Below are 41,258 nucleotides of genomic sequence, written 5' to 3'. Positions count from 1 at the left end.
CCTCCCTCCGCAAGACCTCTGCTCGGCCTCCTGAAGTCGCGAAGATCAAGATCAAGATCAAGATCAAGATCAAGATCAAGATCAAGAGCAAGAGCAAGAGCAGAACAGTGCAGTTTCACCTCTTTATTTCGGTTGACTGTACTGGCCGGTGACTCCGCATAATGTCGCCTCGAACTGACCCGGAGGTGGCATGCACAAGACAGTCCTGGTGCTGGTGGAAACCGTCGATGATTACCTGCCCATGCTGGAGCAGGCCGGCTACCGTTTGATCCGTGCCCCTTCGCCGCAACTGCGGGCCGAGGCCATCCAGCGCCATGCCCATGAAATCGATGCCGTGCTCACCCGCGGCCCGCTGGGCCTGACTGCCAGCGAAATCGACACGCTGTCCAAACTGCAGATCATCTGCGTGATCGGTGCCGGCTACGAGCAGGTCGACCTGGCCGCGGCCGCTGCGCGCGGCATCACTGTCACCAACGGCGCCGGGGCCAATGCCGAAGCGGTCGCCGACCACACCCTTGCCCTGCTGCTGGCGCTGTTGCGCGACATTCCCCGCGCCGATGCCAGTATCCGCCAGGGCGAATGGAACCGGGTGATCAGCCCCTCGGTGAGTGGCAAGCGCCTGGGCATTCTCGGCCTTGGTGCGGTGGGCCTGGCCATTGCCAGGCGCGCCCATCTGGGCTTCGCCATGCCCGTCAGTTACCACAGCCGCACGCCGCGCCAGGATGTGCCCTACACCTGGTACGACAGCCCGCAGCACCTGGCCGACGCCGTCGACATCCTGGTGGTGGCAACCCCCGGGGGAGCCAACACTCGTCACCTGGTCGATGCACAGGTGCTCGAGGCGCTGGGGGCCGAGGGCTACCTGGTGAATATCGCCCGAGCCAGCGTGGTCGACACCCAGGCCCTGGTGGCCGCGCTGCAGCATGGCCAGCTGGCTGGTGCGGCACTGGATGTGTTCGACGACGAGCCGGCTGTACCCGATGCCCTCAAGGCCCTTGGCAACACCGTGCTCACCCCCCACGTGGCCGGCCAGTCGCCGGAGGCGGCGCGCGACACGGTGACCCTGGTGCTGCGCAACCTGCAGGCGTTCTTTGCCGGCGAAGCCGTGTTGACTCCGGTACGCCAGTAACCCTTTTCATACATCTGCCTGGCAGCGATCGGGCAACAAGGAGTGTGTGCATGCAACTTGAAATCTTCCAGGTCGATGCGTTTTCCGCCGAGCCGTTCGGGGGCAACCCGGCGGCAGTGATCCCACTGCAAAGCTGGCTGCCGGACGACGTGCTGCAGCGCATTGCCGAAGAGAACAACCTCTCGGAAACCGCCTACTTCGTGCGCAACGGCGAAACCTTCGACCTGCGCTGGTTCACCCCGACCGTGGAAGTCGACCTGTGCGGCCATGCCACCCTGGCCTCGGCCTATGTGCTGTTCGAACAGCTGGGCGAGCAGGTGCAGGTGCTGCGTTTCAACACCCGCAGTGGCGAGCTGCGGGTCAGCCGCAACGCTGACGGGCTGCTGGCCATGGACTTCCCGGCCAAGCATCCAGTCGCCGTGGACATGCTGCCGGGCCTGTTGCAGGCGCTGGGCCTGGGCCAGGCACAGGCGCTGTACCGCAGTGACGACTATGTGGTGGTGATCGATGACGCCCTGTTGCTCGACACCCTGAAGCCGGATTTCGTTGCGCTGTCGGCCTTCGATGTGCGCGGTATCGCCGTTACCGCGGCAGGCCGTGGCTTTGATTTCGTCACCCGCTGGTTCGGCCCGAGGGTTGGCGTGAACGAAGACCCGGTGACTGGCTCGGCGCACACCTCGCTGGCGCCGATATGGGCAGAGCGTCTGGGTAGGAACGTGCTGAGCTGCGAGCAGGGTGGGGTGCGCAAAGGGCAGCTGCAGTGCGAAGTGCCGGGTAACGGCCGGGTGATCATCAGCGGGCGGGCGGCGTTGTACCTGCGCGGTACGGTGTACATCTGACCTTGGGCAACTGTCTTGTGCTGCCTGTGCCGGCGATGAGGCCGGTACAGGCATCTATACTTGCTGGCCCATCTTCCGCTCAAGGAGCCAGCCATGGCCCTGGAAAAACACGGCACCTGCCTGTGCGGCGCCACCCGGCTCAAGGTCACCGTCGACAATACCCATATCAGCGCCTGCCACTGCAGCATGTGCCGCAAATGGACCGGCGGCCCATTGCTGGTGGTGCATTGCAGCCAGCCACCGGTGATCGAAGGGCGCGCACCCAGCGTCTATGAGTCTTCCGATTGGGCCCAGCGCGGCTTCTGCGGCCAGTGCGGCACGCACCTGTACTACCGGCTCAAGGCCAATGACTTTCACGCCGTGCCGGTCGGCCTGCTCGACGGCGACCAGGAATGGCATTTCGACTTGCAGATCTTCGTCGAACAGAAACCCGCCTGGTATTGCTTCGCCAACCAGACCAAGGAACTGACTGGCCAGGAAGCCTTCGAGCAGCTCGGCTGATTCAGGCGGCGTGCTGTGATCGATGCGCCAGCACGAAACGCCACGCGAACTTGCCAAACCGGTGCATTCCTGAGAAAAGGGCGGCTTTGTTTCCAGCGTTGGAGTGTGCCCCGTGAGCCAAGAACTGCAGATCATCGACCTCGTGGAGGGGGATGGCAAAGCCGCCGTCAAAGGCGCCCTGATCACCACCCAGTACACCGGCTGGCTGGCCGACGGCAGCGAGTTCGACTCGTCCTGGTCGCGCGGCAAGCCGTTCCAGTGCGTGATCGGCACGGGTCGGGTAATCAAGGGGTGGGATCAAGGCCTGATGGGTATGCGCGTTGGCGGCAAGCGCAAGTTGCTGGTACCGGCACACCTGGGCTATGGCGAACGCAGCGTGGGGGCGATTCCGCCGAATTCGGATTTGACCTTCGAGATCGAATTGCTGGAAGTGCTGACGCGGGATGATTGAGGAAAAGGACTACACGCGCTGTCGGCTAGTGTCTGATTGAGGTGCCGCCCGGGTATGGCTAACCTTGCAGACTCACTGAGTGAAGAGGGTAGCCTATCCATGAAATCGCATTTTTCCTCACGGGTGGTACGCAAAGCGAACGCGCTGTTGGTGGCATCAGGCGCGCGAATGGAAATCTCGTTACCACGCGAACTGGCGAGTGTGGTTACCAACTCCCGAAAGACCCGTTCGGAACTGAAAGCAGCATTCGCGGCTGCGTATTCCCGCCTGCGCAAAGGGTAAGAGCCATATGGCCGATGGCTGTTACAACCACATATACTCGGTGCTTGTGGAGAATGAGCAAGATACACTCGGTATCATTGCCTATTCGTTGTACAAGAGGCAGAAAATCGAGTTTATCCAGGCCTTCAAGATAAAGCATGATCGGGAGCCGAAGGATGAAGACTTGGCCCCTTTCCATGATGTCAGCAACAGCCCCTCGCAGATCGAGAGCTACCGCAATCAGGCCAGCCAGCTTGCTCAAGGCTTTCTTGATGCGTCGATCGCGGCGCAAGCAGTGGAGCTTGAACAGTACTATTCCGATAAAGCAAGCAGCGAAGTCAGGCAGGCCAAGCCAGGATTTTGGTTGGGTGTGGCACAAAGTCTCGTGGGCTCGATTCTCTTCGTGTTCTTGCTGGGCTTTCTGGTGTTCTTCACCTGGAGTCTGAATCAAGGCCCAAAGCAGGTTATCGAGCAGGTATTTGATGTAACCATTCTCGACTCTGTCTCTATGGAACAAGCAGCCGGGCCACCGTAACGGTAATCAGCGAGAGCAACGAGTAACGAACGGACACATTTCAGCAACACCCATCCTCTAATCTAAGCCTTGCCTAGGGAACGGCATCCACCTCCAGGGAGGAACCAAACGGGTTCAGGGCACTCTCACCCTGACTCGTTGCCAAGGACGGCATTCACTACAAGGATGCCCCGCGGTGCTGTTGGCGGGGTGATGTGGCGGGTCTACCCGATTCTTTCTGCCACATGGGCCTGTCTTGATGAAGTTGCCAACATTCTTTCGCCGTCGTCGTCACTGGTTGCTGAGCCTGACGCTTGCAGCCATAGCCGTACCGCTGGCGCTGGAAGTTGTCGAAAGCCGGGCGCAACCGGTGGATGGCACCCAGACCCTTGTGTTCCTGCGCCACGCCGAGAAGCCGGGCGAGGGGCTGGGCCAGTTGAACTGCCAGGGCCTCAACCGTGCGTTGGATCTGGCTACCGTGCTGCCCGAGCGCTTTGGCAAGGCCGACTACGTGTTCGCTGCCAACCCCTCGCGGCATGTCGAGGAAGGCAGCAAGGACCAAAGCTACAGCTACGTTCGCCCGCTGATGACCATCAGCCCCAGCGCCATTCGCCTGGGCCTGCCGGTAAACATCGACTATGGCGCCAACGACACCGACTCGCTGGCCGAAGAGCTGCTGCGCGACAAGTACCGTAACGCGACCGTGTACACCGCCTGGTCGCATGGCTACCTCCCTGACCTGATCAATGCCGTGGCTGGCAAGGCTCTTGGTGAAAAGCGGGTGATCACCGAGGACTGGAGCGGCGACGACTTCGACACCCTCTACGTCCTGACCCTGACCTGGCACGACGGCAAGGCCAGCCTGCTCAGCCGCAATGTGCGTCAGGGCCTGAATGATGGTGCGCATAGCTGCCCGACCTGATCCGCTGGTACTGTTCTGCCGGGAAGCCTGTACAGAGTGACGATGAAGTTGTGTACACAGCGGTTGACCAGAATGATGCTTCGACAGGACCGGCCTCTTCGCGGGTAAACCCGCTCCCACAAGTACTGCGCAGGCCTTGAGAGCAATGCGGTCCCTGTGGGAGCGGGTTTACCCGCGAAGAGGCCAGGACAGGCGAAAGACTCCTAACGCCCGAACCGCATCGGCCAACCCACCACTTTCTTCACCCGTGGCGTGGCATAGGTACGGACCTTGGAGGTACTCAAGCCCATGCGCACCAGCGATTCGGCCATGGTTACCGCCGCGCTCACGCCATCGACCACCGGCACGCCGGTGCGCTGGCGGATCTGCTCGTCCAGCCCGGCCATGCCGCCGCAACCCAGGCAGATCACTTCGGCCTTGTCGTCACCCACCGCTCGTTCTGCCTGCTCGACAATCGCCTCCACGGCGCGCTGTGGGTCGGCTTCAAGCTCCAGCACCGCCAGCCCGCTGGCCCGCACCGATGCGCAGCGGTCATACAGGCCGGAGAGCTTCAGGCGGTCTTCGATCAGCGGCACGGTGCGGTCCAGGGTGGTCACCACCGAGTAGGCATGGCCCAGGTACATTGCCGTGCTGGCGGCTGCATCGGTGATGTCCACCACCGGTACGTTCAGCAGTTCCTGCAAGCCTTCGCGGCCATGTTCGCCGTAACCCGCCTGTATCACGGCATCATAAGGGCCTTCGTAGGCCAGTACCCGGTCCATCACCGCGATGGCGGCCAGGTAGCTTTCGAAGTTGCCTTCCACCGACTCGGCACCGAACCATGGGGTGAGGCCGATGATTTCCGTGCCGGGCGCTGCCACCGCACGGGCCTGTTCGGCAATGGCTTCGGTGATGGCTTCGGTGGTGTTGACGTTGGCGATCAGAATGCGCATGGGTAGTCCTCCCTGGTCAATGGCTGCTGTGGTCCACGGCGATGCATTCGCCGCTGACGTCCTGGTATTGGTGTTTGCGTGGGGCGATCAGCAGGTAAAGTGCGGCGGCGATGCCGGCACCGATCAGCCAGGAGAATGGCGCCACGCCATGGAAGTTGGGCACCAGGGCCAGGACGATGGCCAGCAGGGCGGCCGGCACGAAGGCGGCCACGGCGCGCAGGTTGATGCCCTTGGTGTAGTGGTAGGCGCCAGCCGGGTCTTCGCTGTACAGCTGCGGCACGTTGATGCAGCCTTTGCGCAGCAACCAGTAGTCGGACATGATCACCCCGTACAGCGGGCCGAGCAGGGCACCCAGGCCGGACAGGAAGTACACGATCACCAGCGGGCTGTTGTACAGGTTCCACGGCAGGATCAGCACCGCCAGGGTGGCGCTGATCAGCCCGGCGCGGCGGAAGTTCAGGTGACGCGGTGCCAGGTTGCTGAGGACGAAGGCCGGGGCGACGAAGTTGGCCATGATGTTCACCGCCACCGTCACGATCAGGAAGGCCAGGCAGCCCAGTACCAGGAACGCTGTACTAGGGATGGCCGCGACGATCTGGGTCGGGCTGTCGATGATCTGGCCGTTGATCTGGAACTGCGCGCCGCACAGCACCACGGTGATCACGGCGAACACCAGGATGTTCACCGGCAGGCCCCAGAAGTTGCCGACGCGGATGGTCTTGCGGCATGGCGAGGAGCGGGCGAAGTCACAGAAGTTCAGCACCAGGGTGCCGTAGATCGCCAGCCACAGTGCGCCGCCGGCAAATATGTTGCGCCACATCTCGTAGCCGGTCAGCGGTTCGGCAACTGACCAGGCGATGCGGGCGTCGGCCTTGAAGTACATGAACACCGCCAGGGCGGCGACGGTCAGCAGGATCACCGGGCCGGCAAAGGCCTCGTAGCGGCGCACCATCTCCATGCCATAGGCCAGGATCACCAGCTGTACCAGCCAGATCGACACGAAGCACACCCAGCCCAGGCTCGACAGGCCGAGGATGCTGTCGTGGTCGTAGGCTGCCATCTGCGGCCATACCGCGGTGAGCAGCACGCGCAGCACCACCGAAGCCAGATAGGTCTGGATGCCGAACCAGGCGATGGCGATGACCGCACGAATCAGCGCCGGAATCTGCGCACCATGGATGCCGAAGGCGATGCGGCTGATGACCGGGAACGGTACGCCGGTCTTCTGCCCCATGTAGCCGGACAGGTTCATGAAGAAGTACACCAGCGCCGCGCCGATGGCCAGCGACAGCAGGATCTGCCAGCCACCCAGGCCGAGGGCGAACAAGCCCATGGCGAACGAGTAGTTGGCGATGTTGTGCACATCGTTGGTCCACAGCGCAAAGATGCTGTAGCCGCCCCAGCGGCGGCCTTCGATGCGCGTCGGGGCGAGGTCGCGGTTATGCAGGCGCGGGCTCAGGGCAAGTTCCGGCTGGCTGCCGGCGAGAGTGGACGCGGGGTGGGTGCTGGCGACGGATAGTTCAGGGGCAAGGTCGAAGCTGGTACTCATTCCGGCGGGCTCCTGATGCACGTGGACTGCGATGAGCGGGCATGCGCACGGGCTCGCCATCTCGTCGGTGCAGCGTTGGCATCTCAGGGTTTGGGGCGCGGCGGCCGATGTTGGGTCGGCGTCGCGGGTTCTTGTGTATTTATGTTTTGTTTAGTTTGTATACAAAACACGAACACACAAAAGCGAGTTCCGTGCCAAGGAAAAAGCAAACTTCAGTTGGCCATCATTTTGAATCTATCTTGTTGAAATATAAGTTGATGAAATGAAGGGGATATAAGTTGACCAAATGAACAGGTTTAAATTTTTCGAAGATGATTTAGTTGATCATTTGGTCAGAATAAGTTGTGGGAAGTGTGTAACGTATTGGGGCGTGATCTTGGAAAGTGCACACAAAAACGACACTTATGGTGACATTCTTGTGTACAAAAATTAGTCAGCTTTTTCCTGTGCTGGCCTCTTCGCGGGTAAACCCGCTCCCACAAGTACCCCGTAGCATTCAGGTCGGTCGAAATCCTGTGGGAGCGGGTTTACCCGCGAAGAGGCCCGCACAGGCAGATTCAATCCATCGGCGGCAACCGCCGCTTGACCGGTGTCTTCTTGATGATCGCCGTATTGGTCTCGGCCACCGTATAGAGGCGGTCGAGCAGGGTGTCCAGTTGCTCCATCGAGCGAACATGCAGGCGGGCAATGAAGCAGTCTTCGCCAATTACCTTGTCGCACTCGGTGAATTCGGGAATGGCGATGATCTGCCGCTCCACCTCCTGCAGCTTCCCGGGTAGCGGGCGGATGCGCACGATGGCCTGCAGCTGGTAGCCAAAGGCGCGTGGGTCGACCTCTACGGTGTAACCGCGCAACACGCCGCGTTCCTCCAGGCGACGCAGGCGTTCGCTGACGCTGGGTGAAGACAGCCCGCTGATCTGCGCCAGGGCTTTGAGTGAGCGGCGCGAGTCTTCCATCAGCGCGTTGATTAGCAGTTGGTCGATGGCATCGGTCATGGTCACCTCAATCAGGTTATTCGCGTGATTTGCCTTGATAGTAAAGGCAAACTGGCCAATCTTCCTTCGTTATGCGCTGGAAGGCCGGGCAGCAACCTTTGCATACTGTTGCCATCGTCAACAGGAGGTTTGAGATGGACAGTTCATTGCGTCGTGGCTCGCTGGAAATGGTTGCCGCCATGCTGATTTCCGGGACCATCGGTTGGTTCGTGCTGGTGTCAGGCCAGCCGGTGCTCGAGGTGGTGTTCTGGCGCTGCGTGTTCGGTGCCGTGACCTTGCTGGCGATTTGCGCTGGGTTCGGCTTCCTGCGGCCGGGCGTGATCAGCCGCACGGCGTTCCTGCTGGCGATTGCCAGCGGTGTGGCCATTGTCGGCAACTGGGTGTTGCTGTTCGCCTCCTACTCGCGGGCGTCGATTGCCATCGGCACGGCGGTGTACAACGTGCAGCCGTTCATGCTGGTGGGGCTGGCGGCGGTGTTCCTGGGCGAGAAGATCACCCTGGCCAAAGTTACCTGGCTTAGCGTGGCGTTCCTCGGCATGCTGGCCATCGTCAGTGCCCATGGCGCGGGGCAGGGTGGCGGTGAGGACTATTTGCTGGGCATTGCGCTGGCGCTGGGGGCGGCTTTCCTGTATGCCATCGCGGCGTTGATCATCAAGCGCCTGAGTGGCACGCCACCGCACCTGATCGCGCTGATCCAGGTGGCCACGGGTGTGCTGTTGCTGGCGCCGTGGGTCAAGCTTGGCGGGTTGCCGGGTGAAGTGCCGGCGCTGGCCAGCCTGGTGACCTTGGGCATGGTGCACACCGGGTTGATGTATGTGTTGCTGTACAGCGCCATCCAGCGCTTGCCCACGGCGCTGACCGGGGCACTGTCGTTCATCTACCCGATTGCGGCGATTCTGGTGGACTGGGTGGCGTTCGGGCACCGGCTGGCACCGTTGCAGTGGCTGGGGGTGGCGTTGATCCTGCTGGCGGCGGCGGGGATGCAGCAGGGGTGGTGGTTCCGGCCAGCGCGGGTTGTGGCCGAGTAATGAGATGGTCTTGCGGGCCCTTTCGCGGGTAAACCCGCTCCCACAGGATCATCACAGGCCCGAACCGTGTGCAGCACCTGTGGGAGCGGGTTTACCCGCGAAAGGGCCCGCAAGGTAGAATGCCGCTTTTGCCAGCTTGCGACCCATGATGACTTCGCCGATCCAGACTCTGGAGCAACGCCTGCTCGCCGCCCTCGACCCTGCCCCGCAGGAAACCCGCCGCCTGTTCCACGGCCGCGGCCGCTGCTGGGCGGGCCTGGAGCAGGTCACCGTGGACTGGCTGCAAGGCGTGCTGTCGGTCGCTCTGTTCCGCGAGCCGGCGCAAGGCCAGCTGGCCGAACTGGAGGCCATGCTGCGTACTCTCGCCGAGCGCCCACAGTGGACTGGTCAAGCCATCCTTATCCAGCATCGCTACCTGCCCGACAGCCCGGGCCAGTGGCTGCTGGGCGAACCGTGCCAGCAGCGCGAGGTGGTCGAGGATGGGCTGACCTACCTGCTGGACCTGGGCGTACGGCAGAACAATGGCCTGTTCCTCGACATGCGCTATGGTCGGCGCTGGGTGCGCGAGCAGGCGGCGGGCAAGCGCGTGCTGAACCTGTTCGCCTACACCTGCGGTTTCTCGGTGGCGGCGATTGCCGGTGGCGCCGAGCAGGTGGTTAACCTGGACATGGCCAAGTCGGCGTTGTCCCGGGGCCGCGACAACCACCGCCTCAATGGCCACGATGCGTCGCGGGTGGCCTACCTGGGGCACGAGCTGTTCAAGTCGTGGGGCAAGGTGCGCAAGTACGGGCCTTACGACCTGATCATCATCGACCCGCCGACCTTCCAGCGCGGCAGCTTTGTGCTGACCCAGGATTACGCGAAGATCCTGCGGCGCTTGCCGGAGTTGTTGAGCGAGGGCGGGACGGTGCTGGCATGCGTGAACGACCCGGGCATCGGGCCAGAGTTTCTGATCGAGGGGATGGCGGAGCAGGCGCCGTCGCTGGCATTCGTCGAGCGGCTAGAGAACCCGCCGGAGTTTCCTGACGTGGACCCGGCGGGGGGCTTGAAGGCCCTGGTATTCCGTCAGGCCTGATGTTGCCCTTGCTGGCCTCTTCGCGGGTAAACCCGCTCCCACAAGTACAGTGCAAAACCTGAGGGCTGTGGGGTTCCTGTGGGAGCGGCTTTAGCCGCGAAGAGGCCGGTAAGGCTTACATCAATTACTGATTGTTGGTGTAGATCTGGTCAAACACCCCACCATCATTGAAGTGGGTCTTCTGCACGGTGCGCCAGTCACCAAAGGTCTTCTCCACCGACAGGAAGTCCACTTTCGGGAAGCGGTCGGTGTACTTGGCCAGTACCGTCGCATCACGCGGGCGCAGGTAGTTCTGTGCGGCAATTTCCTGGGCGGCTGGCGACCACAGGTACTTCAGGTATTCCTCGGCCGCGGCCTGGGTGCCCTTCTTCGCCACTACCTTGTCGACCACGGTGACCGGTGGCTCGGCTTCGGCCGACACGCTCGGGTAGACCACTTCGAACTGGTCGCGGCCGAACTCGCGGGCGATCATTTCGGCTTCGTTCTCGAAGGTCACCAGCACGTCACCGATCTGGTTGGTCATGAAGGTGGTGGTGGCGGCGCGGCCACCGGTGTCCAGCACCGGCGCCTGCTTGAACAGCTTGCCGACAAAGTCCTTGGCCTTGTTTTCATCACCGCCTTGCTTGAGCACATAGCCCCAGGCCGACAGGTAGGTGTAGCGGCCGTTACCCGAGGTCTTTGGGTTGGGCACGATTACCTGTACGCCATCCTTGAGCAGGTCGGGCCAGTCTTTCAGCGCCTTGGGGTTACCCTTGCGCACGATGAACACAGTGGCCGAGGTGAATGGCGCGCTGTTGTTCGGCAGGCGGCTGACCCAGTTGTCCGGCACCAGTTTGCCGTTGTCGGCCAGGGCGTTGATGTCGGTGGCCATGTTCATGGTGATGACATCGGCCGGCAGGCCATCGATCACCGCTCGCGCCTGCTTGCTCGAGCCGCCGAACGACATCTGCACGTTGACTTTCTCCTTGTGCTCGGCTTCCCAGTGCTTCTGGAAGGCCGGGTTGTAATCCTTGTAGAAGTCGCGCATCACGTCGTAGGAAACGTTGAGCAGGGTGGGGGCAGCCTGAGCGAAATTGCCCAGGGCAAGGCCTGCGGCGAGCAGCGAGGCGGTGAAGAGTTTTTTCACGTTGCTTCCTTGTTATCGAGAAGGTGTTGGCAGTTTGTCTGCGACTATAGCGGGTGGAGTAGTGGTGGTTAAAGAACAAAAAATACTTTGTTTATGCCAACAGCAGCGCTGCTGTTGAGGTCAGTCACGTTGATCGCATCGAACTTAAACCATACGCGATCTTGGTAAGGATGGCGTGCTGGCGACAGGCGCTGGGCTGAGGGCTTTGGCATAAGACCTGATAAATTTACCAGTAGCCAGTTCAAATGAAAAGTGTCCAGAATAGGCCTGAAACTGCAATTGGAGTTGATGGGCGGTTTGATGTCATTGCGACAATCAAGGCAGAATTGTTGTGTGGAATTAAAGGCTTTAAAGGGGGATTTATGAGAAGGGTTCGAATTTTTTATTGTAAAAATAGGTTGGTAGTCGAAGAGGGTGAAAAAAACCTGAATTTTTTCTCTGTATCAAGATGGCCGCTTGCGTCGTTGGGGGCCAGCACCAAGCTGCTAATGAGTAGTGATACAGGGACAGTGTATGGGGAGGTTGCCAATGAAATTAATGAGCTCTCATATACGCCCTATGGATTTCGCACGTACAATGGTATGGAGGGTAGGCAAGCTTTCAATGGTGAAAGACTGGATTTTGTAACAAGTGGTTATCTTCTAGGAAACGGGCATCGTCAGTTTGCGCCAAGACTTATGCGCTTCCTTTCTCCTGATCATTTAAGTCCTTTCAATAAAGGCGGTATCAATAGTTATGTCTACTGTGCCTCTGATCCGGTCAATGGTTTGGATCCTTCCGGTCGCGTAAATATTACAAAGCTTTTCATGCCGTGGCGTCGAACTGGTACAACCGGCTTCATGAAAGAAAAAAGTTTGCCGACTGGGCTTTTGAAACAGCTGCTAAAAAAGAGATCTGCTGATGAACGTAGAAGTATTTATGTATATGAGGCTCAGGGTGATGGTTACAAACACTACAGGTTGGCTCGGGGAGAGGCTCCGGATCTGTTGCCGAGGACAGCCACTCATGAGAACTTTGCCGGGCGCGAGGTTTATGTTAAGGGTGGGTTGATAATTGATCTGAAAGGCGATTCAATGAAGGATTACAATTTTTCTGCCACTGATCGTGTTGCTGGGAATTATGGTTTCGTCAGAGTGCGCTCAAAGCCGATTGCAATAACTACTTTCGAACCCAATGAGGCTGGGGCTGCTGCGCTGGAAAAAGAGATGCAAAGTTGGTTTACAGCTGAAGAGTGGAATGGGAGCGGCGCTCCGGGTTTCAATAGCAATCAGGACGGACTGAATGCAGAAATTAGACAAATTCGCCGATAGTCAAAGCGTGCGATGGTCGGCTGCGGCTCACAGCCACAGCCGCCAACATCACTGCTTTGGAAACAGTCCGCTTCCGCACCGGGAACAGAACGCCGCGCCGTGCTCGTGAGTCTTCTTGCTGCAGTTCGGGCAGGAGTGCTGCAGCTGCTCCCCGCGCATGGCATTGGCCAGCTCCGCTGTAAAGATCCCAGTCGGCACGGCAATGATCGAATAACCGGTAATCATCACCAGCGACGACAGCACCTGCCCCAGCGGGGTCTTCGGCACGATGTCGCCAAAGCCTACCGTGGTCAGGGTAACGATGGCCCAGTAGATGCCCTTGGGAATGCTGGTAAAACCATGCTCAGGCCCTTCGATCACATACATCAAGGTGCCGAACACCGTCACCAGGGTCGATACCGTCACCAGGAACACGATGATCTTCTGCTTGCTGCCGCGCAGCGCCTCCATCAGATAATGGGCCTGCTTGAGGTACGGGCTGAGCTTGAGCACACGGAAGATCCGCAGCATCCGTATCACCCGGATAATCAGCAGGTACTGGGCGTCGCTGTAGTACAGCGCGATGATCCCCGGCACGATCGCCAGCAGATCGACCAGGCCATAAAAGCTGAATGCGTAGCGCAAAGGCTTGGGCGAGCAGTACAGGCGGGTGAGGTACTCGGCCAGGAAGATCGCGGTAAAGCCCCACTCGATGCCGGCCAGCAGGCCGGCGTAGCCCTGGTGCACTTCGTCGATGCTGTCGAGTATCACCGTCACCAGGCTGGCCAGGATGATCAGCAGGAGGATCTTGTCGAAGCGTCTTCCAGCCACGGTATCGGTCTGGAAGACGATGATGTAGAGCTGCTCGCGCAGGCTCGCAGGGTTGTTCATTGGCTCGTTCCACAAAAGCGATGGGCTGAGCCTAGGGGCTGCATTTCAGCTGTGCAAGCGGCTGGCGTCACGATGCCTGGGCTGGGCCAGATGATTACCCAGGTGCATCAGCCAGCAGGCGGCGACGAAGGGCGCGGTCAGGCCGGGCACCGGTAGCAGCTTGAACAGTGGTTGCAGTAGCAGGGCCAGGGTGATGGCCAGCACTGTCAGCCACGGCTTTTCACCTTGTCTACTGAACGCGAGTGCCGCCAGCGCAGCGTTGAAACCGTAAAGGCCCATCCACGCTGCCTGTGCCTGGTCCGCGAGCAGCGCTACGCCGCCCCCGATGGCCGAGCCGATCACCGCCCACATTGCGGCATAAGGGTTTGCGATGAACATGCCGATGACGATAAGCAGGCCGGCCAGGGGCTGGTCGAGCAGGAAGATCTGGCCCACGCCGCGCGCCAACGCGTACAGCGGCTGGGCTTCGACGAAGCCGCTGGGCGAGGGGCTGGCGATCAGCAATACGGCCCAGCCAAGCAGGACGAAGGGTGCGGTGTAGGCGATCAGCAGCTTGCCGCCGCGCTTGCGCCACTGGTGGGTGATGATGCTGGACAGGCCGCCAGCGGCGATGATCAGTGGCGGCAGGATGACCGACCAGGGCAGCACGGCGCTGATCAGGATGCCGATCAGTACGCCGTTGTAGCTGTACAGGCCTGCCTGGCGGTCGGCACGGTCGTAGCCACGAGCCTGGGCGGTGAGCAGGCCGGCCAGGGCGCCGAGCAGGGCGCCACCGACCAGGCCGGGGGCGGTCAGCAGGATGGCCAGCAGGCAGCACAGGCCGCACAGGGGGTTGCGCAGCAGCAGCACCTGGCTGAAGCCGTTGAGTAACGCCGTGGCCCAGTCGGGGCACGGGTTGACGAAATTTTTGGTGTACATCGGGGCAGTCAGTGAGGTTGATGGGGCGCGGTGGGCCTCTTTGGGCCTCGGGTTTTCCGCAGTTGTGTGTGACACCACCGACCCTGTGGGAGCGGGCGTGCCCGCGAATGCGTCAGCTCAGGCAACGTCGTTGTCCCTGCTGGCCTCTTCGCGGGCACGCCCGCTCCCACAGGAGAGATGCGGTGGTTTAGATCAAGGTCTCGATCCGCAGCGTGTTAGTCGACCCTGGTTTGCCGAAAGGCACACCGGCAGTGATCAGCAGCGTGTCGCCACGGCTGGCCATGCCTTGTGCCTGGGCAATCTCCAGTGCGGTGGATACAACCTCGTCCACCTGGCGCAGGCGGTCGTTGACCACCGAGTGCACGCCCCACGCCACGCTCAGGCGACGCGCGGTGGCCAGGTTCGGGGTGAGGTTGAGGATCGGTGCCCGTGGCCGCTCGCGTGCCGCGCGCAGGGTCGAGGCGCCCGACTCGCTGTAGTTGACCAGCACCGCCACCGGCAGGATGCCGCTGATACGGCGGATGGCGCAGCTGATGGCGTCCGATACGGTGGCCTCGGCCTTCGGCCGGCCAACGTCGAGCTGGGCCTGGTAGTCCGGGCCGTTCTCCACCTGGCGGATGATCTTGCTCATCATCTGCACGGCTTCCAGCGGGTACTCACCCGAGGCAGTCTCGGCCGACAGCATCACCGCATCGGCACCTTCGGCCACGGCGTTGGCCACGTCGGTGACTTCGGCGCGGGTCGGCGCTGGCGAGAAACGCATGGATTCGAGCATCTGCGTGGCCACCACCACCGGTTTGCCCAGTTGGCGGCAGGTGCCGATGATGTGCTTCTGGATTTGCGGCACGCTTTCGGCCGGCACTTCCACGCCCAGGTCGCCACGGGCCACCATGATCGCATCCGCAAGCTCCGCGATGGCTTGCAGCTGTTCGACTGCCGATGGCTTTTCGATCTTCGCCATCAGGTAGGCACGGTCACCGATCAGCTGGCGTGCTTCGGTGATGTCTTCGGGGCGCTGCACGAACGACAGGGCCACCCAGTCCACGCCCAGTTCCAGGCCGAAGGCCAGGTCGCGGCGGTCTTTCTCGGTGAGCGGGGAGAGGTCGAGCACCGCTTGCGGCACGTTGACACCCTTGCGATCGGACAGCTCGCCACCGGCCAGCACTTCGGTGTCGATGGCGTCGCTGTGCTTGGCGGTGACGCGCAGGCGCAACTTGCCGTCGTCCAGCAGCAGGTCCATGCCCGGCTCGAGGGCGGCGATGATCTCAGGGTGCGGCAGGTTGACCCGGCGGCTGTCGCCCGGGGTGTTATCCAGGTCCAGGCGCAGGGCCTGGCCGCGTTGCAGCTGCACCTTGCCGTCGGCAAAGCGGCCGACGCGCAGCTTCGGCCCCTGCAGGTCCATGAGGATACCCAGCGGGTAGTTCAGTTGCTGCTCGACTTCGCGGATCCACTGGTAGCGCAGGGCGTGGTCGGCATGCTCGCCGTGGCTGAAGTTGAGGCGGAAGATGTTCACCCCGGCTTCTACCAGTTGGCGGATGTCGTCGATGCCTTTGATCGCAGGGCCGAGGGTGGCGAGGATCTTTACTTTTTTATCAGGCGTCATGATTGGGCAGTCTCGAGGATCAGGATGGCGCGGAAGTCGTTGACGTTGGTGCGGGTCGGCTCGGTGACGATCAGCGCATCCAGGGCGGCGAAATAGCCGTAGCCGTTGTTGTTGTCCAGTTCGTCGCTGGCCGACAGGCCCAGGGCTTCGGCACGGGCGTAGCTGGCCGGGGTCATGAAGGCGCCGGCGTTTTCTTCCGAGCCATCGATACCGTCGGTGTCACCGGCCAGGGCGTACACGCCCGGCAGGCCTTTCAGGCTTTCGGTGAGGCTGAGCAGGAATTCGGCGTTGCGCCCGCCACGGCCATTGCCGCGCACGGTCACGGTGGTTTCGCCGCCGGACAGGATCACGCAGGGTGCCTTCAGTGGCTGGCCGTGCTGGACGATCTGCCGGGCGATACCGGCGTGCACCTTCGCCACTTCGCGTGATTCGCCTTCCAGGTCGCCGAGGATCAGCGGGCTGAACCCGGCCTGGCGGGCTTTGACCGCGGCGGCTTCGAGCGACTGCTGGGGCTTGGCGATCAGCTGGAAGTGGCTGCGGGCCAGGGCCGGGTCGTCGGCCTTGACGGTTTCCGAGGCTGGGTTGTTGAGCCAGTCGATAACCGCCTTGGGTGCTTCGATGTTATAGCGTTTGAGGATGGCCAGGGCGTCGGCCGAGGTGCTCGGGTCGGCCACGGTAGGGCCGGAGGCGATCACCGTGGCGAGGTCGCCCGGGACATCGGAAATGGCATAGGTATACACCGTGGCCGGCCAGCAGGCCTTGGCCAGGCGGCCGCCCTTGATCGCCGAGAGGTGCTTGCGCACGCAGTTCATCTCGCCGATGGTGGCGCCGGATTTCAGCAGCGCCTTGTTGATCTGCTGCTTGTCGGCCAGGGTCAGGCCTTCGGCGGGCAGGGCCAGCAGCGCTGAGCCACCGCCGGACAGCAGGAAGATGACGCGGTCGTCTTCACTGAGGTTGCTGACCAGTTCCAACACGCGTTTTGCCACGGCCAGGCCGGCGGCATCGGGGACCGGGTGGGCGGCTTCGACCACCTCGATCTTCTGGCAGTTGGCACCGTGACCGTACCGTGTGACAACAAGCCCGGAGACTTCGCCCTGCCAGCACTTCTCGACCACTTCGGCCATGGCGGCTGCGGCCTTGCCTGCACCGATGACGATGACCCGGCCGCTGCGGTCGGCGGGCAGGTAGGGTTCGAGGACTTGACGGGGGTGGGCGGCAGCGATGGCTGTGTCGAACAGCTCGCGGAGAAGGTTTTGCGGATCGACCGACATGGCAGGCTCCCAATTATTGTTGTTCTGCAGAATCAAAAACGCCCCTGGAACTGCCTCCGTGCAGGCCGAACCAGGGGCGGGTGTTGCTCGGTGCCACCGTTGAACCTGTGGTCGCAGGTTCAACGGTGTTGGCTTCTTCGCGGGTAAACCCGCTCCCACAGGGACTTCACAGAGGCTGAAGACGGCGTAAATCCTGTGGGAGCGGGTTCACCCGCGAAGAGGCCGGTGAAGGCTAAAAATTACTTACTTGTCGTCGCGGATCGAGAAGTTGGCCATGTGCTCCAGGCCTTTGATCAGCGCCGAGTGGTCCCAGTTGCCGCCGCCCAGGGCCTGGCAGGTGTTGAACACTTGCTGTGCATTGGAGGTGTTGGGCAGGTTGATGCCCAGTTCCTTGGCGCCTTGCAGGGCCAGGTTCAGGTCCTTCTGGTGCAGGTTGATGCGGAAACCTGGGTCGAAGGTGCCCTTGATCATGCGCTCGGCGTGCACTTCGAGGATCTTCGACGAGGCGAAGCCGCCCATCAGGGCTTCACGTACCTTGGCCGGGTCGGCACCATTCTTGGCGGCGAACAGCAGGGCTTCGGCAACGGCCTGGATGTTCAGGGCAACGATGATCTGGTTGGCCACCTTGGCGGTCTGGCCGTCGCCATTGCCACCGACGCGGGTGATGTTCTTGCCCATGGCTTCGAACAGCGGCAGGGTGCGCTCGAAGGCTTTCGGGCAGCCACCGACCATGATGCTCAGGGTCGCGGCCTTGGCACCGACTTCGCCGCCGGACACCGGGGCGTCCAGGTAGGCAGCGCCGGTAGCCTTGATCTTCTCGGCGAAGGCTTTGGTAGCGGTAGGGGAGATCGAGCTCATGTCGATCACGACCTTGTTCGGGCCCACGCCTTCGGCCACGCCGTTGTCACCGAACAGGACGCTCTCGACCTGCGGGGTGTCGGGGACCATGACGATGATGAATTCGGCTTCCTGGGCAACTTCCTTCGGGTTGGCCAGGGCCACGGCACCGGCGGCGATCAGGTCGGCCGGGGCAGCGTCGTGGTGGGTGGAAATGAAGATGCTGTGACCTGCTTTCTGCAGGTTCTGAGCCATGGGCTTGCCCATGATGCCGGTGCCGATGAAACCGATTTTAGCCATGAGAGATTACCTCGTTGTATTTGTTGAATCTCGATGGAGCAGGCTGCACAGGCCCCTTGTTGGACACAAAACTCTGTGGGAGCGGGTTTACCCGCGAAAGCGGCAGTGAAGCCAACATCGCATTCGCGGGTGAACCCGCTCCCACAGGGTCAGGCATGTGTCACGGGACCCGATCAGCCTTAGATTGCGTTATGGGTCTTCAGCCAGCCCAGGCCCGCTTCGGTGGTGGTCAGCGGCTTGTACTCCGCGCCCACCCAGCCCTGGTAGCCGATGCGGTCCAGGTGTTCGAACAGGAAGCGGTAGTTGATCTCGCCGGTACCTGGCTCGTTGCGGCCGGGGTTGTCGGCCAGCTGGATGTGGTTGATCAGTTTCAGGTTGGCTTCCATGGTGCGAGCCAGGTCACCTTCCATGATCTGCATGTGGTAGATGTCGTACTGCAGGAACAGGTTGTCGCTGCCAACCTCGGCCTGGATTTCCAGGGCCTGTTTGGTGGTGTTCAGGTAGAAGCCGGGGATGTCGCGGGTGTTGATCATTTCCATGACCAGGCGGATCCCGGCGGCTTTCAGCTTGTCGGCGGCGTAGCGCAGGTTTTCCACGAAGGTCTTGCGCACGGTGGCGCAGTCCGGGCCTTGTGGGCGAATGCCGGCCAGGGCGTTGACCTGGGTGTTGCCCAGCACCTTGGCGTATTCGATGGCCTTGTCGACACCGGCGCGGAATTCCTCGACGCGGTCAGGGTGGCAGGTGATACCGCGCTCCCCCTTGGCCCAATCGCCCGCCGGCAGGTTGAACAGCACCTGGGTCAGGCCGTTGGCGTCCAGCTGCTGCTTGATCTCGGCAGCGCTGAAATCGTACGGGAAGAGGTACTCTACGCCGCTGAAACCAGCATCGGCGGCAGCCTTGAAGCGGGCCAGGAAGTCCTGTTCGGTAAACAGCATGGACAGGTTGGCAGCGAAGCGAGGCATGTTGTGTCTCCTTGCGATGAAGGCCCCCGGCGCCCTCAGGTAGGGGTCGGCACGGGGGCGTCAGTCGATCAGTCCAGCAGCGAGATGGCGGTTGGCGCGTCGTTGCCGACCAGGGCCAGGTCTTCGAACTCGTTGACCGCGTTGATCTCGGTGCCCATGGAAATGTTGGTCACACGTTCGAGAATCACTTCGACCACCACCGGTACGCGGAACTCTTCGGCCATCTTCTGTGCCTTGAGCAGGGCAGGGGCGATCTCGGCCGGCTCGAATACACGGATGGCCTTGCAGCCCAGGCCTTCGACCACGGCGACATGGTCGACACCGTAGGTGGCGGCGTCGGTCGAGTTGATGTTCTCGAACGCCAGTTGTACACAGTAATCCATGTCGAAGCCACGCTGTGCCTGACGGATCAGGCCCAGGTAGGCGTTGTTCACCAGCACGTGCACGTACGGCAGATTGAACTGTGCGCCCACCGCCAGCTCTTCGATCATGAACTGGAAGTCGTAGTCACCCGACAGCGCGACCACCTTGCGCTTCGGATCGGCCTTGACCACACCGAGGGCGGCAGGGATGGTCCAGCCCAGCGGGCCGGCCTGGCCGCAGTTGATCCAGTGGCGTGGCTTGTACACGTGCAGGAACTGCGCGCCGGCGATCTGCGACAGACCGATGGTGCTGACGTAGCAGGTGTCCTTGCCGAATACCTGGTTCATTTCTTCGTAGACGCGCTGCGGCTTGACCGGCACGTTGTCGAAGTGGGTCTTGCGCTGCAGGGTGGCCTTGCGCTCCTGGCAGTCTTCCAGCCAGGCCTTGCGGCACTTCAGCTTGCCAGCGGCTTTCCACTCGCGTGCCACTTCGAGGAACACGTCCAGTGCCTTGCCGGCGTCGGAAACGATACCCAGGTCCGGGGTAAACACGCGGCCGATCTGGGTCGGCTCGATGTCCACGTGCACGAACTTGCGGCCTTCGGTGTAGACGTCGACGGAACCGGTGTGGCGGTTGGCCCAGCGGTTACCGATACCGAACACCAGGTCAGATTTCAGCAGGGTGGCGTTGCCATAGCGGTGCGAAGTCTGCAGGCCGACCATGCCGACCATCTGTGCGTGGTCGTCCGGGATGGTGCCCCAGCCCATCAGGGTTGGAATCACTGGTACACCGGTCAGTTCGGCGAACTCGACCAGCTTGTCGCTGGCGTCGGCGTTGATGATGCCGCCACCGGCTACCAGCAGCGGGCGTTCGGCGTCATTGAGCAGGGCCAGGGCTTTTTCGGCCTGTACGCGGGTGGCGGACGGCTTGTGCACTGGCAGCGGTTCGTAGGCGTCGATGTCGAATTCGATTTCGGCCATCTGCACGTCGAACGGCAGGTCGATCAGTACCGGGCCTGGGCGGCCGGTGCGCATTTCATAGAAGGCCTTCTGGAAGGCGTAAGGCACCTGGCCCGGCTCCAGAACGGTGGTGGCCCACTTGGTGACCGGCTTGACGATGTTGGTGATGTCGACGGCCTGGAAGTCTTCCTTGTGCAGGCGGGCACGTGGGGCCTGGCCGGTGATGCAGAGGATCGGGATGGAGTCGGCGGAGGCACTGTACAGGCCGGTGACCATGTCGGTGCCGGCTGGGCCGGAGGTGCCGATGCACACGCCGATGTTGCCTGGGTTGGCACGGGTGTAACCCTCGGCCATGTGCGAGGCGCCTTCGACGTGACGAGCGAGGACGTGATCGATGCCACCGACTTTCTTCAGGGCCGAGTACAACGGGTTGATGGCAGCCCCCGGGATGCCGAACGCGGTATCTACACCTTCACGGCGCATGACCAGAACGGCTGCATCGATTGCTCTCATTTTGCTCATGGTTTGTGCCTCATCGATTTTGTAATTGTATACAACTTGCTTTGTGCCAGAGTGTATTCACGGCTGGCCGCTCAGGTCAACGGGTTTTCGTCGGACGAGGTCGCTTTCGTTCAAGCGCCCGTGAAAACGGGCGTTTGCAATCTCGCATACGATCGTTTCAATTTATTGTATACAAAAAAAGATTCAGTTGTGTTCTATTGGCTTATCGGTTTTTCACCTGCCCTCAGGGCTTCTCACAACAAGAAGAGGACCTTTCCATGAACGCTTTGAACCTGAAAGTCGCGGTCAGCCTGGTGAATGCCGCGCTGGCGGCGGGCCGCAAGATCAACGCCGCGCCACTGACCGTGGCGGTGCTGGATGCCGGCGGCCACTTGCTGGCGCTGCAGCGCGAGGATGGCGCCAGCCTGATCCGGCCGGAGGTGGCTACCGGCAAGGCCTGGGGGGCGATTGCCCTGGGCAAGGGGTCGCGCCTGCTGGCGCTGGACGCGCAGCAGCGGCCGGCATTTTTTGCCGCGCTGAACGGGTTGGGCGAGCGACCGGTGGTGCCGGCGCCGGGTGGCGTGCTGATTCGTGATCAGGACGGCAAGGTGCTGGGTGCTGTCGGGATCAGTGGGGATACGTCGGATATCGACGAGCAGTGCGCGATCAGTGCGATCGAGGAGGTGGGGTTGAAGGCGGATGCGGGTGTAGCAGCCTAAATCTCTGTTGCCGGTTCCGGCCTATTCGCGGGTGAACCCGCTCCCACAGGATCATCACAGGCTTGAAGCTCGTGGTGTCCCTGTGGGAGCGGGTTCACCCGCGAAGAAGCCAGCGCCGGGGGTCAGGCCACCTCTGGCTCACAGCCCTTGAGCACCATGCGGATGATGGTCTCGGCTGCGGCGTCATAATCGCTGTCGGCCAGCTTGGCCTTGCCGGTCACGGCAGAGATCTGCCAGTCGAAATCGGCATAAGTCTGGGTCGCTGCCCAGATGCTGAACATCAGGTGATGCGCATCCACATGGGCGATTTGCCCGCGGTCGATCCAGCGCTGGATGCACTCGATGTTATGGCGCGCCTGCTCGTTCAACTGCGCTACCTGGTTCGGCGACAGGTGCGGGGCACCGTGCATGATCTCGCTGGCGAACACCTTGGACGCATGCGGCAGGTCGCGCGAAATGCGGATCTTCGAGCGGATGTACGCACTCAGCACTTCCTTCGGGTCACCGTCGGCATTGAACGGGGTCGACGCCTGCATGATCGGCGCGATGATACTTTCCAGGACCTCGCGGTAGAGGTTGTCCTTGGATTTGAAGTAGTAATACACGTTCGGCTTGGGCAGGCCGGCCTTGGCCGCGATATCGCTGGTCTTGGTGGCGGCGAAGCCCTTGTCGGCGAATTCCTCGCTGGCCGCGCGCAGGATCAGTTCCTTGTTGCGCTCGCGAATGGTGCTCATGGTCAGGGATCTTCCTCGTGTCTGGCCACCTCTAAGAGGGATCGGGCATGGTAGCACCGGGCTCGACGGGCGCTCAAGGCAGCGGCTTTGGGCTAGAATCCTGGACACTTACTCTTCTGGATGCAGGCAAACATGGCAGGAAGCAGTCTACTGGTACTGATCGACGACATCGCCACTGTGCTCGATGACGTCTCGGTGATGACCAAGGTGGCGGCAAAAAAGACCGCAGGCGTGCTGGGCGATGACCTGGCGCTGAATGCCCAGCAGGTCACCGGGGTACGTGCCGAGCGCGAGATCCCTGTGGTGTGGGCAGTAGCCAAGGGCTCGATGGTGAACAAGGCCATCCTGGTGCCGGCGGCGCTGCTGATCAGTGCGTTCATTCCCTGGGCGGTGACGCCGTTGCTGATGCTGGGCGGTGCCTACCTTTGCTTCGAGGGCTTCGAGAAGCTGGCGCACAAGTTCCTGCACAGCAAGGCCGAAACTGACGCCGAGCACGAAGCGCTCAAGGAGGCGGTGGCCGATGCCAATGTCGACCTGGTGGCGTTCGAGAAAGCCAAGATCAAGGGCGCGGTACGTACCGACTTCATCCTGTCGGCAGAAATCATCGCCATCACCCTGGGCATCGTTGCCGACTCGCCGTTGACCCAGCAGATCGTCGTGCTGTCGGGCATCGCGGTGGTCATGACCATCGGCGTCTACGGGCTGGTGGGCGGTATCGTCAAGCTCGATGACCTGGGGCTATGGATGACCCGCAAGGCATCACGCCTGGCCAGGGCGGTGGGTAACGGCATTCTGCGTGCCGCGCCATACATGATGAAGAGCCTGTCGGTGATCGGCACGGCGGCCATGTTCCTGGTTGGTGGCGGGATCCTGGTGCATGGTATCGGGCCGCTGCATCACGCCATCGAGGCGTTCAGTGAAGGGCGTGGCGGTGCGTTGACCGTGGCGCTGCTGAACGGCGGTGTCGGGGTTGTGGCCGGTGCCGTGGTGCTGGCCGTGGTGGGCATTGCGGGGAAACTGTGGCGAGCGGTTCGGCCGGCCAGTTGATGCTGCCTGGCCGGGGCTTCGCCCCGGTTCGCGGGTGAACCCGCTCCCACATGTATAGCGTCTGCCATGAATCCGGTGCGGACCCTGTAGGAGTGGGTTTACCCGCGAATGGGCCGCAAGGCGGCCCCTGTACTCAGATCAGAAGTGAACCTTGAGCAGGAAGCTCATGGTGTTCTGGTCGGTGGTGAAGGCATCGGAATCCTTGATGCCGTACTTGTTCTTCCAGTAGTCGTACTCCACACCCACATACAGCTGCTTCTCGCCCAGGTGCAAGGCCTTGCCCAGGTCATACTTGATCTGCGGGTTGAAGTGCAGGTTGGCCTGGTAGGTGCCGCGGCGGTTCTCGTCGTTGTCCACCACCCAGTCCATGAAACCGTCGATCAGCACATCGGACGAACCGACCGGAATGGTGTACGACCACACCGGGGTGATCTGCCACACGTTGTCGCCGGCGCGGCTGCCGTCGGTGGTGCGGTTGTAGAAGTTCAACTGGAAGTAGTCGAAGCCAGGGATGTCCAGGTCGAAACCAGGGCCGATCAGGTACGACTCGGTATCACCTTCGCCGAACTCGTAGGTCATCGCCAGCAGTACGTCCTTGACCGGGCCAAACCCTATCTTCTGGTCGAAGATCTTGCCGAACGACAGGCGCGGGCTGATTTCGCCGTAGTAGGTGTTCGGGCCGTTGCCCTCATCTTTCTGGCCCTGGTAGAAGATCTTGTCGACAAAGATGAAGTTATCGCCGTACTTCCAGCCATCAGCGTGCTCGAAGGTCACGGTTTGCTGGATCGACGGGTTGACCTTGAAGTTCTTGCCCCACAGGTAGGTCAGGCTGTTGTTCTGCCATTGCAGCAGGTCGCCGCCGAAGGTGGTGCCACAGGCCAGCAGGCCGCCGGCGAGGATCAGGCTGTTGATGGTACGCATTGCGAATGTCGCTCCCTTGATTGATCTGTTGTCAGCGCTCGTTATTGGCGCTTTTTGTCTTTTGAGTCAGCTTTTTTCGATAGGCCACAGCTGTTTGGCAAGGGTTGAGCCAACTTTCCTGGGCTGGCAAAACCTTCCTGCTCGACTTCGTTCTGAACGGATGAAAAGGGTCTTTCAGGCTGGCAACACGTTGGCCAACCGCCCGTATTCATTGACTGAGCGGTCAGTAAACGCAGGCAGAATCCGTTCTGCCCTGATCGAGGGGGCGCGCAGATTACTGGCTTGCGCGCCTTGCCTCAAGTGCTCCTTCCTGGAGCAGAGTGGAACAAACTTGTGCGTTTGGTCAGTTTTCTAGAAGTGCACTTTGATCAGCGCACTGGCGACACTCTGGTTGCTTTCCAGATTGCCGCGGCTGTCGATGCCGTACTTGTCCTTCCAGTAGCTGTACTCAAAGCCCACGTACAGCTGCTTGGCGCCCAGGTTCAGCGCTTTGCCCAGGTCGTACTTCACCTGCGGGTTGAAGTGCAGGTTGGCGTGGTAGGTGCCACGGCGGGTCTGGTCATTATCGGTCACCCAGTCCATGTAGCCGTCGATCAGAATGTCGGACCTGCCCACGGGGATGGTGTACGACCAGCCGGGGGTGATCTGCCAGACGTTGTCACCCGGGCGGCTGCCCTCGGTGTTGCGCACGTAGAAATTCAGGGTGAAATAGTTGAAGCCGGGGACGTTCAGGTCGAAACCAGGGCCGATCAGGTAGGCCTCGTTGTCGCCTTCGCCGCGCTCGTAGGTCATGGCCAGCAGTACGTCCTTGATCGGGCCGAAGGCCAGCTTCTTGTCAAAGATCTTGCCGAATGACAGGCGTGGGCTGAACTCGCCGTAGTAGGTGGTGACGCCTTTGCTGGCGTCGGCCTTGCCGTTGTAGAAGATCTTGTCGACGAACATGAAGGTGTCGCCGTACTTCCATTTGTTGGCGTGCTCGAACGTGATGGTCTGCTGGATATCAGGGTTGACCTTGAAGTCCTTGCCGTACAGGTAGGTCAGGCTTTCGCCGTGCCATTGCAGCCATTCGCCTGCATGCGAGGGGAGGGTGGCCAGCAGGCTGCTGCCCAGCAACAGGGACGTGGTGATGCGCTTCATGTTGTGATTCCCGGACTTATTGTTTTTGTTGGCGGTTTATTTGGCGCGCAGGCGCCCCGGGCGGCCCATTCCGGCGGGCCGACGGTGTTGCGTTTACTGCCTTTGTGAATGCGGGGCGGCCATGCGCCGCCCCGTCTGGCTCAATGCTGGTGACAGGCTTCGTTGTGCACCGCGCGGTCGGCACCACCAAGGATGTTGAACAGCACGTTCAACACCAGGGCACTGACCGTGGCCATGGCGATGCCACTGTGGGTGATGGGCTCCATCCACTGGGGCATCTGGGCGAAGAACTCCGGACGTACCACGGGGATCAACCCGAAGCCGACGCTCACTGCAACCAGCAGCTGGTTGCGACGGTCGCCGATGTCCGCCTCCTGGAGAATCTTGATCCCGGTGGCGGTGACCATGCCGAACATGGCGATGGACGCGCCGCCCAGCACCGCAGGCGGGATCGAGGCGATCAGGAAGGCCGCCTTGGGCAGCAGGCTGAGCAGGATCAGCAGTGCACCGGCCACGATGGTGACATAGCGGCAGCGCACCCCGGTCATCTGCACCAGGCCGATGTTCTGGGCGAACGAGGAGTGGGTGAAGGTGTTGAAGAAGCCGGCGATGAACGACGCACCGGCATCGCACAGCAGGCCGCGACGCAGCATCCCTGGGGTAACTTCACGATCGGTCACCTTGCCCAGGGCCAGGAACATGCCGGTGGACTCGACGAAGATGATCACCACCACCAGGCACATGGACAGGATCGGCGCCAGGCTGAAGGTCGGCATGCCGAAGTGCAGTGGGGTGACCACTTGCAGCCACGGTGCGTCGTTCAGGCCCGACAGGTCGACCATGCCGATGGAGCCGGCCAGGATGTAGCCCAGGCCCATGCCCACCAGCACCGACACGTTGACCCAGAAACCGCGCATGAAGCGGTTGATCAGCAGGATTACCGCCAGTACCAGGCCGGCCACCAGCAGGTAGATCGGCGAGCCGAAGGTATCTGCCTGTTGGCCACCACCGGCCCAGTTGACTGCCACCGGGAACAGCGACAGGCCAATCGAGGTGATCACCGTGCCGGTAACCAGGGGTGGGAAGAAGCGTACGACCTTGGACATGAACGGCGCGATCAGCATGCCGAAGAACCCGGCGGCGATGGTCGCGCCGAAGATCCCCTGCAGGCCCACGCCGGGCATGCCGGCCATGGCCACCATGCTGCCGACGGCAGCGAAACTGGCACCCATCATTACCGGCATGCGGATGCCCACCGGGCCGATACCGAAGGACTGGATGATGGTGGCGACGCCAGCGACCAGCAGGTCGGCGTTGATCAGGAAAGCGACTTCTTCACGGGACAACCCGGCGGCCTGGCCGATGATCAACGGCACGGCGATCGCGCCGCCGTACATCAGCAGAACGTGTTGCAGGCCAACCAGGATCAGTTGGAACAGGGGCAAGGGCTCGCGCGGCGGCGCAACGGGGATGTACGCCTTGCGTGACTCGGACATGCAGCACCTCGAGTTTTGTTTTTATTCTCGGATCCAAGCGCCGGCCTCAGGCGGCAGGCTCGCTGTGAAGAGAGCCTGGGGTTCCCGCCTGACGCTGAACGCTCGATGCTTGCTTGTTGCATATGTCTTGAAACAGAGGCCGGGAGTGCCGGCCTCTTCGCGGGTGAACCCGCTCCCACAGGGGGCGGTGTTATCCCGACAATTGTGTTTCAGTTGACCGGGGCGCCTTTGGCGATCCAGTCACCGACGAGCTTGCGCTCTTCGGTGGTCATCTGGGTGATGTTGCCCAGCGGCATGATCTGGCTGGCGACCGCTTGCGCCTGGATGCGCGCGGCCTGGGCCTGGATCTGCTGCGGGGTGTCGAACATCACGCCGGCAGGGGCGGCGCTGAACAGTGGGCTGGTCGGCTTGGACGAGTGGCACACGGTGCAGCGTTCCTGGATGACATTGTGGATCTTGTCGAAGCTCTCGCCGCCAGCCTGGGCGGTGGCCTGGGCAGGGGCTTCGGCCGGTGCGGCAGGCGCTGCGGCAGCCTTGGCGGCGTCCTCGGCGCGTTGCTCGGCGGCGGTCTTGCCACCTACAGCGGTCGCGGGCAGTGGCTGGTACTCGACCTTCGCCGCGGCTTGCTCAGGGCTGACGGCCATCGGTTTCGGACCGGTGACATAGGCCAGGCAGATCATCGCCAGGGCGCCGACCGGCAGGGTCCAGGCGTACTTGTTGCTGTCGTGACGGGTGTTGAAGTAGTGGCGGATCAGGACCGCGGCTACTGCGATACCGGCCAGGATCAGCCAGTTGTACTGGCTACCGTAGGTGCTCGGGAAGTGGTTGCTGATCATGATGAACAGCACCGGCAGGGTGAAGTAGTTGTTGTGGCGCGAGCGCAGCAGGCCCTTGGCCGGCAGTACCGGGTCTGGGGTCTGGTTGTTCTCGATCGCCGCAACCAGCTGGCGCTGGGCCGGCATGATGATGCGGAACACGTTGCCGACCATGATGGTGCCGATGATCGCGCCGGTGTGCAGGTACGCACCACGGCCGCTGAACACCAGGCTGAAGCCCCAGCATGCCGCGATGATCAGCACGAACAGTACTGCACCGAGCAGCGCTGGCTTCTTGCCCAGGGGCGAGTCGCACAGGAAGTCGTAGATGAACCAGCCTGCGATCAGCGAGCCGATACCGATGGCCACGCCTTCGGCACCGCTCAAGGTGCTGCCAGGGGCCAGCAGGTACAGGGTCGGGTTCCAGTAGAACACCACGCACAGCAGGGCAATACCGGACATCCAGGTGAAGTAGGCCTCCCATTTGAACCAGTGCAGGTTCTCGGGCATTTTCGGGGGGGCGAGCTTGTATTTCTCCAGGTGGTAGATACCACCGCCGTGAATTGCCCAGAGATCACCCGACAACCCATCGCGCGGGTTGCTTCGGTTCAGGTGGTTCTCCAGCCAGACGAAGTAGAACGATGCACCGATCCAGGCGACACCGGTGATCATGTGAACCCAGCGAATGCTCAGGTTCAGCCATTCGTGAAGGTGTGCTTCCACAGTATGTACCTCTTGCCGGTCACCCGCTCGGGCAATGCCCTTGAATGACCGACCTTTTCTTATTGGTGGGGATTGAGGACCAGCATCTGTTCCTCGGTGAAGTAATGCTCGTCGCAGTTGTTGCCGGAACCACTGCGATCAACCACCAGGAAGTCATCCCGCTTTTCGATCGTCAGCACCGGGTGGTGCCAGACGCCGCGATGGTAATTAACGCCCTGCCTGCCATTACTGCGGAAGGCTCGGACCAAACCTGATACAGGTGCATCGCCAACTGGCGCGACCACGATCAGAAAGGGGTTGCCGAGCAGCGGGATGAAAGCCTGGCTGCCCAGCGGATGGCGTTCCAGCATGCGCACGGTCAGCGGCATGTCCAGCGCGTCGGCGCGGAAGATGCTGATGATCGCCTTGTCTTCAGGCTCGGCGGTTTCGACCGTGGCGAGCTTGTGGAAGCGCATGGTCGAGCCGTTGTTGATCATGAAGTGGTCGCTGCCGTCGGTTTCGATCACGTCTCCGAAGGGGGCGAAGGCTTCTTTGGTCAGGGGCTCGATCATCAGGGTGCGCATGCGGATATCTCTTCTATGTTCGTTGTTCTGGATAAGGCTCAAGCGTTGCGGCGGCTTTACAGCTGCAGCAGGCGGAACAGGGCGATCAGGTTGATCTGCGCCAGGGCTTCCTTGAATTCGGCATCGGCATCGTTGTGGATGCGTTTTTCGAAGGAGGCGAGGATCTGGTGCCGGTTGCTGCCTTTTACCGCCATGATGAACGGGAACTGGAACTTGGCCTTGTAGGCGTCGTTCAGTTCGGTGAAACGGGCGAACTCTTCGGCGGTGCACTGGTGAATACCGGCGCCTGCCTGCTCGTTGGTGCTCGATTCGGTCAGCTCGCCCTGGATGGCGGCCTTGCCGGCCAGGTCCGGGTGAGCGTTGATCAGCGCCAACTGGTCGGCGTGGTTGGCGCTGAGCAGGATGTCGCTCATGCGCTGGTGCAGCGCCTCGATCTCGTCCAGTTCGCCCAGTTGGCCCAGTTCATAGGCTTTTTCGGCTACCCACGGCGAGTGCTCGTAGATGTCGGCGAAGGCCTTGACGAAGGCGTCGCGGTCCAGGGCGGATGGCTTGAGGGTCTTGAAGGCGGTCATCAGGCGTTCTCTTTCTTGTACGGGTGGGTGGCGTGCCAGTGGCGGGCGATGTCCACGCGACGGGCGAACCAGACCTGGTCATGGCTTTTTGCGTAATCGACGAAGCGCTTCAGTGCGGCCAGGCGCGCCGGGCGGCCGACCAGGCGGCAGTGCAGGCCAATGGACAGCATTTTCGGTGCTTCGGCGCCCTCGGCGTACAGCACATCGAAGGCGTCCTTCAGGTACTGGAAGAACTGCTCGCCGCAGTTGAAGCCCTGTACCTGGGTGAAGCGCATGTCGTTGGTGTCGAGGGTGTAGGGGATCACCAGGTGCGGCTTGCCGGTAGGGTTGTTCGGCTCCCAGTAGGGCAGGTCGTCGTCGTAGGTGTCGCTGTCATACAGGAAGCCGCCTTCCTCCATCACCAGGCGACGGGTGTTCGGGCCGGTGCGGCCGGTGTACCAGCCCAGCGGGCGCTCACCGGTGATTTCGGTGAGGATGCGGATGGCTTCGAGCATGTGCTCGCGCTCCTGGGCCTCGTCCATGTACTGGTAGTCGATCCAGCGGTAGCCGTGGCTGCAGATTTCATGACCGGCCTCGGCCATGGCACGGATCACGTCGGGGTGGCGCTGGGCGGCCATGGCCACGGCGAAGATGGTCAACGGCACGCCGCTGTCCTTGAACAGTTTCAGCAGGCGCCACACGCCGGCACGGCTGCCGTACTCGTACAGCGATTCCATGCTCATGTTGCGTACGCCCTGCAGTGGCTGGGCGGCGACCATTTCCGAGAGGAACGCTTCGGACTCCTTGTCACCGTGCAGGATGTTGCGTTCGCCACCTTCCTCGTAGTTGAGGACGAAAGACAGCGCGATGCGAGCGTTGCCCGGCCATTGCGGGTGAGGAGGGTTGTTGCCGTAACCGATCAGGTCGCGAGGGTAGTCAGCGCTCACTGCAGTCTTCCTTCTTGTGCGTTTGTGCGGGGGTGGGCGGACCGCGTCGGGATGTCGCACCACCGGATGGGCTGATTGTATACAACTTCTGAAATCTTTTGTAAGCCTGTTTTTCCGCATTTCTTCCCTTTTGTCGCCTCGCAGCAACCTTGAAAAACAGTGCAAGAAACCTGCCTGATTGGTCAGCTAATGATGTTGGTGTCGTTACCAGGCCTGTCTTTGCGATCGGTGGGTCGCTCAGGGGCAAGATTCGCTGCGGGCGACAGAAGGGTTGAAAAAATTGTGTACAATCTTGGCTTGGAATGTCTTAATGACGTCATTCCCGCCTGCCGCAGGCGCTATGCTGGTGCGACGGCTGAGTATTTTTTGCCCACAGATTGAACAAGAGGCGACAAGCAATGGGACGTTTGACCACACACGTACTGGATGCCGCGCATGGCTGCCCGGGCAGCTCGATCAAGGTCGAGCTGTACCGTGTCGAAGGCCAGCAGCTTGAGCTGGTGAACACCGCCCTGACCAACAGCGATGGCCGCGTCGATGCGCCGCTGCTGCAGGGTGACGATTATCGCACTGGCGTCTACCAGCTGCAGTTCAGCGCTGGTGACTACTACCGCGCTCGCGGTGTACAGCTGCCGGCCCAGGCGTTTCTGGATGTTGTCGTGCTGCGCTTTGGCATCGACGAGCAGCAGGAGCACTACCACGTGCCGCTGCTGATCTCGCCGTACAGCTATTCGACCTATCGTGGAAGCTAGTTGGTCGCTAGAAGAATCTTCGTAGGTCCTTTGGCCCGCTCTCACACTGGCGGGCTTTTTTTATTGGCGAATGGTGGTTTGTAGATTTGCAGGCGCGGACAGTATCCGGCCTGTTTTGTAGTTCGAATGAACTCCAGCACCTGCCATGATCCCACCTGCAAAGTTGAAGCTGAGCCCCACGGCTGCAGCCCCCGCCTGTTCATTGTTACTGCCTCGCAAGGCCTGTACGGCCACCTGGCCCCACTCGAAACTGGAACCGAAAAATAGCGTCGGCTCACTCAAGCTGTTTTTCTTGTTTGGGCTCAAACTTGCTGAAGCATTCTGTGATCGCAGGATGTACCTGTCAGCCTTCCAGTCAGGAATACTGGTATCCCTATTACTACCCATTGCCTTGTTGATGACCGCTGTCGCTTGTCCCCATTGCGAAGACGTGTCGACCTGTTCGTGCAAGCGTCGGCGGGTGGGGGAGAACTGTTCAATAGGAGCATCGCCTGGGATGAATATATTCTTGAGCGTTTTGGCGACGCCTTTAAAAAAACCATTGCTTCCCTTGGGGTCGATAAGGTTTACCGGGTCTCCTAGACAATATGCATAGGCATTCAAACCGCCTTCTAGAAATGGGCTGTAATCATCGGGACTCACGAACCTCATCAGCACGGGGCTGAATGCCCTGTGGCCGTTGCCGAGCGGGTAAGATCCGGAAACCGTATCCCGAAACTCTCCATTGAAACCAATCCGCCTTTTGTCTGCTCCGGTGAAGCCGTATGCGGTATAGGCCGATGGGAGGAGGGCGATGTTGAGCATTGGTAATGCCTATGGCGATAACGCTTGTGAGATTCCCCTGATTTTTAACCATTTCTGATATACCTTGCACCTGACAAAAATATCAGTACACCGGTATATGCGGTTGCTGCAAATGTGCCGAAAATGACAAAAGGCGCCTGAGCGCCCTTCGTCGATGCAGTGAAGGTCAGAGGAACACAAACTTGGCAATGAAAATCGCGCACAGCACCCACAGACTGGCGGAGATTTCCTTGTACTTGCCGGTACCTGCCTTCAGCGCGACGTAGCTGATGAAGCCCAGGGCAATACCATCGGCGACCGAGAAAGTCAGCGGCATCATGATCACCGTGACGATCGCCGGAATGCTGTCGGTAGCTTCGTCCCAGTGGATATGCGCCATGCTGGCCATCATCAGCATTGCCACGTAGATTAGTGCGCCCGCGGTGGCATAGGCCGGAATCATTCCGGCCAATGGCGCGAAGAACATGGCGGCAATGAACAGCAGGCCGACCACTACCGCCGTCAGGCCGGTACGGCCACCAGCGGCCACGCCGGCAGCACTTTCCACATAACTGGTCACCGGCGGCACACCGACCACGGCACCGAACACACTCGAAGCGCTGTCAGCCTTCAGCGCCTTCGACAAGTTCTCGATACGCCCGTCCGGTGCCACCAGGTTGGCTCGCTGCGCCACGCCCATTAGCGTGCCGGCGGTGTCGAACATGTGCACGAACAGGAACGCCAGCACCACGCTGATCATGCTGACGTTGAACACGCCAGCAACGTCCATGGCCATCCAGGTCGGCGCCAGGCTCGGCGGCATCGACATCACCCCGCCAAACTTGACCAGCCCCAGACCCCAGCCGGCCAGGGTGACACCGATGATGCTGATCAGGATCGCGCCGAACACCCGCTTGTAGCTGAGGATGGCGATCAGCAGGAAGCACACCGCCGCCAGCAGCGGCCCTGGCTCATGCAGCGAGCCCAGCTTGATCAGCGTGGCGGGGCTGTCGACGATGATGCCTGCCGTCTTCAGGCCGATCAGCCCGAGAAACAATCCGACGCCGGCCCCCATGGCATGGCGCAGGCTGACCGGGATGCTGTTGAGCAACCATTCGCGCACTTTCGACAAGGTCAGGAACATGAACAGCACGCCCGAGACGAATACTGCGCCCAGTGCCGTTTCCCAGTTGTAGCCCATGGTGCCGACCACGGTGTAGGTGAAGAAGGCGTTGAGCCCCATGCCCGGCGCCAGGCCCACCGGCCAGTTGGCGTACAGGCCCATCAGCAGGCAGCCCAGCGCGGCGGCGATGCAGGTGGCGACGAAGGCGGCACCGTGGTCGATGCCTGCGTCGGCCATGATGTTGGGGTTGACGAAGATGATGTAGGCCATGGTGATGAAGGTGGTCACGCCGGCGATCATTTCGGTTCTGACGGTGCTGCCGTGTTGCTTGAGTTTGAAAATCCGCTCCAGCCAGCTCGTTTCGAGCGGTGGAGCAAGATCCAGCGTAGGGGCTTCGGATTTGCGGCTTTCCACAGCGAGTACTCCTCAAGTCTTTCTTGTTGTTCTGGAACCATGGGCCTGCGCAATGCACTTGGCGGCTCCGCGAGGGAAGGCAGACGTCTGACCGGTTTGTTGACTTATGGGTCAAGAAGTTGCTCGGTGGATTATGCTTTTGTGTACAAATAAAGCAAATAATGTTTTATCTTTTGTGTGCGCAATACGTCGTACAACGGCTATATAGGTAAAAGGCCACCTGCAGAAACGGCTCAGCCTGTGTACAATGGCGCCATACTTTCCTTCGTGCCTCGAGAGCCCATGAACGAACAGCTGCAACCTCTGAAGAAACCTGCGCGTACCGGCAAGGCTGGCCGCAGTGGTACCCAGGACGACATCGTCTACGCGCATATTTTCGAGGCAATCCTCGAGCAGCGTCTGGCACCGGGTACCAAGTTGAGCGAGGAAGCGCTGGGCGAGATCTTCGGCGTCAGCCGCACCATCATTCGCCGCGCGTTGTCGCGGCTGGCCCATGAAAGCGTGGTGCTGTTGCGGCCGAACCGCGGTGCAGTGGTGGCCAGCCCTACGGTGGAAGAAGCCCGTCAGGTGTTCTTCTCCAGGCGCATGGTCGAACGGGCCATTACCGAACTGGCCGTGCAGCACGCTACCCTCGAGCAGCTCAATGAGCTGCGGCAGATGGTGCGTGAGGAGCGCGACAGCTTCTCGCGTGGTGACCGCGGTGCCGGCATTCGTCTTTCCGGCGAATTCCACCTCAAGCTGGCCGAGGCCGCGGGAAATGCGCCGCTGGTCAGCTTCCAGCGCAGCCTGGTGTCGCAGACTTCGTTGATCATCGCCCAGTACGAAAGCGGCAACCGCTCGCATTGCTCGTATGACGAACACATGCAGCTGATCGATGCCATCGAGGCACGCGATGCCGAGCAGGCGGTGAGCCTGATGATGCACCACATGGACCACATCGACAGCAAGCTGAACCTGGACGAGGAGAGTGCCTCGGACGATCTGCATGCGGTGTTCTCGCACTTGCTGAAAAAGCCCAAGGTATCGGTCAAGGGTTGATCGTTTGCCTGGTTGACTAAAGGGGGCTGCTTTGCAGCCCATTCGCAGCACAAGGCTGCTCCTACAGGCATTGCATAACCCCTGTAGGAGCAGCCTTGTGCTGCGAATGGGGCGCGAAGCGGCCCCCAGCCATTTCTGGCCATTAGCCTGGTGTCTGCTAAATTCTTGTGAGCAAACCTTCATCAAGCAGTTGGGCTTGCGCATTCGTTGCGTTCAACTTCTTGAGGAATGGACTCATGAGCATGTCCCTCGGTAAACGCATGGGGGCCGAGCTGGTCGGCACCTTCTGGCTGGTGCTTGGCGGCTGCGGCAGTGCGGTACTCGCCGCCAGCTCGCCCATCGGCATCGGTGTACTTGGCGTCGCCTTCGCCTTCGGCCTGACCGTGCTGACCATGGCCTTCGCCATCGGCCATATCTCCGGCTGTCACCTCAACCCCGCCGTGTCGTTCGGGCTGGTGGTGGGCGGGCGCTTTCCGGCCAAAGAGCTGCTGCCCTATGTGATCGCCCAGGTGATCGGCGCCATTCTGGCGGCAGGTGTGATCTACCTCATCGCCAGCGGCAAGTCAGGTTTCGAGCTGTCTGCGGGATTGGCTTCGAACGGCTACGCCGACCACTCGCCTGGCGGCTACACGCTCGGGGCGGGCTTTGTCAGTGAAGTGGTGATGACGGCGATGTTCCTGGTGGTGATCATGGGCGCTACCGACGCCCGGGCGCCAGCGGGTTTTGCGCCGATCGCCATCGGTTTGGCTTTGACCCTGATCCACCTGATCTCTATCCCGGTGACCAATACTTCGGTCAACCCCGCGCGTAGCACGGGGCCGGCCTTGTTCGTCGGTGGCTGGGCCCTGCAACAGCTGTGGCTGTTCTGGGTGGCGCCGCTGATTGGTGCTGCGATCGGCGGCGCACTGTACCGGGGTCTGGCAAAAGAACCTTAGCGCTGGTGCACGCAACGCCCAGCGGCGTAGGTTTCACGCACGGTGCGGTCGTCGCCTAGGGTGGTCAGCACGAACAGGGTTTCCTCGATGCTGTTGGACTGCTGGATGCGGTAGTCCAGCAGTGGCGTGGCCTTGTAGTCCAGCACCACGAAGTCGGCATCGTTACCCGGGCGCAGGCTGCCGATGCGGTCGTCCAGGCGCAGCGCGCGGGCGCCGCCGAGGGTGGCCAGGTACAGTGACTTGTACGGGTGCAGGCGTGCGCCCTGCAGTTGCATCACCTTGTACGCTTCGTTCAGGGTGTTGAGCAGCGAGAAGCTGGTGCCGGCGCCAACGTCAGTGCCCAGGCCCACATTGACCTTGAAGCGCTCGGCTTGGGGCAGGTTGAACAGGCCGCTGCCGAGGAACAGGTTGGAGGTGGGGCAGAAGGCCACCGCCGAGCCGGTTTCGGCCAGGCGCTGGCATTCGTCATCGCACAGGTGCACGCCATGGGCGAATACCGAGCGTTCGCCCAGCAGCTCGAAGTGGTCGTAGACGTCGAGGTAACCCTTCTGCTCGGGGAACAGCGACTTGACCCACTCGATTTCCTTGAGGTTCTCCGACAGGTGCGTGTGCATGTACACGCCCGGATGTTCCTTCAGCAGTTGGCCCGCCAGCGCCAGCTGTTCAGGCGTACTGGTCGGGGCGAAGCGCGGGGTGACTGCATAATGCAGGCGGCCCTTGCCGTGCCAGCGCTCGATCAGTGCCTTGCTTTCGGTATAGCCGGACTCTGCGGTATCGGTCAGGTAGTCCGGGGCGTTGCGGTCCATCATCACCTTGCCGGCGATCAGGCGCAGGTCCAGGCGTTCGGCTTCTTCGAACAGGGCATTGACCGATTCCGGGTGCACGCTGCCGAACACCAGGGCGGTGGTGGTGCCGTTGCGCAGCAGTTCCTTGAGGAAGATTTTCGCCACTTGGTCGGCGTGTTCCTTGTCGGCGAACTGTTTTTCGCAGGGGAAGGTGTAGGTATTCAGCCAGTCCAGCAACTGTTCGCCGTAGGAGCCGATCATGCCGGTCTGCGGGAAATGGATATGGGTGTCGATGAAGCCTGGGGTGATCAGTGCGTCCTGGTAGTGCTCGACCGGGATATCGGCGTCCAGGGTCGGCAACAGTTCGGCGGCGTGGCCTACGGCACTGATGCGGCCATTGTCGACCACCAGCAGGCCGTCCTCGAAGTATTCATGGGAAGCCTCCAGGCCCACCTCGGCCGGGTCGGCGATGCTGTGCAGGATGGCGGCACGGTAGGCTTTGCGGGTAACGGTCATAACACACTCGTCAAATGGCTTGGCTGCGCCGGGAGGGCGGCAGCAACTGGGCAATGGGGCCAGCATTGGCGGCAGCGTCGTGCTGGCCGAAGCAGGCGTTGTAGGTGGCGATGATTTCACCAGCGATGGACACGGCGATCTCGATGGGCAGCTTGCCCTTGACCTCGGCCAGGCCCATCGGGCAGCGCATGCGCGCCATCACGGCCTCGTCATAGCCGCGCTCGCGCAGGCGGTGTTCGAACTTGACCCGTTTGGTCTTCGAGCCGATCAGGCCGAACCAGGTGAAGTCGTTGCGCTTGAGAATGGCGGCGGTCAATTCCAGGTCGAGCTGGTGGTTGTGGGTCATGACGATGCAGTAGCAGCCTGGCGGCAGGTCTGCCACTTCGTCGACCGGATCCTCGCTGACCACCTTGGTCACCCCGTCGGGGATCAGGGCAGGGAATTCCTGCTCGCGCGAATCGATCCAGCGCACCCGGCAGGGCAGCGCGGCGAGCAAGGGTACCAGAGCCCGGCCGACATGGCCCGCGCCGAACACCGCGATCTGCGCCTGCACCGCGGCCATGGGTTCGAACAGCAGCACGGTGACGCCGCCGCAGCACTGGCCAAGGCTGGCACCGAGGCTGAAGCGCTCCAGATGCGGGGTGGTGCGGTGCTCTTCGAGCATTTGCCGGGCGATGTGCAGGGCCTTGTATTCCAGGTGGCCGCCGCCGATGGTGTCGAACAGGCCGCTGGCGCTGACGACCATTTTCGAGCCGGCATTGCGCGGGGTCGAGCCGCGCTCCTCGATGATGGTAACCAGCACGCAGGCTTCGCCACGGGACTGATGGTCGGCGAGGGCGTTGATCCATTGGTGCATGATGCAACCTCTCTATAGTCGCGTCGCGATCCCTGTGGGAGCGGGTTCACCCGCGAATGCGGCGGTCAAACCACTATCGCATTCGCGGGTAAACCCGCTCCCACAGGGCCCTGGATTGTCAGTGAGACACGGTTTCCAGCTCCGGCTCGGCAGGTTGCGCTGCAGCCACTGCCTTGCGCATCTGCTCGCAACCCCACAACACCCGCTCCGGCGTCGCCGGTGCATCCACCTGTGGCTGCACGCGGTAGTCGGCGATGCTGGCCACGGCGTCCTTGATCGCGCACCAGGCGGCGATGCCGAGCATGAACGGCGGTTCGCCCACGGCCTTGGAGTGGAACACGGTGTCCTCAGGGTTCTTGCGGTTTTCCACCAGCTTTACCCGCAAGTCCAGCGGCATGTCGGCCACTGCCGGGATCTTGTAGCTGGCCGGGCCGTTGGTCATCAGCTTGCCCTTGGCGTTCCACACCAGTTCTTCGGTGGTCAGCCAGCCCATGCCCTGGATGAAGCCGCCTTCCACCTGGCCGATGTCGATGGCCGGGTTCAGCGAATCACCCACATCGTGCAGGATGTCGGCGCGCAGCATCTTGTATTCGCCGGTCAGGGTGTCGACGACCACCTCCACGCAGGCGGCGCCGAAGGCGAAGTAGTAGAACGGCCGGCCACGTGCCTGGCTGCGGTCGTAGTAGATCTTTGGCGTGCGGTAGAAACCGGTGCTGGACAGCGACACTTGGGCAAAATAGGCCTGCTGCACCAGCTGCTCGAAGCTGACGATCTGGTCGCGCACGCGCACATGGCCGTTGCGGAACTCGACGTCTTCCTCGGTCACCTGGTAGTGCCGTGCGGCGAACTCGGTCAGGCGCTTTTTGAGGATCTCCGCAGCGTTCTGCGCTGCCTTGCCGTTCAGGTCGGCACCACTGGAGGCAGCGGTCGGTGAGGTGTTGGGCACCTTGTCAGTATTGGTGGCGGTGATCTGGATACGGCTGAAATCGACCTGGAAGATCTGTGCCACCACCTGGGCCACCTTGGTGTTCAGGCCCTGGCCCATCTCGGTGCCGCCATGGTTCAGGTGGATACTGCCGTCGGTGTAGATATGAATCAGCGCACCGGCCTGGTTGAGGAAGGTGGCGGTGAACGAAATACCGAACTTGACCGGTGTCAGTGCCAGGCCCTTCTTCAGGACCGGGCTGTTGGCGTTGAAGCGGCGGATCGACTCGCGGCGCTCGGCATAGTCACTGCTGGCTTCCAGTTCGGCGGTCATCTCTTCGAGCATGTTGTGCTCGACGGTCTGGTAGTAGTGGGTGACGTTGCGCTCGGTCTTGCCGTAGTAGTTGGCCTTGCGCACCGCCAGCGGGTCGCGGCCCAGGTGGCGAGCGATGTGGTCCATCACCTGCTCGATGGCGACCATCCCTTGCGGGCCGCCAAAGCCGCGATAGGCGGTGTTGGAGGCTGTGTTGGTCTTGCAGCGGTGGCCGTGCACGGTGGCATCGCCCAGGTAGTAGGCATTGTCGGAGTGGAACATGGCGCGGTCGACGATCGAACCGGACAGGTCGGGCGAGTAGCCGCAGTTGCCGGCCAGGTCGAAGTTGATGCCGTGCAGGCGCCCGTCGTCGTCGAAGCCCACGTCGTACTCGACGTAGAACGGGTGGCGTTTGCCGGTCATGGTCATGTCTTCGACCCGTGGCAGGCGCATCTTGGTCGGCTGGCCGGTCAGGCGCGCCACCACGGCGCACAGGCACGCCGGGCTGGCGGCCTGGGTTTCCTTGCCACCAAAACCGCCACCCATGCGGCGCATGTCCAGCACCACCTTGTTCATTGGCACGTCGAGTACTTCGGCGACCAGTTTCTGCACTTCGGTGGGGTTTTGCGTTGAGCAGTAGACGATCATGCCGCCGTCTTCGGTGGGCATCACCGAGGAAATCTGCGTTTCCAGGTAGAAGTGCTCCTGGCCACCGATGTGCAGGGTGCCCTGGATGCGGTGCGGTGCACTGGCCAGGGCAGCGGCGGAATCGCCACGCTGGTGGGTGTGGCTGTCGAGCACGAAGTGCTTCTTGCGCAGTGCTTCGACCACATCCAGCACCGGCTCCAGGTCTTCATACTCGACGATGGCGGCCATGGCCGCACGGCGCGCGGTATCGAGGTCGCGGGCGGCCACGGCGAGCACCGGCTGGCCGAAGAACTCGACCTTGTCGATGGCCAGCAGCGGGTCGCCGGCTACCACCGGGCCAATGTCCTTGAGGCCGGGGATGTCTTCGTGGGTGATGGCGATGCGCACGCCCTCGAAGGCATAGCACGGCGTGGTGTCGATGCGCAGGATGCGCGCGTGGGCGCGGTCGGCGGTGCGCGCATAGACGTGCAGCTGGTTGGGGAATTCCAGGCGGTCGTCGATGTACACGGCCTCGCCGGACACATGCTTGTCGGCGCTGTCGTGCTTGACGCTGCGGCCGACCCCGGTGGTCAGGTCCTGGCTGAACAGTTCGGCCATCTCGGCCTGGCTCTTGGCTACGTGATGGTTAGACATAAGCGGTCACCCGGGTTTCGATGTACGGCGTTTGCTGTTCGATGAAGTACTTGCGCAGCAGGTTCTGGGCGGTCAGCAGGCGGTATTCCTTGCTGGCGCGGAAGTCGCTGAGCGGGGTGAAGTCTTCCGCCAGGGCCTGGCAGGCGCGCTCGATGGCAGCCTGGTTCCACGGCTTGCCGCGCAGCGCCGCTTCGCAGGCACGGGCCCGTTTGGGGATCGCCGCCATGCCGCCGAAGGCGATGCGCACACCGCTGACCACGCCGTCTTCGATGCTCAGGTTGAAGGCGCCGCATACGGCAGAAATGTCATCGTCCAGGCGTTTGGACACTTTATAGGCGCGGAACGCCCAATCGCTGGTGGCGCGCGGCACGATGATCTTCTCGATGAACTCGCTGTCCTGGCGGGCGGTGATGCGGTAGTCGATGAAGTAGTCTTCCAGTGGCATCACCCGCTGGCGATCGCCCTGGCGCAGGACGATCTGTGCATCCAGGGCAATCAGCAGGGGTGGCGAGTCACCGATTGGCGAAGCGTTGCCGATATTGCCGCCCAGGGTGCCCTGGTTGCGGATCTGCAGCGAGGCGAAGCGGTGCAGCAGGGCACCGAAGTCCGGGTATTCCTCGTTCAGCGCACCGTAGCAGTCGGTGAGCGGTGTGGCGGCGCCGATTTCCA

Annotated in this window: 39 protein-coding genes (1 of these 39 only partly in view); 14 read left to right on the top strand and 25 right to left on the bottom strand. The window is 61.7% G+C overall.

Translation table 11 applies throughout. The annotated features are described in order from the left end of the window. The first annotated feature begins 190 nt into the window (after positions 1 to 190). The 6 genes from RR51_RS19775 to RR51_RS19750 all read left to right on the top strand — a co-directional run bounded on the left by RR51_RS19775 (position 191) and on the right by RR51_RS19750 (position 4,617). On the top strand, positions 191 to 1,129 hold the full coding sequence (locus RR51_RS19775; protein ID WP_039614457.1) for a 2-hydroxyacid dehydrogenase: 939 nt from the start codon (positions 191 to 193) through the stop codon (positions 1,127 to 1,129). Positions 1,130 to 1,179: 50 nt separating this feature from the next. Continuing rightward, positions 1,180 to 1,968: a PhzF family phenazine biosynthesis protein gene (locus RR51_RS19770; protein WP_039614456.1), complete on the top strand. Its 789-nt coding sequence runs from the start codon at positions 1,180 to 1,182 to the stop codon at positions 1,966 to 1,968. Positions 1,969 to 2,061: 93 nt separating this feature from the next. Then, complete coding sequence (locus RR51_RS19765; protein WP_039614455.1) at positions 2,062 to 2,469, top strand: GFA family protein; 408 nt, start codon at positions 2,062 to 2,064, stop codon at positions 2,467 to 2,469. Positions 2,470 to 2,581: 112 nt separating this feature from the next. Next, positions 2,582 to 2,920, top strand: coding sequence for an FKBP-type peptidyl-prolyl cis-trans isomerase (locus RR51_RS19760; RefSeq protein WP_003254365.1), 339 nt, complete (start codon positions 2,582 to 2,584; stop codon positions 2,918 to 2,920). A gap of 289 nt (positions 2,921 to 3,209) precedes the next feature. Continuing rightward, on the top strand, positions 3,210 to 3,716 hold the full coding sequence (locus RR51_RS19755; RefSeq protein WP_039614454.1) for a hypothetical protein: 507 nt from the start codon (positions 3,210 to 3,212) through the stop codon (positions 3,714 to 3,716). 238 nt (positions 3,717 to 3,954) lie between these two features. Further along, the gene (locus RR51_RS19750; RefSeq protein WP_039614453.1) at positions 3,955 to 4,617 is read left to right on the top strand and encodes a hypothetical protein; all 663 of its coding nucleotides are present in this window, start codon (positions 3,955 to 3,957) and stop codon (positions 4,615 to 4,617) included. Positions 4,618 to 4,820: 203 nt separating this feature from the next. Here the strand turns inward: RR51_RS19750 and RR51_RS19745 are convergent, their stop codons facing one another. From RR51_RS19745 to RR51_RS19735, 3 genes are all read right to left on the bottom strand, one after another. Then, complete coding sequence (locus RR51_RS19745; RefSeq protein ID WP_039614452.1) at positions 4,821 to 5,549, bottom strand: aspartate/glutamate racemase family protein; 729 nt, start codon at positions 5,547 to 5,549, stop codon at positions 4,821 to 4,823. A 16-nt stretch (positions 5,550 to 5,565) separates the two neighbouring features. Beyond that, positions 5,566 to 7,098: an NCS1 family nucleobase:cation symporter-1 gene (locus RR51_RS19740; protein WP_039614451.1), complete on the bottom strand. Its 1,533-nt coding sequence runs from the start codon at positions 7,096 to 7,098 to the stop codon at positions 5,566 to 5,568. 557 nt (positions 7,099 to 7,655) lie between these two features. Beyond that, positions 7,656 to 8,093, bottom strand: coding sequence for an Lrp/AsnC family transcriptional regulator (locus RR51_RS19735; protein ID WP_003260363.1), 438 nt, complete (start codon positions 8,091 to 8,093; stop codon positions 7,656 to 7,658). A gap of 134 nt (positions 8,094 to 8,227) precedes the next feature. Between RR51_RS19735 and RR51_RS19730 the strand changes: the two genes are divergently transcribed. Beyond that, the gene (locus tag RR51_RS19730; RefSeq protein ID WP_039614450.1) at positions 8,228 to 9,121 is read left to right on the top strand and encodes a DMT family transporter; all 894 of its coding nucleotides are present in this window, start codon (positions 8,228 to 8,230) and stop codon (positions 9,119 to 9,121) included. 148 nt (positions 9,122 to 9,269) lie between these two features. Next, positions 9,270 to 10,196, top strand: coding sequence for a class I SAM-dependent methyltransferase (locus RR51_RS19725; RefSeq protein ID WP_039614459.1), 927 nt, complete (start codon positions 9,270 to 9,272; stop codon positions 10,194 to 10,196). A 124-nt stretch (positions 10,197 to 10,320) separates the two neighbouring features. Here RR51_RS19725 and RR51_RS19720 read toward each other — a convergent pair whose 3' ends face one another. Next, positions 10,321 to 11,322 (bottom strand): sulfate ABC transporter substrate-binding protein, encoded by a 1,002-nt coding sequence (locus tag RR51_RS19720; protein WP_039614449.1) that lies wholly within the window; start codon positions 11,320 to 11,322, stop codon positions 10,321 to 10,323. A 245-nt stretch (positions 11,323 to 11,567) separates the two neighbouring features. Between RR51_RS19720 and RR51_RS29530 the strand changes: the two genes are divergently transcribed. After that, positions 11,568 to 12,632, top strand: a complete 1,065-nt coding sequence (locus RR51_RS29530; RefSeq protein ID WP_236693283.1) for an RHS repeat-associated core domain-containing protein — start codon at positions 11,568 to 11,570, stop codon at positions 12,630 to 12,632. Positions 12,633 to 12,680: 48 nt separating this feature from the next. On the opposite strand, the gene RR51_RS19715 is transcribed toward RR51_RS29530, so the two are convergent. The 7 genes from RR51_RS19715 to gcl form a co-directional block, all read right to left on the bottom strand. Then, on the bottom strand, positions 12,681 to 13,502 hold the full coding sequence (locus RR51_RS19715) for an ion transporter (protein WP_039614448.1): 822 nt from the start codon (positions 13,500 to 13,502) through the stop codon (positions 12,681 to 12,683). A gap of 45 nt (positions 13,503 to 13,547) precedes the next feature. Then, a complete protein-coding gene (locus RR51_RS19710; protein WP_039614447.1) occupies positions 13,548 to 14,420 on the bottom strand; it encodes an urea transporter in 873 nt (290 codons plus the stop codon). Positions 14,421 to 14,607: 187 nt separating this feature from the next. Beyond that, entirely contained in the window at positions 14,608 to 16,023 is a 1,416-nt protein-coding gene (gene pyk, locus RR51_RS19705) for a pyruvate kinase (RefSeq protein ID WP_039614446.1), read from the bottom strand. Further along, a complete protein-coding gene (locus tag RR51_RS19700; protein ID WP_039614445.1) occupies positions 16,020 to 17,294 on the bottom strand; it encodes a glycerate kinase type-2 family protein in 1,275 nt (424 codons plus the stop codon). Before RR51_RS19700 ends, pyk begins: the two co-directional genes overlap by 4 nt. A gap of 243 nt (positions 17,295 to 17,537) precedes the next feature. Continuing rightward, on the bottom strand, positions 17,538 to 18,431 hold the full coding sequence (locus tag RR51_RS19695) for a 2-hydroxy-3-oxopropionate reductase (protein ID WP_003259509.1): 894 nt from the start codon (positions 18,429 to 18,431) through the stop codon (positions 17,538 to 17,540). A gap of 179 nt (positions 18,432 to 18,610) precedes the next feature. Further along, complete coding sequence (gene hyi, locus RR51_RS19690; RefSeq protein WP_003259508.1) at positions 18,611 to 19,393, bottom strand: hydroxypyruvate isomerase; 783 nt, start codon at positions 19,391 to 19,393, stop codon at positions 18,611 to 18,613. 68 nt (positions 19,394 to 19,461) lie between these two features. Further along, positions 19,462 to 21,237: a glyoxylate carboligase gene (gene gcl / locus RR51_RS19685; RefSeq protein WP_015271168.1), complete on the bottom strand. Its 1,776-nt coding sequence runs from the start codon at positions 21,235 to 21,237 to the stop codon at positions 19,462 to 19,464. 257 nt (positions 21,238 to 21,494) lie between these two features. Between gcl and RR51_RS19680 the strand changes: the two genes are divergently transcribed. Next, a complete protein-coding gene (locus RR51_RS19680) occupies positions 21,495 to 21,935 on the top strand; it encodes a GlcG/HbpS family heme-binding protein (RefSeq protein WP_008091653.1) in 441 nt (146 codons plus the stop codon). 122 nt (positions 21,936 to 22,057) lie between these two features. Here the strand turns inward: RR51_RS19680 and RR51_RS19675 are convergent, their stop codons facing one another. After that, on the bottom strand, positions 22,058 to 22,669 hold the full coding sequence (locus RR51_RS19675) for a TetR/AcrR family transcriptional regulator (protein ID WP_013973538.1): 612 nt from the start codon (positions 22,667 to 22,669) through the stop codon (positions 22,058 to 22,060). A gap of 132 nt (positions 22,670 to 22,801) precedes the next feature. Between RR51_RS19675 and RR51_RS19670 the strand changes: the two genes are divergently transcribed. Next, positions 22,802 to 23,716 (top strand): DUF808 domain-containing protein, encoded by a 915-nt coding sequence (locus tag RR51_RS19670; RefSeq protein WP_039614444.1) that lies wholly within the window; start codon positions 22,802 to 22,804, stop codon positions 23,714 to 23,716. Positions 23,717 to 23,854: 138 nt separating this feature from the next. Here the strand turns inward: RR51_RS19670 and RR51_RS19665 are convergent, their stop codons facing one another. From RR51_RS19665 to puuE, 7 genes are all read right to left on the bottom strand, one after another. Next, a complete protein-coding gene (locus RR51_RS19665) occupies positions 23,855 to 24,637 on the bottom strand; it encodes an outer membrane protein OmpK (protein WP_003259506.1) in 783 nt (260 codons plus the stop codon). Between the two features lie 351 nt (positions 24,638 to 24,988). Continuing rightward, positions 24,989 to 25,774 carry an outer membrane protein OmpK gene (locus RR51_RS19660; RefSeq protein ID WP_015271165.1) on the bottom strand — a complete coding sequence of 262 codons (786 nt, stop codon included), beginning with the start codon at positions 25,772 to 25,774 and terminating at the stop codon, positions 24,989 to 24,991. A gap of 140 nt (positions 25,775 to 25,914) precedes the next feature. Then, entirely contained in the window at positions 25,915 to 27,270 is a 1,356-nt protein-coding gene (locus RR51_RS19655; protein ID WP_013973535.1) for a nucleobase:cation symporter-2 family protein, read from the bottom strand. Positions 27,271 to 27,479: 209 nt separating this feature from the next. Then, on the bottom strand, positions 27,480 to 28,808 hold the full coding sequence (locus tag RR51_RS19650; RefSeq protein WP_013973534.1) for a urate hydroxylase PuuD: 1,329 nt from the start codon (positions 28,806 to 28,808) through the stop codon (positions 27,480 to 27,482). Between the two features lie 59 nt (positions 28,809 to 28,867). After that, on the bottom strand, positions 28,868 to 29,371 hold the full coding sequence (locus RR51_RS19645; protein WP_003259500.1) for an ureidoglycolate lyase: 504 nt from the start codon (positions 29,369 to 29,371) through the stop codon (positions 28,868 to 28,870). A 56-nt stretch (positions 29,372 to 29,427) separates the two neighbouring features. After that, positions 29,428 to 29,943, bottom strand: a complete 516-nt coding sequence (gene uraD, locus RR51_RS19640; RefSeq protein WP_039614443.1) for a 2-oxo-4-hydroxy-4-carboxy-5-ureidoimidazoline decarboxylase — start codon at positions 29,941 to 29,943, stop codon at positions 29,428 to 29,430. After that, positions 29,943 to 30,869 carry an allantoinase PuuE gene (puuE, locus tag RR51_RS19635; RefSeq protein WP_013973531.1) on the bottom strand — a complete coding sequence of 309 codons (927 nt, stop codon included), beginning with the start codon at positions 30,867 to 30,869 and terminating at the stop codon, positions 29,943 to 29,945. Before puuE ends, uraD begins: the two co-directional genes overlap by 1 nt. Before the next feature lie 398 nt (positions 30,870 to 31,267). On the opposite strand from puuE, the gene uraH reads away from it, so the two are divergent. Continuing rightward, entirely contained in the window at positions 31,268 to 31,621 is a 354-nt protein-coding gene (gene uraH, locus RR51_RS19630; RefSeq protein ID WP_003259496.1) for a hydroxyisourate hydrolase, read from the top strand. 60 nt (positions 31,622 to 31,681) lie between these two features. Here uraH and RR51_RS32005 read toward each other — a convergent pair whose 3' ends face one another. Next, entirely contained in the window at positions 31,682 to 32,425 is a 744-nt protein-coding gene (locus RR51_RS32005; protein WP_052261085.1) for an RHS repeat-associated core domain-containing protein, read from the bottom strand. 166 nt (positions 32,426 to 32,591) lie between these two features. Next, positions 32,592 to 33,941: an NCS2 family permease gene (locus RR51_RS19620; protein ID WP_039614442.1), complete on the bottom strand. Its 1,350-nt coding sequence runs from the start codon at positions 33,939 to 33,941 to the stop codon at positions 32,592 to 32,594. A gap of 282 nt (positions 33,942 to 34,223) precedes the next feature. Between RR51_RS19620 and RR51_RS19615 the strand changes: the two genes are divergently transcribed. Together RR51_RS19615 and aqpZ are read left to right on the top strand one after the other, a co-directional pair. Beyond that, positions 34,224 to 34,979: a GntR family transcriptional regulator gene (locus tag RR51_RS19615; protein ID WP_003259493.1), complete on the top strand. Its 756-nt coding sequence runs from the start codon at positions 34,224 to 34,226 to the stop codon at positions 34,977 to 34,979. Positions 34,980 to 35,215: 236 nt separating this feature from the next. Then, positions 35,216 to 35,914 (top strand): aquaporin Z, encoded by a 699-nt coding sequence (gene aqpZ / locus RR51_RS19610; RefSeq protein WP_013973527.1) that lies wholly within the window; start codon positions 35,216 to 35,218, stop codon positions 35,912 to 35,914. On the opposite strand, the gene guaD is transcribed toward aqpZ, so the two are convergent. From guaD to xdhA, 4 genes are all read right to left on the bottom strand, one after another. Further along, positions 35,911 to 37,215, bottom strand: coding sequence for a guanine deaminase (gene guaD, locus RR51_RS19605; RefSeq protein WP_039614441.1), 1,305 nt, complete (start codon positions 37,213 to 37,215; stop codon positions 35,911 to 35,913). The two genes, aqpZ and guaD, sit on opposite strands and share 4 nt — an antisense overlap. 10 nt (positions 37,216 to 37,225) lie before the next feature. Beyond that, positions 37,226 to 38,071 (bottom strand): xanthine dehydrogenase accessory protein XdhC, encoded by an 846-nt coding sequence (xdhC, locus tag RR51_RS19600; protein ID WP_039614440.1) that lies wholly within the window; start codon positions 38,069 to 38,071, stop codon positions 37,226 to 37,228. Between the two features lie 118 nt (positions 38,072 to 38,189). Continuing rightward, positions 38,190 to 40,589, bottom strand: a complete 2,400-nt coding sequence (gene xdhB / locus RR51_RS19595) for a xanthine dehydrogenase molybdopterin binding subunit (protein ID WP_039614439.1) — start codon at positions 40,587 to 40,589, stop codon at positions 38,190 to 38,192. After that, positions 40,582 to 41,258, bottom strand: the final stretch of a protein-coding gene (xdhA, locus tag RR51_RS19590) for a xanthine dehydrogenase small subunit (protein WP_015271156.1). The gene runs 778 nt beyond the window's last position; only the last 677 of its 1,455 coding nucleotides appear in the window; its start codon lies off the right edge, out of view; its stop codon occupies positions 40,582 to 40,584. The genes xdhB and xdhA overlap by 8 nt, the downstream gene beginning before the upstream one ends.

The sequence above is a fragment of the Pseudomonas sp. C5pp genome (assembly GCF_000814065.1).
Taxonomy (GTDB): domain Bacteria; phylum Pseudomonadota; class Gammaproteobacteria; order Pseudomonadales; family Pseudomonadaceae; genus Aquipseudomonas; species Aquipseudomonas asiatica.
The sequence above is the reverse complement of the archived record's forward strand: the minus strand, read 5'-3'. Positions and strand labels throughout refer to the sequence as shown.

Coding starts and splice junctions, on each gene's coding strand:
- RR51_RS19775 (WP_039614457.1), top strand. CDS start 191: ATGCACAAGACAGTCCTGGTGCTGGTGGAAACCGTCGATGATTACCTG.
- RR51_RS19770 (WP_039614456.1), top strand. CDS start 1,180: ATGCAACTTGAAATCTTCCAGGTCGATGCGTTTTCCGCCGAGCCGTTC.
- RR51_RS19765 (WP_039614455.1), top strand. CDS start 2,062: ATGGCCCTGGAAAAACACGGCACCTGCCTGTGCGGCGCCACCCGGCTC.
- RR51_RS19755 (WP_039614454.1), top strand. CDS start 3,210: ATGGCCGATGGCTGTTACAACCACATATACTCGGTGCTTGTGGAGAAT.
- RR51_RS19750 (WP_039614453.1), top strand. CDS start 3,955: ATGAAGTTGCCAACATTCTTTCGCCGTCGTCGTCACTGGTTGCTGAGC.
- RR51_RS19745 (WP_039614452.1), bottom strand. CDS start 5,549: ATGCGCATTCTGATCGCCAACGTCAACACCACCGAAGCCATCACCGAA.
- RR51_RS19740 (WP_039614451.1), bottom strand. CDS start 7,098: ATGAGTACCAGCTTCGACCTTGCCCCTGAACTATCCGTCGCCAGCACC.
- RR51_RS19735 (WP_003260363.1), bottom strand. CDS start 8,093: ATGACCGATGCCATCGACCAACTGCTAATCAACGCGCTGATGGAAGAC.
- RR51_RS19730 (WP_039614450.1), top strand. CDS start 8,228: ATGGACAGTTCATTGCGTCGTGGCTCGCTGGAAATGGTTGCCGCCATG.
- RR51_RS19725 (WP_039614459.1), top strand. CDS start 9,270: ATGACTTCGCCGATCCAGACTCTGGAGCAACGCCTGCTCGCCGCCCTC.
- RR51_RS29530 (WP_236693283.1), top strand. CDS start 11,568: ATGAAAAGTGTCCAGAATAGGCCTGAAACTGCAATTGGAGTTGATGGG.
- RR51_RS19715 (WP_039614448.1), bottom strand. CDS start 13,502: ATGAACAACCCTGCGAGCCTGCGCGAGCAGCTCTACATCATCGTCTTC.
- RR51_RS19710 (WP_039614447.1), bottom strand. CDS start 14,420: ATGTACACCAAAAATTTCGTCAACCCGTGCCCCGACTGGGCCACGGCG.
- pyk (WP_039614446.1), bottom strand. CDS start 16,023: ATGACGCCTGATAAAAAAGTAAAGATCCTCGCCACCCTCGGCCCTGCG.
- RR51_RS19700 (WP_039614445.1), bottom strand. CDS start 17,294: ATGTCGGTCGATCCGCAAAACCTTCTCCGCGAGCTGTTCGACACAGCC.
- RR51_RS19695 (WP_003259509.1), bottom strand. CDS start 18,431: ATGGCTAAAATCGGTTTCATCGGCACCGGCATCATGGGCAAGCCCATG.
- hyi (WP_003259508.1), bottom strand. CDS start 19,393: ATGCCTCGCTTCGCTGCCAACCTGTCCATGCTGTTTACCGAACAGGAC.
- gcl (WP_015271168.1), bottom strand. CDS start 21,237: ATGAGCAAAATGAGAGCAATCGATGCAGCCGTTCTGGTCATGCGCCGT.
- RR51_RS19680 (WP_008091653.1), top strand. CDS start 21,495: ATGAACGCTTTGAACCTGAAAGTCGCGGTCAGCCTGGTGAATGCCGCG.
- RR51_RS19675 (WP_013973538.1), bottom strand. CDS start 22,669: ATGAGCACCATTCGCGAGCGCAACAAGGAACTGATCCTGCGCGCGGCC.
- RR51_RS19670 (WP_039614444.1), top strand. CDS start 22,802: ATGGCAGGAAGCAGTCTACTGGTACTGATCGACGACATCGCCACTGTG.
- RR51_RS19665 (WP_003259506.1), bottom strand. CDS start 24,637: ATGCGTACCATCAACAGCCTGATCCTCGCCGGCGGCCTGCTGGCCTGT.
- RR51_RS19660 (WP_015271165.1), bottom strand. CDS start 25,774: ATGAAGCGCATCACCACGTCCCTGTTGCTGGGCAGCAGCCTGCTGGCC.
- RR51_RS19655 (WP_013973535.1), bottom strand. CDS start 27,270: ATGTCCGAGTCACGCAAGGCGTACATCCCCGTTGCGCCGCCGCGCGAG.
- RR51_RS19645 (WP_003259500.1), bottom strand. CDS start 29,371: ATGCGCACCCTGATGATCGAGCCCCTGACCAAAGAAGCCTTCGCCCCC.
- uraD (WP_039614443.1), bottom strand. CDS start 29,943: ATGACCGCCTTCAAGACCCTCAAGCCATCCGCCCTGGACCGCGACGCC.
- uraH (WP_003259496.1), top strand. CDS start 31,268: ATGGGACGTTTGACCACACACGTACTGGATGCCGCGCATGGCTGCCCG.
- RR51_RS32005 (WP_052261085.1), bottom strand. CDS start 32,425: ATGCTCAACATCGCCCTCCTCCCATCGGCCTATACCGCATACGGCTTC.
- RR51_RS19615 (WP_003259493.1), top strand. CDS start 34,224: ATGAACGAACAGCTGCAACCTCTGAAGAAACCTGCGCGTACCGGCAAG.
- aqpZ (WP_013973527.1), top strand. CDS start 35,216: ATGAGCATGTCCCTCGGTAAACGCATGGGGGCCGAGCTGGTCGGCACC.
- guaD (WP_039614441.1), bottom strand. CDS start 37,215: ATGACCGTTACCCGCAAAGCCTACCGTGCCGCCATCCTGCACAGCATC.
- xdhC (WP_039614440.1), bottom strand. CDS start 38,071: ATGCACCAATGGATCAACGCCCTCGCCGACCATCAGTCCCGTGGCGAA.
- xdhB (WP_039614439.1), bottom strand. CDS start 40,589: ATGTCTAACCATCACGTAGCCAAGAGCCAGGCCGAGATGGCCGAACTG.